General features: G+C 29.0%; 63 protein-coding genes and 1 pseudogene (2 of these 64 running past the window's edge). 15 read left to right on the forward strand and 49 right to left on the reverse strand.

The window, feature by feature from the left end; translation table 11 throughout:
* A protein-coding gene (serS, locus tag CURT_RS07610; RefSeq protein ID WP_018712815.1) for a serine--tRNA ligase crosses the window boundary here: on the forward strand, nucleotides 1–485 show its 3' portion. It extends 760 nt beyond the left edge of the window; 485 of the gene's 1,245 nt are visible here — the last part of the coding sequence; its start codon lies beyond the left edge, outside the window; the stop codon is at nucleotides 483–485.
* Between the two features lie 54 nt (nucleotides 486–539).
* Here the strand turns inward: serS and CURT_RS07615 are convergent, their stop codons facing one another.
* From CURT_RS07615 to gap, 36 genes and pseudogenes are all read right to left on the reverse strand, one after another.
* A complete protein-coding gene (locus CURT_RS07615) occupies nucleotides 540–1,469 on the reverse strand; it encodes a bile acid:sodium symporter family protein (RefSeq protein WP_018712816.1) in 930 nt (309 codons plus the stop codon).
* A gap of 68 nt (nucleotides 1,470–1,537) precedes the next feature.
* Entirely contained in the window at nucleotides 1,538–3,049 is a 1,512-nt protein-coding gene (locus tag CURT_RS07620) for a 2-isopropylmalate synthase (RefSeq protein WP_018712817.1), read from the reverse strand.
* A gap of 271 nt (nucleotides 3,050–3,320) precedes the next feature.
* Nucleotides 3,321–5,261: an ATP-dependent zinc metalloprotease FtsH gene (gene ftsH / locus CURT_RS07625; protein ID WP_018712818.1), complete on the reverse strand. Its 1,941-nt coding sequence runs from the start codon at nucleotides 5,259–5,261 to the stop codon at nucleotides 3,321–3,323.
* 17 nt (nucleotides 5,262–5,278) lie between these two features.
* Nucleotides 5,279–6,106 carry a 50S ribosomal protein L11 methyltransferase gene (locus tag CURT_RS07630; RefSeq protein ID WP_018712819.1) on the reverse strand — a complete coding sequence of 276 codons (828 nt, stop codon included), beginning with the start codon at nucleotides 6,104–6,106 and terminating at the stop codon, nucleotides 5,279–5,281.
* Between the two features lie 69 nt (nucleotides 6,107–6,175).
* Nucleotides 6,176–6,883 (reverse strand): 1-(5-phosphoribosyl)-5-[(5-phosphoribosylamino)methylideneamino]imidazole-4-carboxamide isomerase, encoded by a 708-nt coding sequence (gene hisA / locus CURT_RS07635; RefSeq protein ID WP_018712820.1) that lies wholly within the window; start codon nucleotides 6,881–6,883, stop codon nucleotides 6,176–6,178.
* Between the two features lie 23 nt (nucleotides 6,884–6,906).
* Entirely contained in the window at nucleotides 6,907–7,809 is a 903-nt protein-coding gene (locus CURT_RS07640; protein ID WP_018712821.1) for a PDC sensor domain-containing protein, read from the reverse strand.
* Nucleotides 7,810–7,812: 3 nt separating this feature from the next.
* Complete coding sequence (gene pglF, locus CURT_RS07645) at nucleotides 7,813–9,603, reverse strand: UDP-N-acetylglucosamine 4,6-dehydratase (configuration-retaining) (protein ID WP_018712822.1); 1,791 nt, start codon at nucleotides 9,601–9,603, stop codon at nucleotides 7,813–7,815.
* Entirely contained in the window at nucleotides 9,596–10,702 is a 1,107-nt protein-coding gene (gene pglE, locus CURT_RS07650; RefSeq protein WP_018712823.1) for a UDP-N-acetylbacillosamine transaminase, read from the reverse strand. The genes pglF and pglE overlap by 8 nt, the downstream gene beginning before the upstream one ends.
* Before the next feature lie 42 nt (nucleotides 10,703–10,744).
* Complete coding sequence (locus CURT_RS07655; RefSeq protein WP_018712824.1) at nucleotides 10,745–10,954, reverse strand: PhnA domain-containing protein; 210 nt, start codon at nucleotides 10,952–10,954, stop codon at nucleotides 10,745–10,747.
* A gap of 26 nt (nucleotides 10,955–10,980) precedes the next feature.
* Nucleotides 10,981–11,349, reverse strand: a complete 369-nt coding sequence (locus tag CURT_RS09565; protein WP_309137406.1) for a DUF6578 domain-containing protein — start codon at nucleotides 11,347–11,349, stop codon at nucleotides 10,981–10,983.
* A gap of 3 nt (nucleotides 11,350–11,352) precedes the next feature.
* Nucleotides 11,353–11,934 (reverse strand): annotated as a pseudogene (locus CURT_RS09520) (acetyltransferase); the annotation flags it as partial.
* A complete protein-coding gene (locus CURT_RS07665) occupies nucleotides 11,921–12,526 on the reverse strand; it encodes a sugar transferase (protein WP_026320306.1) in 606 nt (201 codons plus the stop codon). The pseudogene CURT_RS09520 and the gene CURT_RS07665, both read right to left, overlap by 14 nt.
* On the reverse strand, nucleotides 12,519–13,634 hold the full coding sequence (locus CURT_RS07670; RefSeq protein WP_018712827.1) for a glycosyltransferase family 4 protein: 1,116 nt from the start codon (nucleotides 13,632–13,634) through the stop codon (nucleotides 12,519–12,521). The genes CURT_RS07665 and CURT_RS07670 overlap by 8 nt, the downstream gene beginning before the upstream one ends.
* A gap of 9 nt (nucleotides 13,635–13,643) precedes the next feature.
* Entirely contained in the window at nucleotides 13,644–15,728 is a 2,085-nt protein-coding gene (locus CURT_RS07675) for an STT3 domain-containing protein (RefSeq protein WP_018712828.1), read from the reverse strand.
* The gene (locus tag CURT_RS07680; protein ID WP_018712829.1) at nucleotides 15,729–16,694 is read right to left on the reverse strand and encodes a glycosyltransferase family 2 protein; all 966 of its coding nucleotides are present in this window, start codon (nucleotides 16,692–16,694) and stop codon (nucleotides 15,729–15,731) included.
* Entirely contained in the window at nucleotides 16,691–17,758 is a 1,068-nt protein-coding gene (locus CURT_RS07685) for a glycosyltransferase (protein WP_018712830.1), read from the reverse strand. The genes CURT_RS07680 and CURT_RS07685 overlap by 4 nt, the downstream gene beginning before the upstream one ends.
* A gap of 1 nt (nucleotide 17,759) precedes the next feature.
* Nucleotides 17,760–18,581 carry a LicD family protein gene (locus tag CURT_RS07690; protein ID WP_018712831.1) on the reverse strand — a complete coding sequence of 274 codons (822 nt, stop codon included), beginning with the start codon at nucleotides 18,579–18,581 and terminating at the stop codon, nucleotides 17,760–17,762.
* The gene (locus CURT_RS07695) at nucleotides 18,559–19,266 is read right to left on the reverse strand and encodes an NTP transferase domain-containing protein (protein WP_018712832.1); all 708 of its coding nucleotides are present in this window, start codon (nucleotides 19,264–19,266) and stop codon (nucleotides 18,559–18,561) included. The genes CURT_RS07690 and CURT_RS07695 overlap by 23 nt, the downstream gene beginning before the upstream one ends.
* A 3-nt stretch (nucleotides 19,267–19,269) precedes the next feature.
* The gene (locus CURT_RS07700; protein WP_018712833.1) at nucleotides 19,270–20,142 is read right to left on the reverse strand and encodes a DMT family transporter; all 873 of its coding nucleotides are present in this window, start codon (nucleotides 20,140–20,142) and stop codon (nucleotides 19,270–19,272) included.
* Nucleotides 20,139–21,041, reverse strand: coding sequence for a choline/ethanolamine kinase family protein (locus CURT_RS07705; protein ID WP_172539779.1), 903 nt, complete (start codon nucleotides 21,039–21,041; stop codon nucleotides 20,139–20,141). The genes CURT_RS07700 and CURT_RS07705 overlap by 4 nt, the downstream gene beginning before the upstream one ends.
* Complete coding sequence (locus CURT_RS07710; protein WP_018712835.1) at nucleotides 21,013–22,038, reverse strand: glycosyltransferase family 2 protein; 1,026 nt, start codon at nucleotides 22,036–22,038, stop codon at nucleotides 21,013–21,015. The genes CURT_RS07705 and CURT_RS07710 overlap by 29 nt, the downstream gene beginning before the upstream one ends.
* Complete coding sequence (locus tag CURT_RS07715) at nucleotides 22,035–22,997, reverse strand: glycosyltransferase family 52 (protein WP_018712836.1); 963 nt, start codon at nucleotides 22,995–22,997, stop codon at nucleotides 22,035–22,037. The genes CURT_RS07710 and CURT_RS07715 overlap by 4 nt, the downstream gene beginning before the upstream one ends.
* Nucleotides 22,994–24,196, reverse strand: a complete 1,203-nt coding sequence (locus tag CURT_RS07720; protein WP_018712837.1) for an oligosaccharide flippase family protein — start codon at nucleotides 24,194–24,196, stop codon at nucleotides 22,994–22,996. Before CURT_RS07720 ends, CURT_RS07715 begins: the two co-directional genes overlap by 4 nt.
* Nucleotides 24,197–24,209: 13 nt before the next feature.
* Nucleotides 24,210–25,259, reverse strand: a complete 1,050-nt coding sequence (locus CURT_RS07725) for an N-acetylneuraminate synthase family protein (RefSeq protein ID WP_018712838.1) — start codon at nucleotides 25,257–25,259, stop codon at nucleotides 24,210–24,212.
* Nucleotides 25,260–25,931: an acylneuraminate cytidylyltransferase family protein gene (locus CURT_RS07730; RefSeq protein ID WP_018712839.1), complete on the reverse strand. Its 672-nt coding sequence runs from the start codon at nucleotides 25,929–25,931 to the stop codon at nucleotides 25,260–25,262.
* Nucleotides 25,928–27,049, reverse strand: a complete 1,122-nt coding sequence (gene neuC, locus CURT_RS07735; RefSeq protein WP_018712840.1) for a UDP-N-acetylglucosamine 2-epimerase — start codon at nucleotides 27,047–27,049, stop codon at nucleotides 25,928–25,930. Before neuC ends, CURT_RS07730 begins: the two co-directional genes overlap by 4 nt.
* Nucleotides 27,050–27,490: an ecotin family protein gene (locus CURT_RS07740; RefSeq protein WP_018712841.1), complete on the reverse strand. Its 441-nt coding sequence runs from the start codon at nucleotides 27,488–27,490 to the stop codon at nucleotides 27,050–27,052.
* 2 nt (nucleotides 27,491–27,492) lie between these two features.
* Complete coding sequence (gene galE / locus CURT_RS07745) at nucleotides 27,493–28,506, reverse strand: UDP-glucose 4-epimerase GalE (protein ID WP_018712842.1); 1,014 nt, start codon at nucleotides 28,504–28,506, stop codon at nucleotides 27,493–27,495.
* A 35-nt stretch (nucleotides 28,507–28,541) separates the two neighbouring features.
* On the reverse strand, nucleotides 28,542–29,342 hold the full coding sequence (locus CURT_RS07750; RefSeq protein ID WP_018712843.1) for a DNA ligase: 801 nt from the start codon (nucleotides 29,340–29,342) through the stop codon (nucleotides 28,542–28,544).
* Nucleotides 29,332–30,186 carry a 3'-5' exonuclease gene (locus tag CURT_RS07755; RefSeq protein ID WP_018712844.1) on the reverse strand — a complete coding sequence of 285 codons (855 nt, stop codon included), beginning with the start codon at nucleotides 30,184–30,186 and terminating at the stop codon, nucleotides 29,332–29,334. The genes CURT_RS07750 and CURT_RS07755 overlap by 11 nt, the downstream gene beginning before the upstream one ends.
* A 9-nt stretch (nucleotides 30,187–30,195) precedes the next feature.
* A complete protein-coding gene (fabI, locus tag CURT_RS07760; RefSeq protein WP_018712845.1) occupies nucleotides 30,196–31,017 on the reverse strand; it encodes an enoyl-ACP reductase FabI in 822 nt (273 codons plus the stop codon).
* Nucleotides 31,014–31,400 (reverse strand): type II toxin-antitoxin system death-on-curing family toxin, encoded by a 387-nt coding sequence (locus CURT_RS07765; protein ID WP_018712846.1) that lies wholly within the window; start codon nucleotides 31,398–31,400, stop codon nucleotides 31,014–31,016. The genes fabI and CURT_RS07765 overlap by 4 nt, the downstream gene beginning before the upstream one ends.
* Entirely contained in the window at nucleotides 31,397–31,600 is a 204-nt protein-coding gene (locus tag CURT_RS07770) for a hypothetical protein (protein ID WP_018712847.1), read from the reverse strand. The genes CURT_RS07765 and CURT_RS07770 overlap by 4 nt, the downstream gene beginning before the upstream one ends.
* Nucleotides 31,593–32,291 carry a triose-phosphate isomerase gene (locus CURT_RS07775; RefSeq protein ID WP_018712848.1) on the reverse strand — a complete coding sequence of 233 codons (699 nt, stop codon included), beginning with the start codon at nucleotides 32,289–32,291 and terminating at the stop codon, nucleotides 31,593–31,595. The genes CURT_RS07770 and CURT_RS07775 overlap by 8 nt, the downstream gene beginning before the upstream one ends.
* Nucleotides 32,288–33,499, reverse strand: coding sequence for a phosphoglycerate kinase (locus CURT_RS07780; RefSeq protein ID WP_018712849.1), 1,212 nt, complete (start codon nucleotides 33,497–33,499; stop codon nucleotides 32,288–32,290). The genes CURT_RS07775 and CURT_RS07780 overlap by 4 nt, the downstream gene beginning before the upstream one ends.
* Nucleotides 33,500–33,509: 10 nt before the next feature.
* On the reverse strand, nucleotides 33,510–34,514 hold the full coding sequence (gap, locus tag CURT_RS07785; RefSeq protein ID WP_018712850.1) for a type I glyceraldehyde-3-phosphate dehydrogenase: 1,005 nt from the start codon (nucleotides 34,512–34,514) through the stop codon (nucleotides 33,510–33,512).
* 66 nt (nucleotides 34,515–34,580) lie between these two features.
* On the opposite strand from gap, the gene nadD reads away from it, so the two are divergent.
* Complete coding sequence (gene nadD / locus CURT_RS07790; RefSeq protein ID WP_018712851.1) at nucleotides 34,581–35,459, forward strand: nicotinate (nicotinamide) nucleotide adenylyltransferase; 879 nt, start codon at nucleotides 34,581–34,583, stop codon at nucleotides 35,457–35,459.
* A 29-nt stretch (nucleotides 35,460–35,488) separates the two neighbouring features.
* Here nadD and CURT_RS07795 read toward each other — a convergent pair whose 3' ends face one another.
* Nucleotides 35,489–36,580 carry a YeiH family protein gene (locus tag CURT_RS07795; RefSeq protein ID WP_018712852.1) on the reverse strand — a complete coding sequence of 364 codons (1,092 nt, stop codon included), beginning with the start codon at nucleotides 36,578–36,580 and terminating at the stop codon, nucleotides 35,489–35,491.
* A 171-nt stretch (nucleotides 36,581–36,751) separates the two neighbouring features.
* Between CURT_RS07795 and CURT_RS07800 the strand changes: the two genes are divergently transcribed.
* Nucleotides 36,752–37,657, forward strand: a complete 906-nt coding sequence (locus CURT_RS07800) for a LysR substrate-binding domain-containing protein (RefSeq protein WP_018712853.1) — start codon at nucleotides 36,752–36,754, stop codon at nucleotides 37,655–37,657.
* Here the strand turns inward: CURT_RS07800 and hisG are convergent.
* Genes hisG through CURT_RS07825 form a run of 5 tightly spaced genes read right to left on the reverse strand, consistent with a single transcriptional unit; the run spans nucleotide 37,643 to nucleotide 40,764 of the window.
* The gene (gene hisG / locus CURT_RS07805) at nucleotides 37,643–38,251 is read right to left on the reverse strand and encodes an ATP phosphoribosyltransferase (RefSeq protein WP_018712854.1); all 609 of its coding nucleotides are present in this window, start codon (nucleotides 38,249–38,251) and stop codon (nucleotides 37,643–37,645) included. The genes CURT_RS07800 and hisG overlap by 15 nt on opposite strands.
* Nucleotides 38,248–38,880 (reverse strand): type III pantothenate kinase, encoded by a 633-nt coding sequence (locus tag CURT_RS07810; protein WP_018712855.1) that lies wholly within the window; start codon nucleotides 38,878–38,880, stop codon nucleotides 38,248–38,250. The genes hisG and CURT_RS07810 overlap by 4 nt, the downstream gene beginning before the upstream one ends.
* A complete protein-coding gene (locus CURT_RS07815; RefSeq protein WP_018712856.1) occupies nucleotides 38,862–39,179 on the reverse strand; it encodes a hypothetical protein in 318 nt (105 codons plus the stop codon). Before CURT_RS07815 ends, CURT_RS07810 begins: the two co-directional genes overlap by 19 nt.
* Before the next feature lie 12 nt (nucleotides 39,180–39,191).
* Complete coding sequence (locus CURT_RS07820) at nucleotides 39,192–40,199, reverse strand: hypothetical protein (RefSeq protein WP_018712857.1); 1,008 nt, start codon at nucleotides 40,197–40,199, stop codon at nucleotides 39,192–39,194.
* A complete protein-coding gene (locus CURT_RS07825) occupies nucleotides 40,186–40,764 on the reverse strand; it encodes a hypothetical protein (RefSeq protein ID WP_018712858.1) in 579 nt (192 codons plus the stop codon). Before CURT_RS07825 ends, CURT_RS07820 begins: the two co-directional genes overlap by 14 nt.
* Before the next feature lie 123 nt (nucleotides 40,765–40,887).
* Between CURT_RS07825 and gatC the strand changes: the two genes are divergently transcribed.
* Genes gatC through CURT_RS07865 form a run of 8 tightly spaced genes read left to right on the forward strand, consistent with a single transcriptional unit; the run spans nucleotide 40,888 to nucleotide 47,785 of the window.
* Complete coding sequence (gene gatC, locus CURT_RS07830; RefSeq protein ID WP_018712859.1) at nucleotides 40,888–41,169, forward strand: Asp-tRNA(Asn)/Glu-tRNA(Gln) amidotransferase subunit GatC; 282 nt, start codon at nucleotides 40,888–40,890, stop codon at nucleotides 41,167–41,169.
* Between the two features lie 12 nt (nucleotides 41,170–41,181).
* On the forward strand, nucleotides 41,182–42,264 hold the full coding sequence (locus CURT_RS07835; protein WP_018712860.1) for a type IV pilus twitching motility protein PilT: 1,083 nt from the start codon (nucleotides 41,182–41,184) through the stop codon (nucleotides 42,262–42,264).
* Nucleotides 42,265–42,909, forward strand: coding sequence for a CvpA family protein (locus CURT_RS07840; protein ID WP_018712861.1), 645 nt, complete (start codon nucleotides 42,265–42,267; stop codon nucleotides 42,907–42,909).
* A complete protein-coding gene (locus CURT_RS07845) occupies nucleotides 42,878–43,360 on the forward strand; it encodes a Fur family transcriptional regulator (RefSeq protein ID WP_018712862.1) in 483 nt (160 codons plus the stop codon). The genes CURT_RS07840 and CURT_RS07845 overlap by 32 nt, the downstream gene beginning before the upstream one ends.
* Before the next feature lie 3 nt (nucleotides 43,361–43,363).
* Nucleotides 43,364–44,875, forward strand: a complete 1,512-nt coding sequence (gene lysS / locus CURT_RS07850) for a lysine--tRNA ligase (RefSeq protein WP_018712863.1) — start codon at nucleotides 43,364–43,366, stop codon at nucleotides 44,873–44,875.
* 2 nt (nucleotides 44,876–44,877) lie between these two features.
* A complete protein-coding gene (locus CURT_RS07855) occupies nucleotides 44,878–46,122 on the forward strand; it encodes a serine hydroxymethyltransferase (RefSeq protein ID WP_018712864.1) in 1,245 nt (414 codons plus the stop codon).
* Nucleotides 46,123–46,130: 8 nt separating this feature from the next.
* On the forward strand, nucleotides 46,131–47,012 hold the full coding sequence (locus CURT_RS07860) for an SPOR domain-containing protein (protein WP_018712865.1): 882 nt from the start codon (nucleotides 46,131–46,133) through the stop codon (nucleotides 47,010–47,012).
* On the forward strand, nucleotides 47,012–47,785 hold the full coding sequence (locus CURT_RS07865) for a shikimate dehydrogenase (RefSeq protein ID WP_018712866.1): 774 nt from the start codon (nucleotides 47,012–47,014) through the stop codon (nucleotides 47,783–47,785). Before CURT_RS07860 ends, CURT_RS07865 begins: the two co-directional genes overlap by 1 nt.
* Before the next feature lie 37 nt (nucleotides 47,786–47,822).
* Here the strand turns inward: CURT_RS07865 and CURT_RS07870 are convergent, their stop codons facing one another.
* Genes CURT_RS07870 through nhaA form a run of 4 tightly spaced genes read right to left on the reverse strand, consistent with a single transcriptional unit; the run spans nucleotide 47,823 to nucleotide 50,981 of the window.
* Nucleotides 47,823–48,278 carry an SEL1-like repeat protein gene (locus CURT_RS07870; RefSeq protein ID WP_018712867.1) on the reverse strand — a complete coding sequence of 152 codons (456 nt, stop codon included), beginning with the start codon at nucleotides 48,276–48,278 and terminating at the stop codon, nucleotides 47,823–47,825.
* Between the two features lie 5 nt (nucleotides 48,279–48,283).
* On the reverse strand, nucleotides 48,284–48,607 hold the full coding sequence (locus tag CURT_RS07875; protein ID WP_018712868.1) for a hypothetical protein: 324 nt from the start codon (nucleotides 48,605–48,607) through the stop codon (nucleotides 48,284–48,286).
* A 15-nt stretch (nucleotides 48,608–48,622) separates the two neighbouring features.
* Nucleotides 48,623–49,729, reverse strand: a complete 1,107-nt coding sequence (gene prfB / locus CURT_RS07880) for a peptide chain release factor 2 (protein WP_018712869.1) — start codon at nucleotides 49,727–49,729, stop codon at nucleotides 48,623–48,625.
* Nucleotides 49,722–50,981, reverse strand: coding sequence for a Na+/H+ antiporter NhaA (gene nhaA / locus CURT_RS07885; protein WP_018712870.1), 1,260 nt, complete (start codon nucleotides 50,979–50,981; stop codon nucleotides 49,722–49,724). The genes prfB and nhaA overlap by 8 nt, the downstream gene beginning before the upstream one ends.
* 146 nt (nucleotides 50,982–51,127) lie before the next feature.
* Here nhaA and panC point away from each other — a divergent pair, with 146 nt between their 5' ends.
* From panC to tilS, 3 genes are read left to right on the forward strand one after another with little or no spacing between them, the layout of a single operon-like run.
* Entirely contained in the window at nucleotides 51,128–51,949 is an 822-nt protein-coding gene (gene panC, locus CURT_RS07890; RefSeq protein WP_018712871.1) for a pantoate--beta-alanine ligase, read from the forward strand.
* A gap of 1 nt (nucleotide 51,950) precedes the next feature.
* A complete protein-coding gene (gene rimO / locus CURT_RS07895) occupies nucleotides 51,951–53,246 on the forward strand; it encodes a 30S ribosomal protein S12 methylthiotransferase RimO (RefSeq protein ID WP_115651838.1) in 1,296 nt (431 codons plus the stop codon).
* Nucleotides 53,227–54,204 carry a tRNA lysidine(34) synthetase TilS gene (gene tilS, locus CURT_RS07900; protein WP_255199038.1) on the forward strand — a complete coding sequence of 326 codons (978 nt, stop codon included), beginning with the start codon at nucleotides 53,227–53,229 and terminating at the stop codon, nucleotides 54,202–54,204. Before rimO ends, tilS begins: the two co-directional genes overlap by 20 nt.
* Here the strand turns inward: tilS and CURT_RS07905 are convergent.
* Nucleotides 54,201–54,971, reverse strand: coding sequence for a hypothetical protein (locus tag CURT_RS07905; protein ID WP_018712874.1), 771 nt, complete (start codon nucleotides 54,969–54,971; stop codon nucleotides 54,201–54,203). The two genes, tilS and CURT_RS07905, sit on opposite strands and share 4 nt — an antisense overlap.
* Before the next feature lie 161 nt (nucleotides 54,972–55,132).
* Between CURT_RS07905 and CURT_RS07910 the strand changes: the two genes are divergently transcribed.
* Nucleotides 55,133–55,855, forward strand: coding sequence for a nitrous oxide reductase accessory protein NosL (locus CURT_RS07910; protein WP_018712875.1), 723 nt, complete (start codon nucleotides 55,133–55,135; stop codon nucleotides 55,853–55,855).
* 509 nt (nucleotides 55,856–56,364) lie between these two features.
* On the opposite strand, the gene CURT_RS07915 is transcribed toward CURT_RS07910, so the two are convergent.
* Both CURT_RS07915 and CURT_RS07920 read right to left on the reverse strand, forming a co-directional pair.
* On the reverse strand, nucleotides 56,365–57,474 hold the full coding sequence (locus CURT_RS07915) for a glycerate kinase (protein WP_018712876.1): 1,110 nt from the start codon (nucleotides 57,472–57,474) through the stop codon (nucleotides 56,365–56,367).
* A protein-coding gene (locus CURT_RS07920) for a GntP family permease (RefSeq protein WP_018712877.1) crosses the window boundary here: on the reverse strand, nucleotides 57,471–57,671 show its final stretch. Its footprint extends 1,173 nt past the window's final position; 201 of the gene's 1,374 nt are visible here — the last part of the coding sequence; the start codon falls outside the window, past its right edge — the gene reads right to left on this strand; the stop codon is at nucleotides 57,471–57,473. Before CURT_RS07920 ends, CURT_RS07915 begins: the two co-directional genes overlap by 4 nt.

The raw sequence follows: 57,671 nt of genomic DNA on the forward strand, positions 1-57,671 counted from the left end.
CTTGCTATAGCCACTGCTTTAGGCGTGAAGCAGGAAGTGCTGGACGAGATACTAGGGGAATGATAAGACAACATCAATTTGAAAAAGTTGAGCTTGTTTCTATAGCTAAAGCTGATGAGAGCGATAAAGTATTTGAAGAGATGGTAAGCTGTGCAAGCGATCTTTTAGCTAGTCTTGGACTACCTCATCGTCATATGCTACTTTGTAGTGGTGATCTTGGTTTTAGCGCGGCAAAGACAATTGACCTAGAAGTTTGGCTACCATCTCAAAATTGCTATCGTGAAATTAGCTCTATTTCAAATTGTCGTGATTTTCAAGCTCGTCGTGCTAAAATTCGCTACAAAGATGGCAAAAAAAATGTTTTAGCGCATACTCTAAATGGCTCATCACTAGCAGTTGGTAGAACCTTAATTGCAATAATGGAAAATTATCAGCAAAATGATGGTTCTATAAAAATACCAGAAGTTTTGGAAAAATATATATAAGAACCAAATTAATAAAGTTTTATCGATAAATTTACGCCTTTTATAGGCGTAAATTTATTTAATTCTTGCATAAATAGAAGCTAGTATTCCACCTGAAATATTGTGCCATACACTAAACAGTGCTCCAGGAACTGCAGCAAGTGGTTGAGTTGCAAAATGAGTTAAAGCTAAAGATGTTGCTAGACCTGAGTTTTGCATACCTACTTCAACAGATAAAGCTTTTACCTTTGCCATATCTTTTGTAACTGATTTGCCAACTAAAAAGCCAAACAGATACCCAAACAAATTATGACAAACAATTATTAAAACTATAATTCCTAAATTTGCTATTATTTTTTCAGCGCTTACACTAACTACAGCTATAACAATTGCCACTATTCCAAGAGTTGAGATCATAGGTAAAACATCTTTTAAAAGTCCAGCTATTTTTGGTAAAAATCTGTGTGCTAAAATTCCAAGCACAATAGGTACAATCACAACCTTAACAACACTTAAAAACATAGCTATTACGTTTACATCTATACTTTGACCAATTAATAATTTTGTTAAAATAGGCGTCATAAAAGGAGCCAATAGTGTCGTGCAACTTGTAATTCCAACAGATAGAGCCACATCACCTTTACTTAAGTATGTAATAACATTTGAACTTGTTCCGCCAGGACAGGTTCCAACAAGAACAACACCAATTGCAAGACCAAGTGGAAGATTAAAACCTTTTACCAAAATATAGGCAATTAATGGCATTATTATAAACTGTGCGCCAATACCAATTAAAACAAATTTTGGCCTTATAAAAAGCTCTTTAAAATCACTTGCTTTTACATTAAGTCCCATACCAAACATTATAATGCCTAAAATATAAACTACCCATGATGTTTTAACTAAATTTGATCCAACTTGTGGATAATACAATGAAAATAGTGTAGCAAGTACAACTAAAATAGCCAGTTGTTTTGAAACAAACAAACTTATATTTTTTAACATAGCTTACCTTCTTTAAAAATTTCTAAGAAAATTTAATACTTTAAAACCCATAATTTTAGAGGTTTTAATTATTTTTTTAAATTCAAATAGCTGTTTAGTGCAGAAACATAAGCTTTTGCACTAGCAAGCATAGTATCAACATCAAGCCCATTTCCCAAAACAACCATTTTATCTTCAAACTGAACTTTTACAGTTACTTTTGCCATAGCATCTTTTCCACTGCTTACTGCTTTTACTTGATAGTCTTTTAAAATACCGTTAATATTTGAAATTCTATCAACCGCTTTAAAAATAGAATCCACAGATCCATTTCCAAGAGCTGAATCGCTTATTACTTTGTCTTTACGTCTTATGGTAATGCTTGCACTTGAGTGCCCTTTGTTACATGAATTAGAACTTAATGTTATAACTTCAAAAACTTCAGGTATTTTTATCATCTCATCAGTTACTAAAGCCCTCAAATCATCATCAAAAATATCTTTTTTTTGATCAGCTAAAATTTTAAATCTCTCAAACGCTGCATTTAACTCGTTATCACTTAAATCAAATCCAAGAGTTTCAAGCTTACTTTTTACAGCGTGTCTTCCTGAGTGTTTTCCAAGCACTATGTTGTCATTTTCAAGACCAATGTCGCTTGCTTTTATAATTTCATAGGTTTCAGGATGCTTTAAAACACCATCTTGATGAATTCCACTTTCATGTAAAAATGCATTTTTACCGACAATTGATTTATTTGCTTGTGGCTCCATTCCAGTTATTGAAGAAACTAAACGACTAGTTTTATAAATTTCTTTGCAAACTATGTCTGTATAAAGTTCACTAAACTCATCTTTTCTTGTTTTTATGGCCATTACTATTTCTTCAAGTGCAGCATTTCCAGCTCTTTCACCAATTCCATTAATTGTACACTCTACTTGTCTAGCTCCAGCCATTATTCCGAATAAGCTATTTGCAGTAGCAAGTCCTAAGTCGTTATGATTATGAACCGAAATAATAGCTTTATTTGCAACATAATCACTCATTGTTTTGATAAAATTATAAATTTCATTTGGAAGTCTATATCCAACAGTATCTGGCAAATTTATAGTAGTTGCACCTGCTTCAATAGCTGCATCAACAATCTCTTTTAAAAAACTTATTTCACTTCTTCCTGCATCTTCACAACTAAATTCTACATCGTCTGTGAAAGTCTTAGCATACTTTACGGCATTTTGTGCGATTTTTATAACTTCTTTTGGTGTTTTTTTAAGTTTAAACTCCATATGAATTGGACTTGTGGCAACAAATGTATGAATTCTTTTATTTTTAGCTGAATTTATCGCCATACCTGCTGCTTTTATATCTTTCTCGACAGCTCTTGCCAAAGAACAAACATTTATATTATTAACTGATTGAGCAATTTTTTCTATTGCTTCATAATCGCCTGGACTTGCAGCAGCAAAACCTGCTTCAATAACATCTACGCCTAATTTCTCAAGCTGTAATGCTAATCTTAACTTCTCTTCAGTATTCATAGAAGCCCCTGGGCTTTGCTCGCCATCTCTTAGTGTAGTATCAAATATAATTATTTTATTATCCATTTTTCATCCTTTTTTTAGTTATTATGGTATTAGAGAGCTAAAAAATTAGCAACAAAATTAAATTGTAAAAATATATAAAAAGTTTTAAATAAGAATAAGAAGCAGTAGTGTATTAAAATCAGTATGAAATGTTTGAAATTTTTTGAATGTATTTTGTTTAAAATTCATCCTTGCTCCTTTTTTAAATGAAATTTGTTGATTATACTGCATTTAGTTCTTTTTTGCAAGGATTTTATAAAAATAAATTTTACCGAGAATTTCTCGGTAAAATTTAGTGGCTTTGTTTTTCTTTAGCCTCTTTTATATCTTTTAGCTCATCATCTTCATCAACTTCTGAAAGCCTTGATACAAGATTATTTTCTTCTTCGAATTTAGAGATTATTTCTCTAACTTTAGCGCCCTCAATTGTTTCTGACTTATAAAGCTCGGCTACCATATTTTCAATCGCACCAGAATAAATCTCCATAGTTTTTACAACCTCATCAAATCTTTTTGAAAGCATTTCTTTTATACTTTCATCAAGCTTTTGAGCTGTTTTTTCACTATAATCTTTTACGCTTTGTCCACCAAGGAAAGTGTTTCTTTGTTTTTCTAAAACCATAAGCCCTGCAACTTCACTCATTCCATACATTGAAACCATGGCTTTTAAAATATCAGTTGCTCTTTCAAGATCATTACTTGCACCAGTTGAAATCTCTTTTATAAATACTTTTTCAGCAGCTCGCCCGCCCAAAAGAACATCAACTTCTGCAATTAGTTCATGATATTGCATAAGAAATTTATTTTCTTCAGGTGTATTTAAAGTATATCCTAAAGCCGAAAGCCCTCTTGGAATAATTGAAACTTTTGTAACTTTTTTAGCCCCTTTTGTAACCTCTGCAATCAAGGCATGTCCGCATTCGTGATAAGCAACGATTCTCTTTTCTTTTGGATTAACTCGGCGTGATTTTTTTTCTAGTCCTGCTATACTTCTTTCAACTGCCTCAACTAAATCATCTTGCTCAACGGCTCTTTTAGACTCACGTCCAGCTAAAAGAGCAGCTTCATTTACAATATTTTCCAAATCAGCTCCAGCAAGTCCTGTTGTAAGTCTAGCAATCTCTTCGATATCAATATCATCAGCAAATTTTACATCTTTCATATGAATTTTTAAAATATCCATTCTACCTTTGAAATCTGGTCTATCAACTAAAACTTGCCTGTCAAATCTACCAGGTCTTAAAAGTGCTGGATCTAAAATCTCAGGTCTATTTGTTGCAGCCATTACAATAACAGGAGATTTGTCAGCATCAAATCCATCCATTTCAGATAAAAGTTGATTTAAAGTCTGTTCCCTTTCATCATTTCCCCCCATTGGAGCACTTGATCTACTTTTTCCAATGGCATCAATTTCATCTATAAAGACAATAGAAGGTGCCTCTTTTTTAGCATTTTCAAATAAATCTCTTACCCTACTTGCTCCAACCCCAACAAACATTTCTATAAAGCTTGATGCTGAAATACTAAAAAATGGCACATCGGCCTCCCCTGCAACAGCTCTAGCTAAAAGTGTTTTACCAGTTCCTGGAGGTCCTACAAGTAAAATTCCTTTTGGAATTTTTGCTCCAAGGCGCAAGTATTTATCAGGACTTTTTAAATAATCAACAATTTCTTGAACTTCTTCTTTTGCCTCTTCAACGCCTGCAACATCATCAAATTTTACCTTTGGTTTTTCAGAATTAACAAGCTTTTTACTACTTCCAATTCCTAAAATTCCACCACCTACATTTTTTTGCATTCTACTTACCAAAAACATCCAAATTCCAAAGAAAATAAAAATCGGTATAACCCAAGTAAATAAAATATCAGTTAAAACATTTGACTCATTAAAAGCTCCATAAGGAATTTCATTTTCATCAAGCGTAGCCGTAAGATTTGGATCTTGCACTTTTTTAGCAGTATAAAGCACATTTCCACCATCTGCTTTTATAGTGCTTTGACCAATATAAACTTTTGAAATTTGCTTATTGACTATTAAGCTTTTAAGCTCAGAATACGGAATATTCTTCGTTGTTTTTGAGCCGTCCATACCAATTTCTGGCGACATAGATCTAAATACCGCTATAATCAAAACTGCAAAAATTAAAAACACAATTATAGGATTTTGGTTAAAAAAATTGCTATTTTTATTGTTTTGATCATTTTGGTTACTATTTTTTAAGTTATTATTCAAATTTAATCCTTTTAAATTTATTTTTTAAATACAAAACTTACCCAATCATTTTTTTGCAAACTCTCAACTAGCTCGAGCTGACAAAATTCTTTTTTAATTTTATCAAAATATTTTTCTAAAATTCCTGATAAAATTAAAATCCCACCTTTATTTAAAGACTTTATAAGATCATTTTTTAACACTAAAATGACATCAGCGATGATATTTGCCACAACAACATCGTATGTTTTATCTGTGTTTGTAACGCTTCCTGTATAAATTTCAAACAATTCTACACCATTTTTCAAAGCATTTTCTTTAGTTGCTAAAACTGCCTGAGCATCAGTATCGCAAGCAGTTACTTCAATTCCTAATTTTGACAAAGCTATACTTAAAATCCCACTTCCACATCCAACATCTAAAGCCGATTTATAGCCATTTTTATATTTTTGAATAAGGCTTAAACACATATTTGTGCTTTCATGATGACCAGAGCCAAAAGCAAGTGCTGGATCAACCATTAAATTTAATTTGTTGTCTTTTGGTTTTTCCCAACTTGGATGAATATAAATTTCACCAACCTCAATTGGCTGAACACCTTTTTTATACTCATCTATCCAATCAATATTTTTTTTCTTTTCATCTTTTAATTCTAAATCTATTTCTACATTTAGAGCTTTTTCAAGGCTTTTTCTATACTCTAAAAAGGCAAATTTTAAAGTATCTATAGAGCTTTGATTTTCATCGCGAATTATGAAAAAATCATCTTTAAACTCAACTGCATCAACACCAATTTCAAAAGCGAAATTTTTAAAAAATTCTAATGCATTGCTTCTAACAATAAGTTCAAAGTAAAATTCTTTCATTTTTTACCTCATTTTGTGAAATTTGATATTTATTTGAAAATTATCATTTTACAAAAAAATAGTTCAAATTTAGCTTAGTTTAAAAGCTTTTTCTAAATTTATTTTACCTTCGTAATATGCTTTTCCGACAATTACTCCATAAATTTCATCTATTTTTTTCGCTTTTACAATGTCATCAATGCTAGAAACTCCACCACTTGCAATAGTCTTTTTTCCACTTTTTAAGGCTATTTCTTTGGTAAAGTCAAAATTTACTCCACCAAGCATTCCATCTTTATTTATATCAGTACAAATTATAGCATCAACTTCACTATCTTTATAAATAGCTGCTAAATCAAAAGCTAAAACTTTGCTTTGTTTTGCCCAGCCATGTGCTGCTACAAACCCATTTTTTGCATCTATTCCAACTGCAATTTTGTAAATTTTAGCTAATTGTTTTGTAAGTTCTGGATCATTTAAGGCAGTTGAGCCTAATATAAATCTATCAACTCCTAAATTCTCATAAAATTTAATTGCCTTTTCATCTCTTATGCCGCCACCTACTTGTATTTTTAAATTTGTTGATTTTACTATTTCTTCAATAACTCTATAATTTATACTTCTTCCTGCAAAAGCTCCATCTAGATCAACTATATGAAGCCATTTTGCACCAAAATCTTCAAATTTTTTGGCCTCATCGCTTGGATTTTTAGAGTAAATTTTTGCACTATTCATATTGCCCTTGCTAAGTCTTACAACGTAGCCTTCTTTTAAATCAATTGCTGGAAAAATCTCCATTTTATCTCCTTTTATTGTTTGTTTTATTTTTGAAAAATAGCTTTTTTGGTTATATAAATATATAATCCCAAAGAAGCTACTAAAAATGCGATTGCCACTATCAAACATATTGGATAAATAATTTCATCTGGTGAAGTCATGGCAAATTTAAACACAAGCATCAAAGCCTCAATTGCAAGAGCTATAATAATTGATGATAAAAACTTTATCATAGTTTTTGAATTTGTGCTATTTTTTTCATGTCTTCCTAAAATTTCTTCCTCAAAATATGCTTTTATAAGGTCCAATATAGCCAAAGAAAGAGTTAACAAAATCGTTGATTCAAATATTTTTGATGTATCGTTTAAGCTAAAATTTGTAACAATTATACTTTTTACACCAAAATAAAATAAAATTCCCGCTACACAAAAAAGTGTCATACTTATAATAAAGTATGAAAGTCTTGAAATCTTACCAAAAACACTATCAACAGAACTTGGATTTATAAGCTTTAAAATATCCTCAAGCAAAATATCACAACAAACAACATATAAAAGCTCTTTATCTTGCGAATAAATAGGAACTGCCATAGTGACTTTAAGCTTGCTATCAAAAGTGCCAGGATATGGCTCACAAAGATAAGCTCTTTTTTCTTTTACAGCTTTTTTATAATATGACTTAGTGCTTTTATCTTCACCTTTAAAAGTGTTTTTTACACCATTAGCAGAAAAAACTAAATTATCACTGATTTGATAGCCATTTTTATCTAAAATATAAAAAGTATCATATCCCATAAGTTCATCTGAGATATCTTTACAACTTTTTAAGATTTTTTCTTCATCTATATCTTCACTAAAATTTGGTAAATTTTGACTGAAAATATAACTAAGATAAGCTTTTATTTTAGACTTTGTTAGTTTAAATTCTTCAATTTCTCTAATTATCAAATACTAATCCTTTTTATTAAGTGCGTGAGAAAATTCAGGAACTATTTCGCAAAGTTTAGACTCTATATCTTTTTCATCTAAATTTAAAAGTTCATTAATTTGTAAATTCAATAAATTTAGGTCATATTTTTGAGAATTTGTTACAAAAATAGATTCGAATTTAGTCTGCTTGTCATTTTCATCAATTAAAAGCTCTTCATAGAGTTTTTCACCAGGTCTAAGACCTGTGAATACAACCTTTAGATCAGTTCTGTTTGCAAGTTCAAGCATCTTTTTAGCAAGATCGGCTATTTTAACCTGTTTTCCCATATCTAAAACAAAAAGCTCACCACCTTTTGCAATACTTGCAGCTTGAAGTACAAGCTGACAAGCCTCGCTTACAAGCATAAAATATCTTACTATATCAGGATGGGTTACAGTTAAATTCTCACCATTTTTAATTTGTTCTTTGAATTTTGGTATCACACTTCCACTGCTTCCCAAAACATTACCAAATCTTACTGCAACAAATTCTGTTTTTGAGTTTTGATTTAGCGCATAAAGCTCACAAATTCGCTTTGTTGTACCCATTATACTTGTTGGACGAACGGCTTTATCTGTTGAAATTAAAACAAATCGCTTGACATTATATTTATTACTTAAATCTATCATATTTTTTGTACCAAGAATATTGTTTTTAACGGCTGATTTTATGTTAAACTCACAAAGAGGCACATGCTTATAGGCTGCTGCATGAATAACAATATCAATATCAAACTCTTTAAAAACCTCATCTTCAATATCTTTTAAATTAATAACACTTAAAAGCTTTAAAACATTTTTTTTATTACTTTTGGTGATTTCATTTATTTTATAAAGGTTAAATTCACTGTGATCAAGCATAATAAGACGCTTTACGCCAAATTTTAAACACTGTTTGCAAATTTCACTACCAATTGTTCCACCAGCTCCTGTTACCAAAACTACCTTTTCAAACATAAAATCTTTTACAATATCATCATTTAAATCTTTTGGTTTTCTAGCAAGCAGATCCTCAATAGAAATATCTCTAATGCTCTCTTTTTCAAGCAATGAAAAAACTTTAACATCCCTTATGCCAAAATCTATAAGTTCATTATGAAGCTTATTAAGCTCGTCTTGCTCAAGCCTTAAAGCAATAATTGCAGTTTTTATATTTTGTTTTTTAATATCATCTTTAAGTTTTGATTTATCCCTCACACTAAAGCTTTCAAAAGATGTACCAACAAGCTCTTTTCTCTCATCATAAACACCAACTGCGTAATAATTTATGTATCCTTCTTTTATCCCTTTTATAATATGAACTGCTTTTTTTGTAGCACCAATCACAACGCAAGGTTCGTTTTGGTGAGATTTTTTAGAACTATCTAAAAGCATTCTTTTTATAATTCTAAATCCGCTTATTAAAATATATGATATCGCTGCATCAATTATGATGACACTTCTTGGAAAAGGATTAAAGACATCATCAAGCAATAAAAATAGAATCAAAAATGATAAAGCGGCCAAAAGATGAGCTAAGAATATTTTTTTAGCTTCATAGAGTCCAAAAAAACGCCATGGAACAAGATAAATTTTAAAACTCCAAAGATAGAATATCTTAAAAACAGCTAAAAAAAGGCAGCTTAATAAAAGTCCTTTTTGAAAAACTTCGGGCATATCTCCACTAAAACGAAGATAAAATGCCCAAATAGTTGAAAAAACTGAGATAAAAAAATCAGCTATTAAAAAAAATAAAAATCTTTTTAACTTAGTTGGTTTTAAAAAATTAGTCATTTTTTATAACGCTTTTTACAATTTCACAAATTTTATCTATTGTATTATCACTCATATCAGTTCCGCTTGGAAGACAAATCCCTCTTTCAAAGAGATCTTCACTACTACCATCAATAACACTTAAGGCTCCTTGAAATATAGGTTGCAAGTGCATAGGTTTCCATAAAGGTCTGCTCTCAATATCAAATTTATTTAGTTTATCTATAACTTTTAGATGGCTATTTTTTTCTTTAAAAACTAAGGTTGTAAGCCATCTATTGCCTTTGGAATTTGGAATTTCTGGCATAAATTCAATGTCTAAATTTGATAAATTCTGCTTATATTTTTCAAAAATTTCTCTTTTTTTATCTACTCTTTTTTCTAAAACTTCCATTTGCCCAACACCAATGGCTCCTAAAACATTGCTTAAGCGATAATTGTATCCATAAGTTTTGTGCTCATAGTGTAAAAATGGCTCTCTTGCTTGAGTGCTTAAAAATCTAGCATTTTTAACTAAATTTTCATCATTTGAAACAAGCATGCCACCACCACCACAAGTTATTATTTTATTTCCATTAAAACTATAAACTCCAACATTTCCAAGCGTTCCAAGAGCTTTATTTTTATATGTTCCACCAAGTGCTTCAGCAGCATCTTCAATAACTTTAATCTTATTTTCAAGACAAATTTCTAAAATTTCATCCATTTTTGCAGCTTGACCATAAAGATGAGTTACAATTAAAGCAACAGGCTTTTTAGGAGCTTTTTTAATAGCTTTTTTTAAAAGCTCTGGACTTAGATTCCAACTTTCATCACTATCAATAAGCAAAGGAGTGCATCTTTCATAAAATATTGGATTTAAAGATGCCATAAAAGTAAAAGTTGATCCAAGCACCAAATCACCATCTTTTATACCAAGGCTTTTTAATGCTAGATGAAGTCCTGCAGTGCCGGAACTTAGTGCAAGTGCTGATTTTATACCTGCAAAATTGCAAATACTTTTTTCAAATTTATCAACAAATTCTCCAAGTGGAGCAATATAATTGCTTTTAAAAACTTCTTCTACATATTTCTGCTCATTTTTACCCATATTAGGCGGGCTTAAAAATACTCTTGCCATAAATTGTCCTTAAAATAAAATTGTTATTTTACTTCAAAAATATTAAGCTTTTCTTATAAATTCAGTTTTTAAAATAACAGTTCCGAGCTTGTCAAGTTTGCACTCAACCTCATTTTCATTTTTTGTTAAACGAATTTTTGCTTTAGTGCCTTGCTTAACACTATTTTTAGAACTTTTTAGTTTTAAATCCTTAATAACAACTATATTATCCCCACTTTGAAGCTCAACTCCATTTACATCAACAACTGCCATTTTTTCTCCTTTGTTATTTATTTATATTATTCTTTACATTCTTTTAATGTAAAATTTTCAATCTCTACAATATAGCCAAAAAATCTATAATCTTTATAATTTTCTTCAAAACCATTTGTATTAATACAACATTTTATAAGCCTATTACCATTGTCATCCTTGTAAAGTTTGTTTATACTTTTTACAATTCCAACTAGGCTGTATGGACTAATTGATCTACAATGCCCATCGTAATATAACTCTATGTTAAACTTATCTATTTTTAACTCGATATCTAAATCTACACTCCAGTCAATCTTATCCCTAACACTAAAAGATTTTCCACAGCAATCAAACTCCCAAGACTCATAATAGATAAAAATACTTTCTTTATCCAAAAGGCTTTTTAGTTTCAAATTTTTTATTACTTTTGCTGGAACTCCAACAGCAACACTATTTGATGGGATATTATTTATTACAACTGCACCTGCGCCCACTACTGAGTTTTTACCAATTTTAATATTTTGAATTACAGAACTTCCAATGCCCAAATGGCAAAACTCCTCAACCACTACGCCACCAGCTAGTGCTGAATTTGGACTAATGTGTGCAAATTTTTTAATCACGCAGTCATGCTCTATAACAGCAGCTGAATTTATAATGACTCCATCTTCGATTATTACATCTGGATTTATTATAGCTCCAGCCATTACAACCACACCTTGGTTTATAACAGCACTTTTTGAAATAACTGCTTTTGGGTGAATTAAACTAACTACATTAAAGCCTAAATTAAGTACTTTTTCTTGTAATTTTGCTCTAATTTTGTTATCTCCAACTGCGATTATGATATCAAATTTGGCTAAATTTTTACTAAATTTAAGTCCTTTTTTGTCATCTAAAAAAATTATATTTTCATATCCGTTTAATCTAGCGATTTCGCCTACAACTTTTCCATGACCACCACTTCCATAAATATAAATACTTTTAGTTTGAGCCATTAAATTCCTCCGCAGTAACCATACCTTTTTTTGAAATGCCCTCTTTTTTTATAACTTTTTTTATAGTTAAAAGTGCAATTTTAAAGTCCATTAAAAAGCTTAAATGTGTGACGTAAAAAGTGTCATAACGAAATTTGTTTTTCCAAGAAATTTCATTTCTGCCATTAACTTGCGCTAAGCCAGTAATTCCTGGGCGAACGTTGTGGCGAAGCCTTTGTTTTGGAGAATAAAGAGTTAAGTATTTTTCAAGCAAAGGCCTTGGGCCTATGAAACTCATATCTCCTTTTAAAACATTGAAAAGCTGAGGAAGCTCATCAAGACTAGTTGAGCGTATTTTAGCTCCAAATTTGCCAAGCCTAAGCTCATCACTAAGCAAATTTCCATTTTCATCTTTTTCATCACTCATTGTTTTAAATTTGTAAATTTTAAAAAGTTTTTCATTAAGCCCTGGGCGAATTTGCTTAAAAATTGGCTCTTTTGAGATTTTATTTTTGATTAAAAAATATAAGATTATCATAATGGGCAAAGTTGTAATTATTAAAATTAAACTTCCTAAAATATCTAATAATCTTTTAAAAAATCTTCTATACATCAATAAATTTCCTATAAATTTCTAAATACTTCCTAACAATAATTTTTTCATCGTATTTTTGCAAAACTTCATCTCTTGCATTTTTACCAAATTCATATGCCATTTTTTCATCATTTGCTAAAATTTCAATTTTTTTAGCTAAGTCACTGGAGTTTTTTGGTTGGCATAAAAAACCATTAAAACCGTCTTTTATAGCCTCATTGCATCCCGTTACATTGCTTACAACACAAGGCTTTTGCATACTCATAGCTTCTAAAACAGTTCTTGGAAAACCCTCTTTGTAGCTTGGTAAAACAAACATATAAGCTCCTTTTAAAACCTGGGCAATTTCATCACTCCATTTTATCCAACTTACATTTTTATTTTCTAAAAAATTTTTATCAGCACTGCTTTTATTTCCCTCGTAAGTATCTCCCACAAAGACAAATTTAAGATCATCTCTGTTATTTAAAAGCTGTGCTGCTTCATAAAATTCTCTTATACCTTTATGCCACAAAGCTCGCCCTATCATTAAAACTATTTTTTTATCACTTTTATAATCATAAGCTTTTACTTTTTGTGGATTAAATTTTGAAGAATCAATTCCAACGCTTTTTACTATGAAAGTTTTTTGTTTTGAAATTAAATTTTTATCTAAAAAGTAGTTTGGATCAGCCTCATTTACAAATATACATGCACTACTTAAATTTAAACTTTTTTTATAAAGCCTTTCCATAGCAAAACGCACAAAACGTGATTTTAAATCATTATCAACATAAAAGCTTCCAAGTCCCTCAATCAAATTTATAATAACTTTAATTCCAGCTTTTTTTGCCGCATAAGTTCCAAAAACATTTGATTTATGAGCTGAAGTTTGAAGCATATCTAAATTTAAGTTTTTTAAAATTTGTGATAAATCTCGTGAGTTTTTTGCTATTTTAAATGGATTTAGGCTAGCCTTATCAATTTCATAATTTATAGCTTTAAACTCTGATTTTATAATTTCATCCATAATTCCTTTTGGATAAATAGCATAAACTTCATGTCCAAGATCTTTTAAAGCTCTCATTATGGGAGCACGAAATAAAGCTATGCTTAAATCAGAATGCGATAAAAAACCAATTTTCACTAATTTTCCTTAAATTTTTAGTTTATAAACTTTTGCAAGTGGCGTTAAAATAACTGGCTCAAAAAGCTTTTCATCATAATTTTCTAAATAAAAAAGTTGAACATAGCTTGATTTTAATGCTTCATCATCTAATATTATAAAAGCTCCATCATCTTTTACTAAAATTAAACTTAAAAATCCATCTTTATTTAAGTGAGTAACATTTTTGCTAAATTTGCCATCTTTGTTTTCAACTTCATAAAAAGTTTTTATATTAAAACTTTGATCTGCTAATTTTAGAGTTTTTAAATCAGGTGATAAAACAACGCCATTATTTAATAAAATTCCATCTGCAGAGCCTGAAACAGCGTAAGAGGTATTAAAAAATGGCTTATTTTTACTCTTGCCAGTTTTTAAATCCAAATTTGAAAACAAAATAACAGTATCAAAAATATTTGACATTCTTTTTGGTAAATAATAATAAACATCCCTTGTTTTTTTAGGCAAAGTAAAGTCCCTAAAACTAAGACTTAGAAGCAAGTCATCAACGTCTTTAAGATTATAGTCTTTTAAAATTTGATCTAATATGTTTGGGAATTTTTCTTTATATTGTTTTTCTGTGTATTCTACAATAAGTCTCGCCATATTTGCAGAACTTATCTCATCTTTAAAAAGGGCAAAGCTTACTGGAAAATTTTGATTTCCAAGATGTTTTCCACCATCAATTAGAGTTTTAACATCACTATAATAGCGAATCGGATAACCATAATCCCACCAAGCAAGTGCATAATCTTCCCTATTAGCAATATTTTTAAGTTCATTTAAAACCTCAACCTCTGGTGCAAAAAACACTGTTGGACTTTTATACTCTTTAATGTGTAAAATTGCAGGAATAGAGCAAAGAATTGCCAAAATAAATGAGATTATAATATTTAAACCATCTTTAAAATTGAAACTTTTTACAATAAAATAAAGAAAATACCCAAGACCAAGTCCCATAATAGGCACTGCATAAATAGTAAATCTAAGACCAGCTTTTAAGGCTAAAAAACCGAGTCCCAAAATTGGAAGTGAGAGTAAAAATGCTCTATTTTTAAAGCATAATAAAACATAACCTAAAACTGATAAGAAAAACAGTGCTGCTTCTGAACTAATCCTATCCATAAAATAATCATAATCAATCATGCCTGATTCTTGAATGGTTTGATTGACATTAAAAAATATATAATTTGTAGTTTTTATCTCTGATAAATCTCTTAAAATATAAAACTGAAGATTAAAAAATACAGAGTTTAATCCTCCCAAAATAGCAAATATTGCAAAAACTACTCCGCCAATAATGGCTGATTTTTTAAAACTAAGTCCTTTTTTAAATATAAAATAAAGTGCTAAAATGGCTATAAATTTTATAAAAATAGTTATATTTATAAGTGAGACTAAATATAAAATAAGATTTTGATAATTTGCTAAAACCTTTCTTTGAAAAACTAATGTATAAAGAAAAAATGTCCCAAATAAAGCCAAATTTAGAGTAAAAGATGAAGGATACCACCAAAGGCTAATTAACACAAACAAAGGAGCTATTATACAAGGTTTTTCTTTTAATGATGCTCTTATAAGTCCCCAAAGTACAAAGCAAGGAAGAACGATATTTAGCATATCAGTATCATAATATCCTGCCATGGTGCGGTTATAATATGAGTTTGCAATAACGCTTGTAAAAGAAGCAATTATTCCTGCAGGGATAGCTTTAAACTCTTTTGATATAAGAATTAGTGGAATTACTAAAAGTGAGCTTAAAAACACACTCATATATAAAATCACACTTTCAAACTCAAATGGTAAAATTTTTGCCACAAAAGCTGTAAATTTTGACATCGAGTGATCTACGTAACTTAAATCATTTGGCTGATGAAAACCTGCTATTATATCTCTTGCTCCTTCTGCAAAAGCATATCCATCGTTGGTATTTATCATAACAATATCATTAAATTTCATCTCACTAAACTCACTAGCCCAAGAAACCCAATAAAGCCTACAAACAACACCAAATAAAAAAGCTATTATTATAAAAATACTAACCCAAGTTTTATTATTAAAGTCAAATTTCGTCATTTATTTCCTTGATTTTTTATGAAACTTCCAAATTCTAGCACAATTTTTATAACCAAAACAAAAATAAAGCAAAAAGTAAATTTTATGCACAAATTTTACATTTTTATTAAACAAAGTTTCTATGAAATCTTTAAATTTAAGAGGTTTTTTATATGGTTTATAATCATCACCAAAGCGAACTGCTGCTGCTAAATTTACTAAATTTTCATAAAAATTTATAGCACGTAAAGTTTTTTTATCATTTATAAAATTAGATTTTAAATCATTTAAGGCTTTAAACATAAAAAGATTTTTTTGACTAAAAACATTAGTTCTTGAAATAGAATCACTTCTTAAAAGATAAAAATAATCTTTTTTATCGCAAAATACTACTTTCTTTGCATTTTTAAAAACATATGGAATAATTGCTAAATCTTCCGAAATTTCGCCTTTTGGAAAGCGCAAATCATTAAAAAGCTCTTTTTTAAAAAGTTTTCTAGTTGCGCCAATATCATAAAGCTTACTATAAAAAATTTGTGATAAAAACTCATCTTTTTCATGAGTGAAAACACTGTCATTTTCATCTATTTTTGCCGAAATTTCTTCCTCGTTATTTCCAAAAACATATTTAAAGCTTGTAATTGATATATCAGAGTTGGTTTTAAAAGACAAATTTAATAAATTCTCTACATAATAAGGACTTATAAAATCATCACTATCAACAAAACTTACCCATTCTCCACTCATTCCATCAAGCCCTGCATTTCTTGCATCACTAAGTCCACCATTTGTTTTATGAATAACTTTTATGCGATTATCTTTTTGGGCAAATTCATCACAAATTTTACCTGAGTTATCACTACTTCCATCATCAACTAAGATAATTTCTAAATTTTTATAAGTTTGATTTATAATACTTTGGATACATTTTTTAAGATATTTTTCCACATTATAAACTGGAACTATAACTGATACTAGACAAATCATTTAAAACTTTCATAAATTTTTTCTAATTTTTTGGCTTCTGTTTTTATATCAAATCCTTTTTCTTCTAAAATTTTTAAACTATTTTTTTCTCTAATAAAGTTGGAATTTAAAATTTCATTTACCCATAAATCAATATTTTCAATAGTTAAGAAACTACAATTATCTATAAATTTAATCTCTTTTGAAACCCTATCTGAAACTAAGCATTTTAATCCGTTAGCTTGAGCCTCTACTAATACTATAGGAAAACCTTCAAATAGGCTTGGTAAAATAAAAATATCAAATAAACTATAAATCTTATTTACATTATCAACATTTCCTAAAAAAATAATATTATCACAAACACCAATATCATTAGAATAGTTTTTAATCTCATCAAAAAGCTCACCATCTCCTGCTAGCAAAAGATAAAAATTATGATCTTTTTCTAAAACCTTTTTAAATACATCAATTATAAATTTATGATTTTTCTCTTTTGAAAATCTACCAATATGTCCTATAATTTTTTTATCAAAAAGATTGTTTTTTTCAAAAAAATGCTTTTTAAAATTCTCATCAAAAGCAAAATCATTTAAATTTATAGCATTATTAATTATTGTAAATTTTTTATTTTTAAAAGCATATTTTCCAGTATTTTTACCACATGCAAAGTATGTATTAGCAAAACTACAAACTAAAAATCTTCTTATTTTATGCTTAAAATCTACTTTAGTCTGATAGGCATGAGAATGAGCTATTATGTTTTTTATACCAGCAAGTTTAGCTATAAAATATGGAAGTGGGGATAAATAATTGCAATGAAAAATACTATTTATATTTTCTTTTAAAATTTTAAAAATAGTTTTTATATAAGATAATTTATCTTTATAATAATCAGGTGTTAATACTAGCTTTGCATTTAAATAATTAATCTTATCGTATGGTATTTGCACAGAGCTTTTACTAGTTACAAATATAAAATTAAACTTATTTTTATCTAGGTTTTCACAATAACTTAATATTATCTTCTCTACTCCTCCACCATTCATAAGACCTATAAAAAATATTATTGTAGTTTTTTCCATTTTATGTCCTGCTTACATAGTATTTATAAGTATGTGTGTTAATCCTTTTTTCTTCTGGTGGCAATTTCATATAATCACCATAATAAATTTTTAAAATAGTATCATAGTTTTTAACAGCCATTAATTTAAAATTTTCAAAGCTCACATCAATATAGTTTTCAAAAATACTCTTATCATAAATCTCTTTTAGTCCATCTGAGAAAATACCACATTTTTTTGTAGTTATATTTTTATATTTTAATATTGTTTCTTTCAAAATTCTTATTAGATATTTTTTTGTAAAAAACACTCTTGAAATGAAAAATAACGGAAAAAGTAAAGAAAACTTAGCTATTTTTTTCAAAAAGCTTCCTGGTGATAAAATCATATTAAAATTTCTATATATAAGTAAATGTTGTATTAAAGATATTTTTCTTAAATGTATTTTTGGTTCTTTTTCTGGTAAATTATCAATTGGAAAAATATCAACAAACACGCCGAGCAAATTACACTTTAAACGATATTTATCTTTTTCTATAGCCAAAGTATTCTTATAGCAAATTTTGGAAAAATTTAAGGTAAAGCCACTATCAAAATCTTGAAAATCATACTTATCATCTTTTTTAATGATTTCTATGAGTTTGTCGTAGTTGTCTCTTGTTAGCATTATATCCATGTCATCATCCCATGGAATAAATCCTTTATGCCTAATAGCTCCTATTAATGTGCCATAAGCTAAAGAATACTTTATATTGTTGTCTCTACAAACTTTATCTATATAACACATCATTTCAAGCATTTTTTCTTTTGCCTCATCAAGGCTAATTTCTACTAAATTTTCCATTTAGCTTTTCCTTTAATTCATCTATATCTTTTATATCATCTAGTTCACATACATAATTTTGATCTATAAATTTAGAGTATATGGATATTTTATCTATTAATTTAGCAATAACATTATCATAATATAACTTAGAATCTAAAAAATAATCATCATCTAAATTATATATCTCATCTTTTATTATCTTTGCATCTTCTTTTGTAAAATAACTAATTCCAAGTAAGCTTGGCTTTTCATCTGTGCATATTTTTATATCAAAAACTCTATCTTTTTCATCTGCGCAAACAATCCATTCAGCTTTTTGTGTTTTTCTTCTTAATGTTGTATAGTATGTAGATTTGGTTTCTAAACTAAATATATTTTTTAACAATACAACATCAGCATCTATAATAAAACTATCTGAAAAATAATCCATTGCTAATTTAAAAGAATAAGCATTATTTTTAGTTGCAAAATCTGGATTAAAGATTAAATTTGTATTTTTATACTTATCTTTTAAATATAAAAATTGCTCACTTAAATAACCTACAACTATATGTATTTCATCTATGCCTATTTCATTTAAATATCTTATAGTTCTTTCTAAATTTGGTACATTATCAACTAAAAAAAGAGATTTATGTGTAGTTTTTGTATACTCTTTTAATCTTGATCCAAGACCAGCTGCCATTATTATTGCATTACTCACTAGCTATCCTTTATTATTTATATTTGTAAGCATACTTCCTGTTATTATAAATAAAGCAAGTATAAAAGTTGTTAGCATGAATTGTCCATTTATAAAAAACATTATTAAAACAGTCCAAGCAGAGTATGATATATTTAATCCCATAGCTTTAAGTACACCTATTCTTTTTATTGCAGCATAATAAAACAGGTATGAGATAGTTCCAAAAATAGAAGCTAAAAAAACTATATTCAAATCTTTAATCTCAAAGCTAGCGTTAAAATCTGTATATAAAAAATAGATAAAGGCTATAAAGCAATACGTAGTGAAACTAATACCTTGCCTTATGCAAAGTGCAGAAAATTCACTAAGTGAACTATCTTTAATAAAAGCTTTTTTTATAATAACACATTCACTTCCCCAAGAAAGAGCTGTTATAAGTGCAAAAACAAATCCTAATATACTAATATTAAATTTGATATTTAAAGAATAGAGTAAAATTGTAGAAATAATAGCTATACAAAGACCTATCTTGCCTATTAAATTTAACTTTTCTTTTAATAAAAATCTTGCTAATAGTGCTGCAATTACTGGATAAGTTATACTAATGCAAGTAGCTAAAGCTGGTCCTATCAAAGATATAGCAATGATATATGAACCCATTCCAATAGGTCCACCAATAAGACCAGCAAAAATTACTATTTTAAAACTATCACTTTTAACTATATTTTTAAAATTTGAAGTTTTTGAAAAAGATGATTTTATGGATAATAATAAAAATCCAAAACCATCATGTATAAAAGCTGTAAGTAATATAATTAAAGTTGAATAAGATAAAAGTATTGTATCTATACTCCAAAATATACCACTAAAAAGACCTAATAAAAATCCACTCAAAATATTTTCCTATCAAAGGCTTGTTTAAACCTATTATCAACATATGATGTTAAATCTTCTCCTGCACTCATTTTTGCAAGTCCCCATACAGACCATAAAGTATCTTGAATGCTTTTAAAAATATCAATCTTAATAACTTCATCATTTTTTAAGCCATAACTTTTTATAAGCTTTTCATCTTCTTGTTTGTTAAAATTACTCTCAACTGATATAAAAGCAACATCCCAAATAGGATCGTTTAAACCTGAGTATTCCCAGTCTATAAAATAGAGTTTTTTTATACTATTATCAGGATTTTTTATAGCTAAAATATTTTCAGGAACTATATCTCCATGAGTTGGAGTATAAATAAAGCTTTTATTGTATAAATCCATATTTATTTCAATTAATTTATTTTTTAATTTTTCAAATAAGATAAGTCCATCTTTTAAAAATTTATGATTCTTATACTCACTAGAAAGCAAAGATAAGTATTTATCCATCTCTTTAAATGCATCAAAATGATTTGTAAATGGCATGTTTGAGCTATGGATGTTTTTAATATCTTTACCAATTTCTTTTATATACTCTCTTGCGGTTTGTGGATTTAAAGTTTTTGCCTCTTCTAAAAATTTAGTTATTTTTATTCCTGATTTATCATTAAAATAAACTGTTTCTACATTAAACCCACTCTTAAAACTTAAAATTTGATTGTTTTTTTCATTTACTCTATTTATTATGCTATTTGCATTTTTTCTAGGAAGTCTAAAAACAAATTTATCATTATTACAAACAACAAGATAGTTTTTATTAGTCATTCCTCCGATAAAAATAATTTTATTAACTTTGCAATCTGTAAAAATCTCTTTAAATTTTTGTTCTATTTTAACACTATTCATATACTGCACCACTTTTTTCATTATTAATCATTTTGTTGATGCGTCTTTTTAAACGCATTCTTTCAAATTTAGCATAAGCATGACAACCAAAACAGATAAAAAATATAATTTTTATCTTTAATTTTAAATTTATATTTTTATTAAAAAGTAAGATAAATAGTCTTTTATTATTTATATTTTTACTTACTTCATCAAATAAAACCTTTTCATTTTTTGAAGAAATCTTTATTTTAGGCAGATCTATTAAGGGCGATAAAGCTCTAATATCTTTTAAAACATTTTTTATAGATAAATTATTACTAAAGTATCTATCTAAGCTATCTAAAGCCTCATATCCTTGCATATTTTTTTCAGAAAAATCCGACTTTGTTATTGAATTTTGCCTGCAATAATAGAAATAATCTATCACATTACAAAACGCCACTTTTTTTGATTGACTAGTAACAATTGGTGTCAATTCAAAATCTTCATAAATTTTACCTTTTGTAAACCTATTATCGCAAAATAAATGCTTTTTATACATTTTAGACCATGCACTTACAGAGTAATATTTTCCATAAAGCATATTTTTTACAGCATCGCTTGAATCATGAAGTAGCACTTCTTGATTCGATATTTTACTTGATGATAATTTGGTATTTTCATTATAAAATCTAACAAATGAAGTTATAGCTATATCTACATCATATTTATTTACTAAATAGTGTAAATTCTCTACATAATAAGGACTTATAAAATCATCACTATCAACAAAACTTACCCATTCTCCACTCATTCCATCAAGCCCTGCATTTCTTGCATCACTAAGTCCACCATTTGTTTTATGAATAACTTTTATGCGATTATCTTTTTGGGCAAATTCATCACAAATTTTACCTGAGTTATCACTACTTCCATCATCAACTAAGATAATTTCTAAATTTTTATAAGTTTGATTTATAATACTTTGGATACATTTTTTAAGATATTTTTCCACATTATAAACTGGAACGATAACTGAAATTAAAGGATTGCTCATAAATTTATAACCTTTATATTTAATTTTTGCATTATACTATACAAAGACTTTACATTTTCAAAAACTTCATCATTTTGCATAAAAATAGCATTTAATTTTAAAATATTTAAGTTAGATAAAGTAAAAAGTGCAGTAGTAAAAAAGCCATAAATTTCAAAATTTATAGTTTTATCTTTTTGAAGTTGTGAAATTATATAATCTTCTGCTATTAGTTTAGTATCTATATATTTAACATTTTTTATAATGTATTCTTCTCTAGGATGTGGTAAGTAAAGGTCAATTTTAAATTTTTCAATCAACTTTTGTATCAAAATGCTATTTTTTTCTAAATCTTTTTCATAAATTGGCTGACCTAAAAATAGTTTTATAATTTTTTTTCTATCTTGCTTATCACTAAAATTTTCTTTAAAAAGTTTTATCTCTTTGGTATTTTTAATTAAATTTGGCATATTTGGAAAAATTGTGTAATGGGCTTTTAAAATAGAAGCATAGTTTTCAAAATCATCTTTCTTAATGCCCAGAAGCATATATTTTATCTGTTTTTTTATCTTATTCCTTAGCCTTAACTTTACCAACTTTCCATAAATAAAATTACCCTCATAATATAAATTTGCAACTCCATCATCAAAAGAATATAAATTTTTATATGTTATATTATTTAAAATAGTTGCTATCCATAAACCTTTTGGTTGAGGTGTAAAGATATTTATATAGTTTTTGCCTTTTAGCATATTTTTTATTTTTAATAAACCATTTAAATTTTTATAGACACCAGCTTGATATATGGTTGTTTTAAAGATATTTTTAGATTTTGGTTTCATTTTATCTGCATAAAATGGAAGTTTTTTATTGTTATAATTGCAAATAAGTAGCAATTCAAACTCATCATTATGATAATTTTCTATAATTTTTTCGCATATTAAAATTTGAAGTGGTGTAGTGCAGATAAATAAATTCACTTTTCTTCCTTTATTTTTATAGTCTCATAATAAAGCATAGGAAGCATAACCAAATTTGAAATTATCATTGATAGTGGTATAAATTTGATATCTATTTTTGAAGTTATAAGTAAAACTATCAAATAAATTATACATGAGATAATTGAGCAAATTGAAATAATTTTGTTTTTTGCATAGTAAAAAAGATAATTTACCAAAACAAGATATGTAGGCATAAATGAAAAGCCCAAGATAAATAAGGCTGTGTAATATTTAGCTCCAACAAACTCACCTCCTAAAAACCATAAAAAAATAGTGTTTGGAATAAGCAGTATTATACAAACTGGCAAAAAAGAAAATGGTAAAAACACTAGGCTTAATTTTCTAATTTTTTTTCCATTTAATTTTTTATTTTTTAAAGCTTCGTAATAATATGGCAAAGTTGCTTTATTAACACACATCAACAATACATTAAAAATCAAAGCTATATTAAAAGCTGCTGCATAAATTCCAAGCTGGGCATTAGAATATGAATTATAAATCAAAACTCTATCAAACTGCCCTTTTAAAAGTCCACTTATATGATGAAAAACAAGTGGAAATCCAAAGCTAAAAATATATAAAAAAGAAATTTTAAAGTTGTTTTTACTAAACCTTATTTTATAGCCTTTTAAAAAATAATAAGCCAACAAAACAGCCAATAAATTTGCTAAAAAAAGAGCTAAAAAGCGATAAAATACCAAATTTTCACTAAAATACTCTAATAAAAAAATGGTAAAAAATACTATGAAAAAAGAAGTTGCTATTTGAATTACCACATATGAGATTGGTTTTTTTTGACACTGCCTTATGGCAAGCTGCACACTAAGCATGGCTTGAGTTAGAGATATTAAGCTTATTAGCATTATTATTTTTAAATTTAAAAAATAAGCAGTTATTAAAATGCAAAAGCTAATAAAAGTAGCATAAATATAGCCAACTATTACAATGCTTTTTAGATTTCTTTTTCCATAAAAATAAAAATATCTAGCCACTGCACCATCTTGGCAAAGACCTACAAAAATGCCAAATAAAGTCATATAAAAAATATAATATGACATAACACCATATCCATCAGCACCAAGCTTTCTTGTTAGATACGGTATAAGCAAAAAAGAGGGCAAATTTGCTACAATTTGCCCAAAAACATAGATAGAACTATCTTTAAAAAACTTATTCATGCAAAAGATAGCTTTACTCTAAATCACTTTTTTTAATTTGTGCATTTTTAGATATATCATTTTTAGCAACTCTTTCAAATAAGCTCTCATAATCATCAGCACTAAAATCACCATTTCCAGGTCTTTTTACCCATAAATTTTCACTATTTAAAAGTTCACCTTTTTTTATATCCTTATCAGCTACAACACTTGCAAAAGCAAAATCTTTTGTTGGTTTTTCTGCCTTCACAACACTATCCTTTTGTCCGCCTCGCATAAGTCTCATCGCCTTTGTAGCATAACTTAACTCCCTAAAAGCCTTTGGATCCATAGAGCAGACAATATCAGGCCCAATTCGATCCATTCTATCAGTAAAATGACGCTCTAAAATAGATGCCCCAATAGCTGTCCCACCGATACAAGCAAGATTATTTGTAGTATGATCTGAAAGTCCGATAACTGCATTTGGAAAAGCCTTAGCCAGCTCATTCATAGCGCCAAGCCTAACATCTTCATATCTGGTTGGATAAACATTTGTGCAGTGAAGCAAAGCATATGGCACTTTTGCCTCTTCTATAATATCAACTGCTTTTTGGATGTTTTTTATAGGGTTCATTCCAGTTGATAAGATAATTGGCTTTTTAAATGAAGCGATAAGTTTAATAAGCGGATAGTTATTGCACTCGCCAGATCCTATCTTATAAGCAGGAATGTCCATCTTGTAAAGTCTTTTAGCAGCTACTCTTGAAAAAGGAGTTGAGATAAAAATCATACCTTTACTCTCTACATATTTTTGAAGTTTTATCTCATCATCTTCATTTAAGGCACATCTTTTCATTATCTCATAAATACTCACATCAGCATTTCCAGGAATTACACTTTTTGCCTCATCACTCATCTCATCTTCAACTATATGAGTTTGATGTTTGATAATCTCTGCTCCTGCATTAAAAGCTGCATCAACCATCTCAAAAGCTGTTTTTAAACTCCCTTCATGATTTATCCCGATTTCACAAATTATCAAAGGATCATACTTATATCCTATCTTTCTACCATTTATTTCAAATTCAATATTTTTATTCATTTAATCTTCCTTTGCAAATAAATTTGCCATTTCTAAATCTTGCGGGTTGTCTATGTCAATTGAACTTTTCTCATCCATCTCATAAATATCGATAGGCTCGATAAAAAATCTTTTAAATTTTAACAAATCAGATATGAAATTTATATAAATTGCACCATTTGGCTCATAGGCAAAGGGTAAAATTTGCCTAGGGGATTCTAAATCCTTTAGCTCATTTACAGGTTCAAATTTACCATTTTTAAAAATCAAGCTTTTGTATGGATGATGAGCTACTTTTTTAACGGAAATTAAAGAGCCTTTTTTGTTTTTTTCAAATTTATTAAAAGCTTCTTTTATGTGAAAACTATCTCTTAAAGGACTTGTGGGCTGAAGTAAAACAGCAATTCCATCTTTTAAATTTAAACAATTAATCGCGTGAATCATAGCCATTATAGAAGTTGCTTTATCGCTTGCCAAATCACTTGGTCTATCTATAACTTTAGCGCCAAATTTCAAAGCTTCATTTTTTAAACTTAAAGCATCAGTTGAGACTATAATCTCATCAAATATTTCGCTCTTTTGTGCTGCTAGAATTGCCCTTGCAAGAAGTGAAAATTTGCCAACTTTAGAAAGATTTTTGTCTTTTATGCCTTTTGAGCCACCACGGGCTAATATAATAGCTACTTTTTTCATAAAACAAACCTTTTTTGCAAATTTGTTTTCCAAATTTCATCATTATTTAAAAATTCTTTAAATCTGCTAACGCTATCTCCAAAACCAAACTCTTTATTTATCTCAAATTTCGGAAAATTTTTTAACAAATTTATCGCTTTTAAAATTTCATCTTCATCATAGCTTGTATTGATAATGGAATTTATACTTTTGACTCTGCCATTTTGTCTAGTGCCTACATTTATCGCTCCAACACCATAAAAAGGCGCTTCTCTAACTCCAGCACTTGAATTTCCAATGATAAATTTGGAATTTTTCAAAAGTGTTAGAAAATATTCAAATCGTATCGATGGAAAAATTTTAAAGTTTTTCAAATCTTTTAAATTTGAAATTTCATTTATTATAAATTTAGAGCCGTTATCATTGTTTGGAAATATTACAATGTAGTTTAAAGAACTATTTTTTAAGGCATTAAAATAACTTTTTGCGTATTTTTGCATAAGAGTGTTTTCAGTTGTAACTGGATGAAACAAAGAAATAGCGTAGTTTTCAAAGCCGATATCATAATGAATAAAAGTCTCTTTTAAGCTTGGCAAATTATCACTTGCCATTATGTCTAAATCCGGAGAGCCAATTATAAAAATTTTACTTTCATCTTCACCCATTCTAATCAATAAATTTTTAGCCTCCTTGTTTGAAACAAGATGAAGATGGGCAAATTTGCTAACTGCATGACGAATACTTTCATCAATAGTTCCTGAAATCTCTCCACCTTCAATATGACAAACTAATATATTTTCAAAAGCCCCACTTATCGCACCTGCCAAAGCTTCAAGCCTATCACCATGTATAAAAACCATATCAGGTTTTATCTCACTAAAAAACCTTGAAAAAAGATTTATAGTATTTCCAAGAACTGAGCTCATAGGCTCGTTTAAAAACTGGTTGTTTATAAGATAGACATTTTTATAACCTTGTTTTAAAACTTCCAAATATGTGCTACCGTAGCTACTCATCATATGCATCCCAGTTACTATTAAATGCAATTCAAATTTAGAAGAGTTTTGAACCAAATTTAAAAGTGGCTTGAGTTTTCCAAAATCAGCCCTAGTTCCAGTTATAAAAAGAAGTTTTTTCATTTAATTAAGTATTTTACTTTCTACTTTTTTAAATACTTCATATTTTACACTAAAATCTATCGGCACATAAAATACAAGCGGATAGTTGGAGTTATAACGAACTATAAAATTTGGATCAAAGCTTAAAAATCTAAGCTTTTTAGGCTCACTGCAAAGCATCATGGTTGAGGCTATATCATCTCTTCCACTAAGTTTAAAGTACTCATATCCATAACCTTGAAGTATTTTTCTCTCTAAATTAAGACCCATAAAAGAGTGAGCGTTGCAATCTAACATCATCTCTTTTCCAAAAAACACTTTTACTAAATACTCATCTTCATTTTCTAAAGACTTAAGAGTTAAAATAACTTGTTTTTCCCCATTTTCAGTCTTTGGAAAAATGCTAGCATCAAAACCAAATATTGTACTTGCCATAATTAAAAATCCTAAAATAAATCTCATTTTTAGCCTTTTATTTTCTTTTCCCACTTTAAAGCCGAGCTTATAATTAAGCCCAAATCATCATTTTTTGGCTCCCAATTTGTTAAGCTTCTAAGCTTTGTTGAGTCCGCCACAAGTCTAGCAGGATCACCATCTCTTCTCTTGCTAACTTCAGCTTTAAAATCAACCCCGCTAACTTCTTTAGCTTTTTTAATAACTTCTTTTACACTATATCCTTTACCATATCCAACATTGAAAATTTCACTTTTTCCGCCATCATTTAGGTATTTTAAAACCGATAAATGTGCAGCAGCTAAATCTTCAATATGAATATAATCTCTTATGCAACTTCCATCATCTGTTTCATAATCCTCACCAAAAATACTCATCTTTTCTCTTTTTCCAAGTATTGTTTGGGTTGCTACTTTTATTAAGTGTGTTGCGTTTGGATAATTTTGCCCTAAAAGCCCATCATTGCTTGCACCTGCAACATTAAAATATCTTAAAATTCCATATTTGAAATTTGGATTTGACAACGCATAGTCTTTTAAAATCCACTCTGTAACGACCTTGCTTTTACCATAAGGATTTATTGGATTTAAAGGAGTTTCTTCTTTTACTATTCCATCTTTAGGCTCTCCATAAACAGCAGCTGTTGAGCTAAAAATGAATTTATTAACATTATATTTAGCACATAAAGTTATTAAATTTAAGGCATTTGCTGAGTTATTTCTATAGTATTTAAGTGGCTTTTGAGTACTTTCAAAAACTTCTATAAATGCCGCAAAATGAATAATAGCTTCAAATTTATGCTCTTTAAAAACATCTTCAAGCTCATTTATATTTTCTAAGCTTAAATTTATAAACTCAAATTTTACCTCATTTTTTTTCGCAACATTTTTTAAAGTCTCAATAGCTAAATTCGACCCCTTGCAAAAATTATCTATCACAACTATTTCGTGATTTTTGCTTTCAATTAGTTGTTTTGTAACATGTGAGCCGATATATCCGGCACCACCAGTAATTAGAATTTTCATTTTTTATCCTTTTTTGTTATTTTACATTAAATTTATTAAATCTCATCTCTTATTCTTAAAAATACTGGAAATCTTGGCACTTCATTTGTAGTTAAATTTTGGTATTTATAAGTAATAATTTGCCCTATTTTTGGTGGATTTTTTCGATCACTTTCCTTAAAGCCACTTCCTATTTTAAAGACTTTTGAATTTGGCATTTTACAATCAATCGAGCCCATCAATCCTTCAAATTTGCCTTTTCCAGGATTTATTTTTACCACTTCACACTCTGCATCTTTAAATTTTTTAATTTTTAAAATTTTAGTGCTTCTTTTGTTTTCATAAATCAAATTTGGATCACGCACAACAACGCCCTCGCCACCACCAGCAACTACCTCATCTAAAAACTTAAAAACCTCATCATTATTTTTAACTCTAGTTTGCGAAATTACCTCAATAAATTTAGAATTTTTAGAAATTTCTTTCATTTTTTCATATTTTATGCTGAAATTTGCCTCGACTTCAGGCATATCAAAAATATAAAATTTAAGCTCTTTCCACTCATTGCTTGGAGTTAGTTTTGAAGTGATTGAAGCAATATTTTCAAAATCATCTCTTTTTGTATAAAGTTCTCCATCAAGCTTAGTTTTAGGAAAATCCTTTGTAAAAAACTTAGGAGCGGCAAATTTATTTCCTTTTCTTGAAATTAGATTTTTACCATCCCATGTGACACGAACGCCATCAAGTTTTTCACTCATAAACCAGCCGCTTAAATTCTCGTCCTTATACTCGCTTAAAAGCATCACAGCATTCAAATTTGCAAAAAATAAACAAACCAAAAGCCATTTAAATTTCACTTTCGCACCTTTTTATCTCTTCATCAATGCATTTTGTAAAAACAGGCGTGTAGTTAATGCCTTGTTTTTCAGAGTTTAAATATTCTTTTGTTTCTAAGATAGAACTTGCATAATCTTCTAAATTTATATTTCCTTTTAAAAGTTCATATTTTAAAAAAAGTAAATATGTATTTAAAACATCGCTTTGACAATAAATTTGAATTTTTTCAAGCTCATTGTTATAAAAAAGCTCCATAACTTCATCGCCGTGAGTATCGAATTTGCCAGGTAAGTTTAAACTAAGGCAAAGTGAGTTCAAATTTAGTCCTCTAACTGAGCCAAATTCGCTTATATGGTCCATTAGATCAAGATGAAATTTGCCATCATATCTGCTTTTATAATTCCCATCCCATTTGCTTTTATTTAATTCTTTATTTTCAATCTCAAAATAAGCTGGAATGCTTAAATTATAACGCATTGCTCTTATCATCATCATCGGCAAGTCAAACCCACGCCCATTAAAGCTAATTAGTCGCATATTTTTTTCCATTATCATAAAGAAATTTTTAATCATTTCTTTTTCATTTCCTGGAATTTGTGCAACTCTCACAAATTTTCCATACTCATCACCAAAAACAACACTAATTGCAACGATTTTATGAAAATTTACTGGTAAAAAACTACTTCCTGTTTTTTCAAGCTGTCTGTTTTGTATAAGGTCTGAAAACTCATAATTGATCTTATTTTCATCCACACTATCTTCATATTTTTTTAAAATACTTTCATACTCGTTTGGAAAAGCTTTTTTAAGACTTTCTACACAAGGAATTGTCTCACAGTCAAATACGCATAAACTTTCTTTCATAAAGTATCCTTACTTATCCTTATCCCATGCTAAAATTGTTTTTCCCTCTTCATCTTTGGCAATATCGCCCATTCCAAGGATATTATAACCACAATCAACATAGTGAATTTCTCCAGTTACTGCTGAAGCAAGGTCGCTTAAAAGATACATTCCGCTTTTGCCAACATCTTCAATTGTTACATTTCTTTTAAGTGGAGCATTTATCTCATTCCATTTTAAAATCATTCTAAAATCCCCTATTCCACTTGCTGCAAGAGTTTTTATAGGGCCTGCAGAAATTGCATTTACTCTTATATTTTTACTTCCTAAATCATGGGCTAAATACCTCACACTACTTTCAAGTGCAGCTTTTGCAACGCCCATGACATTGTAATGTGGCACAAATTTAGGACCTCCTAAATATGTTAAAGTTAAAATACTTCCACCTTCATTTATAAGTGGTAAAACTGCATTTGTTAAAGCTAAAAGTGAATAAACACTTGTTTGCATAGTAACATTAAACGCTTCTCTTGAAGTATTTACAAACTCACCCTCTAATGCTTCTTTTGGGGCAAAAGCAACTGCGTGAAGAACAAAATCAATTTTTCCAAAATCTTTTTCTAGGCTATTTTTTAAATTTATTAAATCTTCATCACTATTTGCATCAAGCTTGTAAACCTTATCACTACCAAGCTCATTTGCTATTGGCTCAACTCTTTTTAAAAGTGTATCATTTAAATATGTAAAAGCTAAATCTGCCCCCATATCTCTGCAAGCTTTTGCGATACCATAAGCAATTGATTTTTGATTTGCAACTCCAACTATTAAACCTTTTTTTCCTTTTAAAATCATCTTTTATCCTTTAAAATTTTGTTTAATTCTTCTTTTAACTTATCTTTTGAAACACTTCCATCAGCAACGTTAATGACAATATCTTCCATTTTTATATAATAATCATCTATTTTCAAATCAGGAAAATTTATTAAAATCAATGCTAATCCTATGTGTAAAGCCGTCCTTTTGTTTGCATCTAAAAATGGATGAAATTTAACGCAAGAAAAAATCAAATGAGTTAATTTATCTAAAAAAGTAGGATAATACTCATCATTTTTAATATTTTCACAAACAGAATTTAGGTAGCTAATTTGTGTTTTATTATATCCATCAAGCCCTCCAGAAACTGCGATAATTTGCGTATGAAGTTTTATGACTTGAGAAATATTTAAGTATTTCATCTATCTTTGAGCCTTTTTAAAACTTCTAAATTTTTTGGCATATTTGCCAGTTTTAACATATTTTTTTCAAGCTCCTCAAATTCACTTTGACTTAAATCTTTGCTATTTTTAACAATAAATTCACTATTTAAAAGCTTAGCAATGCTCTTTAAAAGAGTCAAATTTTCATCTTTTACCCCTTTAATAATTACATCATTCATTTTTTACCTTTATTAAATTTATAAAGTTATTTATATCTAAACTTGCACTTCCAACTAAAACACCATCGCAGTTTTTAACGCTTAAAATTTCACTAATGTTGTTTAAATTTACACTTCCACCATAAAGAAGCGGAGCATCTGTAAAAGTTCTTAAAAAATCTAAAACTTCACTTATCTCGTTTATTTTTGCACTTCTTCCAGTTCCTATAGCCCAAATCGGTTCGTAAGCTAGGTTTAAATTTTCATACTCTAAATCAAGCCCTTCAAGCTGTGATTTTAAAAAGCTTTTAGTTGAAGCGTTCATATAAGTTATATCGCTTTCACCAATGCAAAAAATTATTTTATATCCATTTTTTTTAGCAAACTCAAATTTGGCTTTTAAAAATTCATTATTTTCACCTAAAGCTCTTCTTTCACTATGTCCTATCAAAACTGTTTTTATACCAAACTCATCTAAAATTTCACTTCCAATTTCACCTGTAAAACTTCCATTTTTTACAGGATAAAAATTTTGAGCGCCTTGGTTAAAAACAAAGTCGCCCTCTAAAAATGCTGAACTTGTAGGAAAAACAAAAATTTCATCACTATTTTCACAGCTTTTGCGGTTTTTTAAAAAATTATTTAAAACGCTTGCGTATTCTAAAAAACTGTTTCTTGTATGGTTGCACTTTAAATTTGCAGCAAATATCACAAATCTTCCTTTCTTAATAAAACCTTAACTCCGGGAAGTTCTTTTCCTTCGATTAATTCCAAACTTGCTCCACCACCTGTTGAGATAAATGTTATTTCATCTTGATCGCCTGCTCTTGCTACAACATCAGCCGTATCGCCACCTCCAACTACTGTAGTTGCATTACTTTCAGCAACTGCATGGCTTATCCTTAGGCTTCCTCTTGCAAATTTATCCATTTCAAAAACACCCATTGGCCCATTCCACCATATAGTTCCTGCATCTTCAATCGCTTCTTTAAACAGAGTAACTGTAGCAGGTCCAATATCTAAACCCATCCAATCTTTTGGAATTTCTTGAGTTGTAACATATTTCATAACGCTATCTGCTGAAAAATATGGTGCCACAATGGCATCAACTGGAAGATAAATTTTAACTCCAAGCTCTTTTGCTTTATCTAAAATTTTCTTTGCATCCTCTAAAAGCTCTTCTTCTAAAAGTGAATTTCCTATTTCAAAACCAATTGATTTTAGAAATGTAAATGCCATTCCTCCACCAATTATCAGCTTATCAACTTTTGGAAGCAGATTTTTTAAAGCTTGAAGCTTCCCACTAACTTTACTTCCTCCAACTATTGCAACAAAAGGACGAGCAGGATGTTTAATCAAATTTTGAGCAAAATTTATCTCTTTTTGTAGCAAAAAGCCAGCTGCTTTATGGTTTTCATCAAAAAACTTAGTTATTGCATGAACTGATGCATGAGCCCTATGGCAAACTCCAAAAGCATCATTTATATAAAAATCGGCAAATCCAGCCAATTTTTTGGCAAACTCATCATCATTTTTAGTTTCACCTTTTTCAAATCTCAAATTATCTAAAAGTAAAATTTCATTTTCGCCCAGTTCATTTACTGCATTTTGAGCATTTTCACCTATTATATCATTTACAAATTTTACATCTTTTTTTAAAAGTCTGCTTAGTCTTTTTGCAACTGGACTTAGATTAAATTTCTCCTCAAAACCATTTTTTGGACGACCCAAGTGACTAGCTAAAATAACTGCCATACCTTCATCTAAGCAGTACTTTATAGTAGAAAGTGCTGATCTAATCCTTCTGTCATCAGTTATATTTTGATACTCATCCATTGGCACATTAAAATCACATCTTATAAAAACTTTTTTGCCTTTTTCAAACTTAACATCTTTTATAAACAGTAAATTCTCACTCATCTTAGCCCTTTTATTTCATCTTATTTTTTGCATAAATAGCCAAATCAATAAGTCTATTCGAGTAACCCCATTCATTATCATACCAACTCAAAACTTTAAGCATATTTTTACCTACAACTTGTGTCATATCAGCTGCAACAATACTTGAAAAACTACTTCCTATAAAATCGCTTGAAACACAATAATCTTCATCAACGCTTAAAATTCCCCTCATTGAAGAGTTTGCATACTCTTTAAATTTTGAATTTACCTCATTGGCAGTGGTATTTTTTTCAAGTAAAACAGTTAAATCAAGCATCGAGACATTTGGCACTGGAACTCTAAGACTAAGTCCGTGCATTTTATCTTTTAAGTTTGGCAACACTAAACTTATGGCTTTTGCAGCGCCTGTGGTTGTTGGGATGATATTAATAGCTCCTGCTCTACTTCTTCTATAATCTTTACTTTTTACATCAAGCAAGTTTTGGCTACTTGTATAGGCGTGAGTTGTATTCATAAGTCCTTTTTGGATACCAAACTCAGCATCAAGTACTTTTGCAATAGGTCCAAGACAGTTTGTTGTACAACTTGCATTTGAAATGATTTTTTCGTCTTTATAATTTTCATTATTTACGCCCATTACAAAAGTTGGCGTATCATCTTTAGCAGGGGCACTCATCACAACCAAATCAAGCCCGTTTTTAATATAAACCTCACAACTTTGAGTTGTTAAAAAGGCTCCTGTACATTCAAGCACAACCTCTGCACCAAAATCTTTAAATTCTAATTCATTTGGATCACGTGTTGAAAAAACCCTTATCTTTTTGCCATCAACAGCGATATAATCATCATTTATTACTTCGACTTTTTTATTAAATTTACCGTGAACTGAATCATGCTCTAATAAATATCTTGTAATATCTCTTTTAGCTGTATCATTTATCGCAACAAGTTCAGTATCAGGTCTGTTTAATAAAATTCTAGCAGCACATCTTCCGATGCGTCCAAAACCGTTTATTGCAAATTTAAGTGCCATATATTTTCCTTTTATTTGGTATAATCAAAGCTTATTTTACTGAATTTAAGGTTAAAACTAATTAAAATGAAAATAGCACTTTTTGGTGGGAGCTTTGATCCACCACATTTAGGACATGATAAAATTGTAAAAAAATCTTTAAAAGTTCTAAATTTAGACAAACTTATCGTAATGCCAACTTTTATAAATCCATTTAAAAATGGTTTTTTTGCCCCACCAACTTTAAGACTTAATTGGTGTAAAAAACTTTGGCAAAATTTAGATAATGTCTTAATAAGTGATTATGAAATTTTGCAAAATCATCCAGTCCCCACAATACAAAGCGTTAAATTTTTATATTCTAAATTTAAAATTGATAAATTTTATTTAATTATTGGCGAAGATAATTTAAAAGACTTAAATAAATGGCATAAATTTGACGAGCTGTGCAGTTTGGTAGAATTTGTAGTGGCTTCAAGAAATGAAGATGAGATAAAAAACTTAAAACAAATTTTACCCTTGAAAAAGTTAGACATTAATGTTAATATTTCATCTACAGAATTTAGACAAAATTTAAACAAAGACTTCATACCAAATTCCATAAAAAGTGAAGTAATAAATTTTTATAAGGATAAAAAAATGGAAAAAAAACTTGAAACCATCAAAAAAGTTTTAGAGGATAAAAAGGCTGAAAATGTTGAGATAATCGATATGAGAAATGAGGATTATATCGCTAAATATGTAGTAATTGCCACAACTCTTACAGGAAAACATGGACTATCTTTAACTGATGATTTAGATGCAGCTTTAAAACCTTTAGGTGAAGAATTTTTAGGTATTGAAGCAAGTGATGAGTGGAGCGTAATAGACCTAGGCGATGTAATCATTCATCTAATGAGTGAAAGTCATAGAGCAAAGTATGATATTGAAGAGCTTTTAGCAAAACTTAAGAAAAAAGAAGGTTAAGAAATTTAAATCTTCAAAATTTAAGAAATCTAAACTAAAAATTTAGCAATCATAAAACAAATAGTAAAAAGCCATATAGCTAAAAAAGTAGCTAGGATAAATGGCTTTTTACCTGATTTTTTTAACATATCTTTTCTAATTGTAACACCAAGGGCAAACATAGCTGTTGTTAAAAGCATAATATCTATAAAATTTACAATTGGAAGTGAAATATCACGCAAATTTAATGGCAAAAATGACCCGATAAAAACCATAGCCAAAAACCAAAGTCCAAACCAAGGAATAGTTATTTTTTTACTCATTTTTTCACTATTTTTATCATGCACTTTTTCCAAGTCAAAAAAACTTATCATAAATAAAAATGGCACAAGCATTAAAACTCTAAGCATTTTCATTATAACACTTAAATCATTTGCCTCCTCGCCAACAGCTGCTCCAGCGCCAACCGCATGAGCTACTTCATGAAGCGATAGTCCCATTAAATATCCCATTTGTGTTTTTGATAAATCCAAAACTCCAAGTCTAAATAAAACTGGATATAAAAACATAAAAATAGTCCCATAAACCACAACAGTACAAACCGCAACTCCTATTTTATCGCTCTTTGCTTTTATAACACTACTTGTTGCCAAAACTGCTGCTGCACCACAAATAGAACTTCCTGAGCTTATCAAAATAGAACTTTTTTTATCAAGTCCTAAGAAAAGTCCTAAAAAATATCCTATAAAGAATGTAGAAAAAACTATAAAAAATGCCATTAAAACGCCGCTAAATCCAACATGACCAATATCATTTAATGTTATTTTAAAGCCATATAAAACTATTCCAAGTCTTAAAATTTGTTTTGTTGCAATTTTTATAACGCCTGTTTTTTCTAAAAAAATCGAAGTTTTATAAAACGTATTTGCCAAAATAGCTCCTAAAACAACAGCAATTATTAAAGGGCTTATTGCTAAAGTCTTAATTGGTGCAAGAAGCGATAAAGAATAAGCACAAAGTGCACTTGTTAAAATAAAAACCCAAGCTTTTAATTTTCTATTTTTATATATTGATTTATGAGATAGTTTTTTCTTATTATTTTCTTTTTTTAAATTCTTTTTACTTAAATTGAAATTTTCCAAAAAATTTCCTTTATATAAATTTTATATTAATATTTGTATTTTATCAAATAAAACTAAATTATTACATAAATTCACAAAACATTTAAAAAATTTGTATAATAAACTATTTTACATAATATATTTTTAATTATTTAGATATAATGTGTAAATTTCATATCAAAAGGATTTTCTATGACATTAAAGCAGATTGAGTATTTTATCAAGGTTTGCGAATTAGAACAAATTAGTGAGTGTTCAAAATTTTTTGGTATTTCACAATCAGCAATGTCAATTGCTATTAAAAATCTTGAGAACTCGCTTGGCGGTGAGCTGTTTGATCGAATAGGTAAAAGTCTTGTAATTAACGAAAGAGGAAAAGCTTTTTTAAAATCAATTACTCCAATTTATAACCGAGTTTTAGAAATTAGAAAAAATATGCTAAATGGAGGTATGTTTGATATTGCAATTACATCGAGTAAAAATATCGGGAGTTATCTTTTGCCAGAAGCAGTAAGCGAAATATTAGAAAATAAAAACGATAAATCAAAAATTCACTTAGATATAAAAATTGAAAATACTGAAGCTATATTGCAAAGTATTTTAAATAATCAATGCGATATCGGTCTTATCGAAGGAAGTTTAAAAAACAGTGAGGTAAGCACTATAACAATATGCGAGGATGAGCTTTTTGTAGTAACTGGAGATAAAAATCTTGCACAAAAATCTTGGACTATAAATTCTTTAAAAGACTATGGTTGGGTTATGAGAGAGATTGGCTCTGGCACAAGAGAGGTGTTTTTTAACAACATCAAAGAAACCACGAATTTAAATGTCATATTAGAGCTTCCAACTTCAGAAGCGATAAAAAACTCTATTAGAAACAGACCACTATTTACCTGTTTGCCTTATTTTGCGATACATAATGAACTTGGAAATGGACTTTATAAAGTAAATATAAAAGGTAAAAAGTTTATAAGAAATCTATATGCAATTTACTCAAAAGACAAGAAAAATAGCGAAACTTTTATGAATATAATAAATGAAATTATTGAAAATATAAGAAAATTTCACAAGAAAATCTCATCACAAAACAGCTGAGATTTTATCATAAATTTCTAAAATTTCAATTTTTTTATTTATAAAGCTATTTTTATTAGATATTAAAAAAGCTGAGCTATCCATGATAGTTTCAGCTACTTTTAATCCGTTTTGTTTCATTGTTGCTCCGGTTTCAACATTATCAACTATCAAATCACTTAGTCCTATTAACGGAGCAAGCTCAATTGAGCCATATAGTTTTATAATAGAAACTGGAGTTGCTTTTTTAGCAAAAAATTCTTTTGTTATATTTGTCATTTTTGTTGCAACTGTTAAATTTGGCTTATCATAATTTAAAATCTTATCTTTTTGTATGCCAACACATACTTTGCATTTACCAATCCCTAAATCAAGCAGTCTTAGAACATTTGGCTTATGCTCTTCCAAAACATCAAGTCCAACTACGCCTACATCAGCGGCACCATTTTCTACATAAGTAGGCACATCCTGGCTTCTAATAGCTAAAAATTTAAAATTTTCTACATTTAATATAAGCTTTCTATCTTCAAAAACAAACTCTTTTTTAAAAACTTTTTTAAAAATTTCTAAAGTATCATTTGCTATTCTTCCTTTTGGAAGGGCGATTGTTATCATTTATCATCCTTAGTAGTTTTACTATTGTGTTCATTTATAGCCTTAAGCATACCTCTAAAAACCAAATTTTTATCAAAAATAGCTTTTTCAAAAAATTTGACAAAAAAACTTCCATCTCCGCCTGTAAAATAAATCTCTTTATTTTTTGCCATTTCATTTATGGCTAAAACTAGAGGCTTTACAATTCCATAAGAAATAGCATCATTTGTTTTTTGTGGGAAACAATCGAGTTCAATTTGTGAGTTAAATGGAATATCTAAAATTGGCGAGATACTTTTATAAGCATTTAGATAAGATCCAATGCCTGGAGTAATAAATCCACCTTGATGAGTATTTGAAATCATCAAATCAATCGTTATTGCACTTCCTGCATCTACAATAACCCCGTTTTCTATAGTATAACACCCTGCTATCCTATCTATACCAAGACCTTTATAAATAGTATCAAATTTAAAATAATCTTTTATGTCTATAAATTTGCTACTTCTTGGAATAAATTTGGAATTTACATTTATATAATAGACATTTTCTTTTGGATTAAATTTATTAAGCTCATCAATACTTAGACTAAAAAGTCTGCCATCATCCCAAAACTTGGCACTGAAATTTCCTACATCACAAAGTAACATTTCCAACCACTCTTTTTTAAAAATTCCAACGCCTTTGAACAAATTTGTGAGTTATAGAAAAATATCTTTTTTTTAATGATTCTATTTTCTTTTTTTGCTAAACTTTCTGACATTTGGACAAGTTTTAAGCTATCTTTTTGCAAAAACCTGCTCTTAGCATCCCTAAAAAATAAAATTGTATTATTTGACTTTAGATCAATGCCAAATAAAGCCTTATAAGATCTTGTTTTAAACTCTTTAAGGCTTAAATTTTTGCTTTTTTGAAGTATTATATTGTGCTTTACTAAAAGCTCATCCATTTCAATACGACTTTATTTTAACTTTATAAATTTATCTTTATGATAAAAATTTTCTATACTTGCAAAGCTAAGTTTATCAAGCTCATCATTTAGTTTATAAATTTGAGAATTTTCTAAATTTAAATCTGTTTTAATAAGATATCCTGTTTTTTCAAATATATAAATGCTATTTTCATGTGGCATAACTCCTGAAAAAATTGCAAATTTAAACTTACTTTCTTTTATCTCATTTAAATTTAAATCATAAATTTGAGCTATTCCATCTTTTCTAAATAGATAAATTCTATCTTCGTATCTAAAAATATCTCTTATATTTTGAAGTAATCTTTTATTTCCACTTGGTGAAATTAAAATTAAAGTTGAATTTGTGGCTGCAAACATCTTATCACCCAAAACATCTAAATATACGATGTTGTTAAAAAATGGCTCAGCACTTACAAAAATATCTTGTGCTTTCATTCCATTTACCGTAATTACAACTCTTCCATCAAGTGTTGGGAAAACAACAACTCCATTTCCAGCAAACAAGGGAGATGCGATCCTTGAATCAAGCGTAAAAGTAGTATCAAATTTATCACTTAAAATAACATTTTTACTATTTATATCTATCATCCAAATAGAGTTATCAGCACAAACAACCGCTAGTTTTGCTCCAATTAAACTTGCACTAACAGGCTGAGATGGAAATTTTTCATCAAAAATAAGATTTGAGTTTGCATCTAGTATTTTTAACTTTCCATCGATAGTTGAAGTTATTATTTTCTCATCATTATAATTTAAAAATTTCTCTTTTTTTTCCAAATTTAAATTAAAAGACCTTTCATCTTTTGTTATGACTTTGCCATTTTTAAGAGTAATTCCACTTTTTGTTACATATAAAATTTCACTTCCTGTTTTATTATCAAAAGAAGCTTTTCCTGAAATTTCATCTTTTTGTGGTGAAAAATACTCTCTTTTTGTTGAACAACCAACTAAAAAAATAGATAATAAAACTATGCTTAATAAATTAATTTTTTTCATTTTTATTTCCATTGTAATGTCTTAAATTTTTAACTATTTGAGTTAGTCCTGAGTTTGGAGAAATTTTGATAAATTCCTTATTAGCCTCTTCTACTTTTCCTTCTTTTAAATAAGCGTATCCACTCATAAAAGCACTATATGAGCTTAAAATTTCACCGCTTTGTTTTCCAGCCTCATAACTTATAATATCTTTTAAAAGTTTATCGATATCTTCTAAATTTGACAACTCATCTATTTTTTTGCTGTCATTATTATCCAAGGCTTGTCTAAATTCAAAAAGAGTAAAAAGGTTTTTATCTAAACTTTGCAACTTTTTTGCTGCTTCTTTATCATTTGGATTTAAAATAAGCTCATTATAACTTTCATTTGCCTTTTTAAATTTTGCTTCTTTTTGATAATCAACAACCAAATACACAACAATAGCCAAAAACACCACAATAAAAGTGCCAACGATTGGCTTTTTGTATTTTTTGATAAACAACTCACTTTTTATAATATTTTCTAAAAACTGTCCTTGAGAATCCATCCTCTCTTTGACATCTTTGATATCGTCTTTTATAGCCAAGCTTATTCCCTTTTAAATAAAATTTTTGTGTATTGTAGCATAAAATCTTTTAAATAACGCCTAATGTAAGATAAAATGTGTTATAATACGAGCACTTATTATTTGCAAAAAAGGAAAAATTTTATGTTAATTGACGATGATTTATTAAATAAACTTGAAAAACTAAGTGCCTTAAAAATACCAGAAAACAAAAGAAGTCAGATGAAATCACAGCTTGAAAAAATTATAGATTTTGTTAAAATTTTAGATGAGGTTGATAGCAAAAATTTGGAAATTAAAAACCAAAATTTCACTCCATTAAGAGAGGATGTACCACATCAAGATCAAGAAGTTGTTGATATGATTTTAAAATCAGCTCCAGCAAGCGAAGATCATTTCTTTGTAGTTCCAAAAATTATAGAATAAAAGGATGCCATAATGGAAAAAAGCAATATAAAAACCGACATTCAAACCCTTTTAAGGGTGCAAATAAACAACGATGCAAGTGACCTTCACATAGTAAGTAGAAGTGCCCCACAAATTAGAATCGATGGAAAATTAGTTCCTCTTGATATGCCAAATTTAACAGGAACAGACATTGAACATCTTTGTTATGCAATTATTACAGATGCTCAAAAAAGCGAACTCGAAGAGAAAAAAGAGCTTGACTTTGCTATGGAAATTCCAAATATAGGAAGGTTTAGAGGAAATTATTATTATACTATGAATGGTGATTTGGCAGCTGCATTTAGAAAAATTCCTGTTGATATTCCTTCTCTTGATGATTTAAGGGCTCCAAGTATTTTTAAAAAGCTAGTTAAAAGAGAAAAAGGGATGATTTTAGTAACTGGTCCTACAGGAAGTGGTAAATCAACTACTTTAGCAGCAATGTTAAATGAGATAAATTTAACTGAAAGAAAACACATTATAACAGTCGAAGACCCAGTTGAGTTTGTCCATGAAAATAAAAAATGTCTTTTTTCTCATAGAAATATAGGAACCGATACTCACTCTTATGCAAATGCTTTAAAGTATGCTCTTCGTGAGGACCCTGATATTATACTAATTGGTGAGATGAGAGATAGAGAAACTATTTCAATCGCCATTACAGCAGCTGAAACAGGACACTTAGTTTTTGCTACACTTCACACAAATTCAGCTATGCAAACAATCAGCCGTATAGTTGATAGTTTTGATGGAAGCGAACAAACCCAAATAAGAAATATGCTATCAGTTTCATTAAGTGCGATAATTTCACAATCTCTACTTCCAAAAATTGGAAAAGGACGACTTGCAGTTCATGAAATTTTGGTAAATAATCACGCTATTGCCAACCTAATAAGAGAAGACAAAACTCAACAAATTTATTCTCAAATGCAATTAAATCAACAAGAAACAGGCATGGTAACTCAAACTCAAGCACTATTACAAGCGCTTAATAAAAGACTCATTTCAAAAGAAAGCGCTCTTGCTTATACTACAAATAGACAAGAGTTAGTTAAGGCTTTAGGGGGTGAGTAGATGAGTGGCATAAACTGGCTTGATTTAATAATAATAGCTTTTACTTTAATTTTTGCACTAAAAGGACTTAGTTCTGGTCTTATAAGAGAAATTTTTGGAATTATCGGTATGATTGGTGGATTTATAATTGCAATAAAATTTAAAGCAGAAGTTGGAGCTTGGATAAGTGCAAATATTTATGATTTAAACAAATTAGGGCTTATGGATTCAAATGGAACTGAGATTATAGCAGGATTTGTAGCTGCACTTTTTGGTATTTGGTTTATAGCTTTAATTTTAGGTGAACTTTTAACTAAAATGCTAAGTCTTAGTGGTCTTGGCATAGTTGATAGAATTGGTGGATTTGTATTTGGCGGGGCAAAAATATTTTTAATTTTTGCAATAATTGCTGTTTTTATAAGATCATCAGCTTTTTTAAACAAGCAAGCAAGACCTTTTTTTGAAAATAGCTTTACTTACCCATACCTTATAAATACAGGTGCTTGGATGATGGGATTAAAATTAAATGATATTATTCCTGTTATTGAAGATGAAAAAAGTCAAGAAGCAAATCAAACAAATATAATTTATGAAAAAAGTAATTTTAATGAAAATTTTATAAATGGAGAGGGCAATGAAACAGAAAAACAAAACTACGAAAATTGAAAATTTAGAATTTGATGCAATTTTAGATGAGTTTAGAGAAATCTTAAGAAAAAATAAGCTCAAATATACAAAGCAAAGAGAGTCTGTTATCCAAATGCTTTATAACAGTGACCATCACTTTACTCCAGAAGAGCTCTATTTAGAGATAAGAGATGAGCAGCCTGAACTAAATATAGGTATTGCAACCGTTTATAGAACTTTAAATTTACTTGAAGATTCAGGCATGGTTACATCTATTTCTTTTGGCACACAAGGCAAAAAATTTGAACTTGCAACAAAGCCACATCATGATCATTTGATTTGTAAAAACTGTGGTAAAATAGTGGAATTTGAAGATCCTTCTGTTGAAAAAAAGCAAGAAGAAATAGCAAAAAAGAACGGTTTTACATTAACAGGACATTTAATGCAACTTTATGGAACTTGCAAAAATTGTAGTAAAAAGGAGTCATAGTAAGTGGTATTTGATAATCAATTAGAAATTCAAAGAATAGAAAAAAAAGAAGAATTAAGAAAATTAGGAATAAATCCATATCCGCATTTTCTAAAAAAGGATATGGATATAAAAGAATTTAGAGATAAATTTGAGTATATTAAAGAACTCGATGAAAAAAGAGTTAGCGATGAAGTTATAATTTCAGGGCGTCTTATGCTAAAAAGAGTGGCTGGTAAATCAACATTTGCAAATATTGAAGATGAAAGTGGAAATGTTCAAATTTATTACTCTAGAGATAGCATAGGTGAAGATTTATATAAAGTTTTTAAAAAAAATCTTGAAGTTGGAGATGTGATTTTAGTAAAAGGTTTTCCTTTTGTAACTAAAACAGGGGAATTTTCTATGCATGTTACAAACCTAACTCTAGCTTCAAAAGCAATTTCACAACTTCCTGAGAAATTTCATGGACTTGTAGATATTGAGATGCGTTACCGACAAAGATATCTTGATATGATAATGAACCCAGAGGTTAGAAATGATTTTAAAAAGAGATCGAAAATCATCTCACTAATTAGACATTTTTTTGAAGAAAAAGGCTTTATGGAAGTCGAAACTCCTATGATGCACCCAATTGCTGGTGGAGCAAATGCAAAACCATTTGTAACTTATCATAATGCACTTGATGTGAATAGATATCTTAGAATAGCACCAGAACTTTATTTAAAACGACTAATTGTTGGTGGAATGGAAGCTGTTTTTGAAATAAATAGAAATTTTAGAAACGAGGGAATGGATTTAACACATAATCCGGAATTTACATCTATTGAGTTTTACTGGGCGTGGCATAATTACAATGAAGTTATGAATCTAACAGAAGAGCTTTTCAAGATGTTATTAAAAGGGCTTAATTTACCTGAAATTTTAGAATATGATGATAAAAAGATTGATTTTTCAAAACCGTTTACAAGAGTTAAATATTTAGATGCTCTTGTTGAGATAGGTGGACTTTCACAAGATGTCATAAATGATAAAGATAAAATTTTAGAAAAACTAAAAAAAGATGGCTTTGAAGCAAATGAAAATTTAGATCTTGGGCATTTACAAGCTGAGCTTTTTGATAATTATGTGGAGGAAAAACTTATAAACCCAACTTTTATAGTTGATTTTCCAATTTCAATAAGCCCTCTTTCAAGAAGAAGTGATGAAAATCCAAATATTGCTGAAAGATTTGAGCTGTTTATTGCAGGAAATGAACTAGCAAACGCATTTAATGAATTAAATGATCCACTTGATCAATATGAAAGATTTAAAGCACAAATTGAGGCAAAAAATGCAGGAGATGATGAAGCTCATGAGATGGATGAAGACTATGTAAAAGCTCTTGGCTATGCCATGCCACCAACTGTTGGTTGGGGACTTGGGATCGATAGACTTGCAATGCTTTTAACTAATAAAAAATCAATTAGAGATGTTATTTTATTTCCAGCTATGAGACCATTAAAAACAATACAAATAGATGAAGATAAGGAGTAAAAATGAGTTTAGAAAATTACGATAAAGAAATTTTTGATTTAACAAACAAGGAATTAAAAAGACAGTGTGACTACTTGGAAATGATTGCAAGTGAAAATTTTACCTATCCTGATGTTATGGAAGTTATGGGATCAATTTTAACAAATAAATATGCCGAAGGATATCCACATAAAAGATATTACGGAGGTTGCGAGTTTGTAGATGGAATCGAAGAAATTGCCATTGAAAGATGTAAAAAACTTTTTAACTGCAAATTTGCAAATGTTCAACCAAATTCAGGAAGTCAAGCTAATCAAGGTGTTTATGGGGCACTTTTAAAACCAGGCGATAGAATTTTAGGTATGGATCTAAGCCATGGTGGACACTTAACTCACGGTGCAAAGGTAAATGCTAGTGGCAAAAACTATGATAGCTTTTTTTATGGAGTTGAGCTAGATGGAAGAATAAACTATGATAAGGTATTAGAAATTGCTAAAGTAGTTCAACCAAAACTTATAGTTTGTGGTGCGAGTGCATATGCAAGAGAGATAGATTTTGCCAAATTTAGAGAAATAGCTGATGCTGTTGGAGCCTATCTTTTTGCTGATGTTGCACACATCGCAGGTTTAGTTGTAGCAGGTGAACACCCAAGTCCATTTCCACACTGCCATGTTGTTAGTTCTACAACCCACAAAACATTAAGAGGCCCAAGAGGTGGAATTATAATGACAAATGATGAGGAAATTGCTAAAAAAATAAACTCAAGCATATTTCCTGGTATTCAAGGTGGGCCTTTAATGCATGTAATTGCGGCAAAAGCAGTTGGATTTAAACATAATTTAAGCCCTGAATGGAAAATTTATGCAAAACAAGTTAAAGCAAATGCCAAAAAACTTGGTGAAGTTTTGATAAAAAGAGGATATGACCTAGTAAGTGGTGGAACTGACAATCATCTTGTTCTAATGGATTTGTCAAATAAGGAATATAGTGGAAAAGATGCATCAGCTGCACTAGAAGATGCTGGCATAACAACAAATAAAAACACAGTTCCTGGAGAAAAAAGAAGTCCTTTTGTAACAAGTGGTGTAAGAATTGGAAGCCCAGCACTAACTGCAAGAGGTATGAAAGAAGCTGAGTTTGAGTTTATAGCAAATAAAATTGCTGATGTTTTAGATGATATAAACAATAAAGATCTTCATGCTAAAATAAAAGAAGAGGTAAAAGTACTAGCGCATAAATTTATAATTTATGATAAAGCTATGTTCTAGGAGAAAAAATGAGTGATGATAGATTTAGTATAGATGATAATATTGTCTTAGACCCTAAAACTGCAAAAACAAATAATATTAAAAAAATTTTAACTGGCATTGCTATTTTAGTAGTGCTTTTTTTAATAGTTTTAATAATTATGAAATTTATAAATAGTGGAAACATGGAAGAGCCAAAACCGCTTGTTATGCCAAGCGAAGAGACAATATTTAAGCCTAAAGCTAAAAAACCGAGTCAGCCAATAAGAGAAATTGATGAAGCTTCGAGCAAAAATGTGGAAACTAAAAAATTAGAGCCGCAAATTGTTGAAATTAGACCAATTAGAATAGAAGAGGCTCCAAAGTCAAGAGAGAAAATTGAGCATACTATAGCAACAGAAACAAAAGATGAAGCTAAACAAACTATAGTAAAAAGCAGCCCAAAGGAAGAAATAAAACAAGAGCCAAAAGCTGAAACAACTAAATCAAAACAAGAAGTTGTAGTTGTAACATCTAAAAAAGCGACTCCAAAACAAGAGCCTAAAAAAGATATAAAAGAAGAAAAAGTTAAAAAAGAAACTCCAAAAAAAGAGGTTAAAAAGCAAGCTCCTAAAGCCCAAAAGCAAGAGAGCAAAGACCAAACCCCAGCGCAAAGCAATGTCGCACAAACAACTTTACAAAAAGGTAGCTATATACAAGTTTTAGCCACTGCTGACTTTAAGCCAGATGCCGATTACATAAAAAAATTAAAGAGTAAGGGATACACATATACTCTTTATAAAACCACAGTAAAAGGCAAAGAATATATTAAAGTTTTAGTAGGTCCTTTTAATGAGGCAAAACTTAACAGTGAAATGTCAAATATAAGAGCAACTATAAACAAAGATGCTTTTGTCTTTAGAGTAAAATAATGAAAAAATTTGCAGTCTTTGGCGATCCAATCTTTCATTCAATATCGCCAAGACTTCACAATCTCGCCATAAAAGAGCTAAATTTAGATGCCTTTTATGGCAGAGTTTGTTTAAAAAATGGAAATTTATTAAAAGAAACTTTTTTAAATTTAGACTTAAACGGTGCAAACATAACAATTCCACACAAACAAACAGCACTTCAAATTTGTGATAAAATAGATATAAATGCTCAAAAAATAGGCTCTTTAAATACAATAGTAAAAAATAAAGATAAGATTTTTGGCTATAACACAGATGCACCTGGTTTTTTAAAAGCTATCAATGAATTTAAAGATATCAAATCAGTTTTAATAATTGGAGCAGGAGGCACAGCAAAAGCTTTAGCAAACGCCTTATCAAATTTGGATTTAGAAATAGTAAATAGAAGCGATAAATCTTTAGACTTTAAAGAATTTAATTTTTTTACTTATCAAAATTTTAAACCAAGAAAATTTGATTTAGTCATAAACTCAACCTCAGCTGGATTAAAAGATGATACTTTGCCACTTCCAGAAGAAATTTTAAAAGATTGCTTTTCTAAATATGCTTTTGATGTTATATATGGTAGAAAAACACCTTTTTTAAACTTAGCTAGCAAATTAAACCTCAAGCATAAAGATGGGCTTGATATGCTTATTTATCAAGCAGTTTTAGCGCTAAATTTATTTTTTAATAATAAGCTTGATGAGAAAAAAATAGAACTTTATATGAGAAAGGCTGCAAATCTAAATTAATCTATTTAAATTTGCAAGCCAAAATTAAGACTTCAACCTATTGAAGTCTTTTCATTTCCTTACATCCTGGATCATAACCGCCAAAGCAAGCTCTTTGATAAATATCTAAAGCTTTTACTTTATCAACTGCTGATCCCTCGCCTTTTTCAAACATCTTACCAAGTTTCATGCAAGTTGGAATATCTTGAAATCTTACGCAAGTATAATCATACGCTAAAAGTGCATTCACAAAATTGGCATTATGATAATATCCATCAGCTACTGAAATACACTGCTCTAGGCTTAATTGATTTAGCCTATTGTAGATATTGGCTGCTTGACTTGAGTTTGCAGGTGAGTTCACAACTACAACATCTTTTTGTGCTGCTGGAATCACCACACCGCCACCATTAGATGGGGTGCTTGCAACCGGAGTCTTTGGAGTAGTATGGGAGCAACCAGCCAAAATTAAAGCAGTAAATATAGCCAAACTACTTAAAATTTTATTTCTCATTTTTATTATAACCTTCCTTTAATATAGTAAGTTTCCTTACCGCTAACCTTTTCTAAATTCATCTTATATTTATCTGACCATTCAAATATAATATCTCTTACAACTTTTCTTTCTCTCTCACTATCAGGCTCATTTTTAATTTTAAAATATGGGTTTGAATTTGACATAGCTATATAAGCACCATAAATTTTAAGTTTATCATTTAAATTGATAATATCATCAAGTTCACTTTGATTAAAATCACATTTTGATAATATACCTCTTAACTGCCCCAAAGTAGAGTCATTTAAAACATAACCCAAACTTACTAAAATTCCTTCTTCGTTCATACTAAATCCTTTTATTTAAAATTGTTTTTTATCAGATTGGGAGATTAAAACTCCCTCAATGATTTTTTTAATATCACCATCTAATACCGCATCAACATTTGAATAACTTAAATTTGATCTATTATCTTTAACTTGTTGATATGGAAACAGTACATAACTTCTTACTTGATATCCCCATCCAATTTCACTTTTATCAACATTATTGTGTGCTTCATTTTGCTTTTGAAACTCTAACTCATAAAGTCTTGATTTAAGCATCTTCATTGCGGTTGCTTTGTTTTTGTGTTGGCTTCTATCATTTTGACACTGCACAACAATGCCAGTTTCATAATGAGTTATTCTAACTGCACTTTCTGTTTTATTTACATGCTGACCACCTGCCCCACTTGCTCTATAAACATCTATTCTTATATCTTTTTCTTCTATTTCTATATTTATATCATCATCAAGCTCAGGGCTTACCATAACGCTTGTAAAGCTTGTGTGACGTCTTCCAGCACTATCAAATGGACTTACTCTAACAAGTCTGTGGATGCCATTTTCAGCTTTTAAATATCCATAAGCATTTTCACCTTTTACTATAAAGCTTACATCTTTTAATCCAGCCTCATCGCCTTCTTGAAAATCCAAAACATCAACTTTATAATTTTCTCTTTCGCAAAATCTCAAATACATTCTATATAACATACTTGCCCAGTCATTGCTCTCTGTTCCACCAGCTCCTGGATGAATTGTAACAATTGCATTTTTAGAGTCATTTTCGCTACTTAAAAGCATTGAAATCTCTAAATTAGTAATTTTTTCTTCCAATTCATCAGCGTCTTCAAAAAGACTTTCTAAAAGATCACTATCGTTTTCATCACTTGCTAACTTAAACATATCAAATGCATCTTCAACTGCTTGTTTTGCTGATTTAAATTTAGCCAACATAGATGAAATTTGGGTTTTTTCTTTATTGATTTTAGCTGCATTTACTGCATCACCCCAAAAACTAGGATCTGTTTGCTCCGCTACTATACTATCAACTCTTTTTTGCAATAAATCTGGTTTTATTATAAGGCTTATATTATCAACTTTGGTTTTTAGTTTTTTTAATAATTCACCGTATTCGTAACTATCCAATGCTTTCCTTTAATTTCTGCTCTTCTAAAACTTTTTGTGCTTCTTTTGCTTTTTCGGCCAATAAATAATCATCTTCTTTTAAAATTTCTCTTTGTTTTTGATATTTATAGCCTATTTTCATGACAAAATATCCAGCAATTGCTGCAATAAATGATGCTATAAGTATAGCAAATTTTTCAGCATAATGGAATATATTACTATCATGATAAGCAATTGAACAGATAAATAAACTCATACTTGCACCAATTCCTGTTAAAACACAAAGTCCAAAAAACTGCATTAAATTCGCACCAGATGGAAGTTTTGAAACTCCAAATTTTATAATAACATAAGAAAATCCATAAATTCCCAAAGGTTTTGCTATAACAAGCCCTACAATAATTCCTAAGGAAACAGGATGAATTAAATGACTAAAAGCATCTGAAGTTAGTGGAATACCAGCATTGACAAAAGCAAATAATGGCATTACAAAATAAGTTATAAATCCGCCTAATTTATTTTCAATATCTCTAAGCATAGAGTACCCATGAATTGGCTTTAGTGGAATGAAAATGGCAGCTATTATTCCAGCTATTGTAGTGTGAACGCCTGATTGTAAAAACGCTGTCCAAAGCAAAAGCCCAGTTACAATATAAAAAAACTTTTTATTTACCTTAAGCAAATTTAAAATAATTAAAACTCCAATTAAAACTCCAGCCATTATAAGGGCATAATTAGAAAGTTCACTTGTATAAAAAATAGCGATTATAACAACAGCACAAATATCATCAATGATTGCTAAAAGAAGTAGAAAAATTCTTAAGGATGGTGGTACTTTTGAACCAAGCAATAGCAACACTCCAACAGCAAAAGCAGTATCGCTAACAGTAGGTATCGCCCAACCACGCATAGCAAAACTATCACCATAAGTAAAGGCTGCAAAAACAAGTGCAGGAACTATAACACCACCAAGGCCTCCAACTAATGGAAGTGCAACTCTATCAGGAGAACTTAACTCACCAACTAGTATCTCTCTTTTAACTTCAAGTCCAATATAAAAGAAAAAAAGCGACATCAAACCATCATTCACCCATAAAATGATTGGCTTAACTATTTTAAAATCTTCTACCATAATTCCGGCTTTTAATCTTAAAAAGTCATTATAAAATTCAGTTAAAATTGTATTTTGACAAACAAGAGCTAAAAATGTAGCCATAATTATCAAAATTCCACCAATTGATTCGTGTTTTAAAAACCTCCCTAGTCTTTCCACCTACGCCCTTTCTCACACTATTTGTATGACATAAATTTAGTATTATATTTTATCTAAAAATCTTTAAATCTAGCATAGATTAAGAGTAATTTAGAAAATTTAAGTTATAATTGCGAAAATTTTACACTAAATAGGAAAGTTTTATTATGAAAATAGCTAGCACAATTAGCGGATTAAAAGAGAATTTGAAAGAATTTAATGGAACAATTGGATATGTCCCTACAATGGGAGCCTTACATAGGGGTCATCTAAGTTTAATAGAGAACTCAAAAAAAGATAATGATTTTACAGTTGTTTCAGTTTTTGTAAACCCAACTCAATTTTTACCAGGTGAGGACTTTGAAAAATATCCTAAAAATCAAGAAGCAGATACAAGAATATGCGAAGTTGCTGGGGTTGATTTATTATTTTTACCAAGCGTGGATGAAATTTATAAAAAAAGTGAAACAACTATAAAAGCAAATGAAAAATTAAACTCCATTTTAGAAGGTTCTTTTAGACCAGGACACTTTGATGGTGTATGTAGAGTTTTAAATAAATTTTTTAATCTTATAAAACCAAATAATGCATATTTTGGGAAAAAAGATGCTCAACAAATCGCGGTTGTAAAAAATATGGTTGATTCATTTTTTTTAGATGTTAAAATAAATCCTTGTGAAATAGTTAGAGAAGCCGATGGTTTAGCGCTTAGCTCAAGAAATACCTACCTAAATGAAGAGCAAAAACTAGATGCTTTAAAACTATCTAGATCACTTTTGAAAGCTTCAAATTTAGTAAAAAAAGGTGAGACCGAATCAAAACAAATTATTGCCTCCATAAAAGAAACGCTTGAGCCATTAAAAGTTGATTATGTGGCAATTGTAGATAGAAACTTTAACGAAATAGAAAAAATTGAACTAGGAAATACAATAATTTTAATAGCAGCATTTGTTGATAAAACAAGATTAATCGATAACATTTGGATTTAAAATGCCAAAACTTTATCTTTGCTCTTTGGGCTGTAATAAAAATTTAGTCGATAGTGAAATAATGCTTGGAAGATTACAAAACTATGAAGTTGTAAATTCTCCTGATGACGCTGATGTTATGATAGTAAATACATGTGGGTTTATAACTTCTGCAAAAGAAGAAAGCATAAAAACAATCTTAGAATTAGCAAACTACAAAAAAGAAAACTCGGTTTTAGTAGTAACTGGGTGTTTGATGCAGCGCTATAAAGATGAACTTATGCGAGAACTTCCAGAAGTTGATATTTTTAGTGGAGTTGGAGACTATGATAAAATAGATGAGATGATTTTAAAAAAACAAAATTTATTTAGTCCAAAAACTTATCTGCAAAAAAATGAAAAAAGAGTTATAACTGGCTCAAACTATCATGCTTATATTAAAATTTCAGAAGGTTGTAATCAAAAATGTAGTTTTTGTGCGATTCCAACTTTTAAGGGAAAGCTAAAAAGTAGAGATTTAAAAGACATTGTCAAAGAGGTAAAAAGCCTAGTTGGGCAAGGCTTTTATGATTTTAGTTTTATCTCACAAGATAGCTCAAGTTATTTAAGAGATTTTGGTATAAAAGATGGGCTCATAAGTTTAATTAACGAAATTGAAAAAATTGATGGTGTTAAATTTGCTAGAATTTTATACCTTTATCCTGCTACAACTTCAGTAAATTTAATTCAAAAAATAATTGATTCAAAAGTATTTTTAAACTATTTTGATATGCCTTTACAACATATCAGTCAAAAAATGTTAAAACTTATGAAACGCCCAAATGGCAATGAATTTAAACTTTTAGAAATGATGAGAAAAGCACCAAATTCATTTTTAAGAAGTGGGTTTATCGTGGGACATCCAGGAGAAAGCCAGGAAGATTTTAACGAGCTTTGCAATTTTTTAAAAGAATTTAATTTTGATAGAATTAGTGTTTTTGCCTACTCAAAAGAAGAAGATACCGCATCGTTTGAAATGGAGCAAATTTCTTCAAAAGTAGTTACAAAAAGATTAAATTTAATAGAAAAAATAACTTTAAACTCGCTTAAAAATAGCCTTCAAAAAGAAGTAGGAAAAACAATACTTTGTGAAATTAATGGTATTAGCAGTGAAGGTGAAATGTTTTATGGTGCAAAAAATGTAATTTGGGATAAAGATATCGATGGAGAGATTTTAATAAATGATAGTGAAGTTAAAAATCTTGAAATTGGCAAAGTCTATAAGTGTCTTATAACTTCAATTGCTGGCGATAAGTTAGTTGGAGAAATTATTGCTTGACCAAAATGCTTTAAATTTATTAAAAGGTAAAAGCTCGATTTTAGCATTTTCTCACGGAGTTGATAGCACAGCTTTATTTTATCTTTTGGTTAATCAAAATATTGATTTTGATTTGGCATTTGTAAACTACAACACAAGAAAAGAAAGTATTTTAGAAGAAAACGAAGCTATAAATTTAGCAAAAAAATTTAATAAAAAAATATTTGTTAAAAAAGTAAATTTAAATCTTGAAAAAAGTTCAAATTTTGAAAAAATAGCAAGAGATTTAAGATATGAATTTTTTGATGAAATTTTTTCTAAATTTGACTATAAATTTCTAATTACAGCTCATAATTTAAATGATCTTTTCGAATGGTTTTTAATGAGAATTTCAAAAGGTGCCGGACTTTGCAATGCCCTTGGAATGAGTATTTATGATAAAAAAGAAAATTTAAACATAATAAGACCTTTATTATATACCTCAAGAGATGAAATACTAAATTTCTTAAATGAAAATCATCTAAAATATTTTATAGATAGCTCAAATAAAAACACTAAATTTCAAAGAAATTTTATGAGAGAAAATTTTAGCAATGAGTTTGTAAGACTTTATAAAAAAGGTCTAGAAAACAGCTTAAAATTTATGCAAAAAGATAAAGAAATTTTACAAGATGGCTTAATATATGAAAATTTAGAGTTTTTTATTATAAAAAACCAACTAAATTCCATAAATTTATTAGATAAAATTTTGAAAAAATTTGGTATCGTGATGAGCCAAAAACAAAGAGATGAAGCAATAAAAGATACCGTTATAAGTGGCAAAATAACAATTTCTTATAAAGATGATAAAATCTATATAGCGCCATATAAAAAAGAAATTATGACTAAGAAATTTAAAGAAATTTGCAGAGTAAAAAAAGTCCCTAAATTAATTAGAGGCTATATTTTTACTCATCAAAATTTACTTAAATATTTTTAAAAGTTTTCTTTTATATTTATTTTGTTTGCAAAGTCTATTATATCTTCCATTCCAACTTCTGTTTTTATGAAAACCTTGGTGAAAATATAATACCCAATCTCAGGTCCTACACTTCCGTAAACCATAATTTTTTCTATAAAATCATCATGTTTTTCATAGAATTCTTTTAAATAATCTTCAATAGCTGCACAAAAAATTTCATCACTATTTATATCTAAATCCAAATTTTCTAAAATCATTTTTTCATAACTTTTTTCTAAAGATATCATTTTTGCATCAATTACTTTATCTTTATTAGCAACCATTATTGCAAGAGTTTGATGAAATTTTATTAAAAATAGATTAACGCCATCTAGCTTGTAATTTTTATATAAAAAATAAAGCACTTTAAAAGGACTTATATATTCAAATTCATTTGCTTCTATGTTTTCTTTATATCTTTGAAATTTGTCTTCATCTAAAATAGCTATTATATTTTTATCTATTTTTTGTGTAAGTTTATCTTTTAGATCATCGCTATTTTCCATAACTAAGGAGTGTTTTAAAGATCCATCTATCACGGAAACATAACTTTTTTTATCTTTTTTAGCATCTTTTAAATACTCATTTACACTTTTAAACAAGTCACCATCTTTTGGTCTTATTGTGTTAAAATATTCTTTTAATATCACTTTTTGTGAGTTAAGATTTCTAAATTTAATCTTACATGAACCATCATCAAAAAAAATAGTATAAAAATTTCTCAAATTTCGTTTTAAAAAAGCCATTATGATTTCCTTAATATATAATTGTCCGCAATTTTATCAAATTTTTAATAAAATAAACTGAAAATTTAAATTTTGTGTTTTTTTTATAACAATTTACTTAATAAAAATTTAACATTCGTGTGATAAAATTAATTTTATTATTTTTTCTTAGGAGCATGTAAATGGAAAGAAGAAATTTCCTAAAAGGAACTGGATTAGTTTTTTTAGCAGGAAGTATTGGTTTTAGTCCAAATCTTTTTGCAAAAATGAATATGGGTGAAGTTGATTTTAGAGAGGTAAAACCCGAGGAGGCCACTATTTTACAAGATGGAGATGGTAAAGAGTTTTGCGTAGTTTGTGGTATGAGTTTAATTAAGTTTTATAAAACTTCTCACGCAAGCGATTATGATGTAAATGGTAAAGATGAAACTCATCAATACTGCTCAATTCACTGCATGTTTGAAGAGGCAATGAGCGAAAAAGTGGAAATTAAAAATCCAAAAGTAGTTGATGCTAAAACTTTAAAATTTATAGATTCAAAAAATGCTTTTTATGTTTATGGCTCAAATAAACCAGCAACAATGGCAACTGTAAGTTCATACGCATTTGCAAGCCAAGATGATGCGAAAGAATTTAAAAATAACTTTGGTGGAGAAATTTTAAGCTTTAGCGAAGTTTCAAAAAAAGTTGAAGAAAGCTTGGCTGATGATATAGCTTTAATTGACAAAAGACAAAAAATGGCAGCATTAAAAGGTGAAGAAATCTACAAAGCAAGTTGTGCGGATATAAAAGAAACATTTAGCACATCAGGAAGAGCAAAAGCTTATCTAATCAAAAACAAACCTTGCGGCGATTTAAATCTACAAGAACTTTCCCAAGTTGCACATTATCTAAAAAGAAGATAATTTTAGGGCATAATCGCCCTAAAATTTTATTTTTAAATTTATTTTTTAAACTCCACCAGTTTACAATCATCTTCTTTTAAGTCTTTTTTGGCTTTTTCCATCCATTTGAACAAGATTTAAACCACCAACAAAAACACCTATTTTCATATATTGTCTAACAAAATAGTTTCTTCCCGCTTTGAATAAAAGCTTTAATTCATTAAACCCAAATTCGCTTTCAGTTAAAATAGTGTGTTATCCCAACATCCAAATAAACAAACTCTTTATGTTTTAATCTAGCTATTAAAGTTGTTCAAATGAGTACTTCTAACAAGAGTTATGCCAAAATTTAAGGAGTATATCTATATAAATAAAGTCCAGATTTTTTTGCGGATTATTAAACTCTTTAACCAACGCAGTTTTTTCTGCACTTACATTTACCATTTTCTTATCAATACACAACCGTTTAATAAAAAAGACTAAAACATATAATTAAATGCCTAACTATATAATTTAAATATTTTAAAATTCTACTTTAAAAGTTTTAAAATTTGTCTTGAAATTTTAGCTAAATTTGCTTTTGCAATTTCTTTTTTCATGGCCTCTTCAAGGCTAATTGGTGAGTCTAAAATACAAAATGCCCCATTAAAAAGCTCATCATCAAAACCATCATCAACCGCACCACCCAAAGCCACTACTTTTTTGGAATGCTTTTTGGCTAGTTTTGCCACCTCGCTAGGAACTTTACCCATGGAGCTTTGAGCATCTAGTTTTCCCTCGCCAGTTATGATTAAATCAGCATTTTTTATCTTTTCTTCTAAATTAATAATTTTTGAAATTATTTCAAATCCTCTTAAAAGTTTAGCATTTAAAAAACTCATAAATCCAAACCCAAGCCCACCAGCTGCCCCACTTCCAGAAATACTAGAATTATCAATGCCCATAAATTTATAAACTACTTTACTAAAATTTATAAGACCTAAGTCAAGATTTTTTATCATATCATTACTAGCGCCTTTTTGCGCGGCATATACATAAGCGGCCCCATTCTTACCATATAGGGGATTATTTACATCGCAAGCTATTTTAAATTTGCACTCTTTTAGTTCTTTTAAGGTATTTTTATCTGAAATTTTAGAAATTTTTATTAAATTTTGACCATTTGCTTTTATTAAATTATCATTTTTATCAAAAAAGCTAAATCCCAAAGCTTCAAGCATTCCAGTTCCTGCATCATTCGTTGCGCTTCCACCAATTCCTATGATAAAATTTCTTCTGCCTTTTAAAATAGCGTCTTTTATCATAATTCCAAGTCCATAAGTCGAAGTGATGTATGGATTTCGCTCATCTTTTTTTAATAAATTTAATCCAGAGCTTTGAGACATTTCTAAAATCGCTAAATCATCTTTATGAGCATAATTTGCCTTTATTTGTCTAAAAAGCGGATCAAAAGTTAAAATTTCATCAAAATTTGCTCCAAGAAAATTTGCGATAGTATCTAAACTACCCTCACCTCCATCAGCAATTCCAATCACAGTAACCTCATCACAAAGGCTAAAAATACCGCTTTTTACAGCATTTCCAGCCTCAATAGAAGTTAAACTACCCTTAAAAGAGTCAATTGCCACTAAAACTTTCATAGCAAGATTATTGACAATATAAACACGCTTATCATCCCTACAACTGAGATTATGAGCGTCATTAATGTTTGAGTCTTATAGCCAAGTTCAGCTGACAATCCACTAAAATTTGTTACAACCCAAAAATAACTATCATTTGCATGAGATACGCACATTGCACCACAACCTATCGCCATAACACAAAGTGCTGCAGCAAG

The organism is Campylobacter ureolyticus (assembly GCF_013372225.1).
GTDB classification, from domain to species: domain Bacteria; phylum Campylobacterota; class Campylobacteria; order Campylobacterales; family Campylobacteraceae; genus Campylobacter_B; species Campylobacter_B ureolyticus.

What these genes read in the sequence shown, in the direction of transcription:
- CURT_RS07615 (WP_018712816.1), bottom strand. Translation starts at nt 1,469, where the DNA reads ATGTTAAAAAATATAAGTTTGTTTGTTTCAAAACAACTGGCTATTTTA.
- CURT_RS07620 (WP_018712817.1), bottom strand. Translation starts at nt 3,049, where the DNA reads ATGGATAATAAAATAATTATATTTGATACTACACTAAGAGATGGCGAG.
- CURT_RS07630 (WP_018712819.1), bottom strand. Translation starts at nt 6,106, where the DNA reads ATGAAAGAATTTTACTTTGAACTTATTGTTAGAAGCAATGCATTAGAA.
- hisA (WP_018712820.1), bottom strand. Translation starts at nt 6,883, where the DNA reads ATGGAGATTTTTCCAGCAATTGATTTAAAAGAAGGCTACGTTGTAAGA.
- pglF (WP_018712822.1), bottom strand. Translation starts at nt 9,603, where the DNA reads ATGACTAATTTTTTAAAACCAACTAAGTTAAAAAGATTTTTATTTTTT.
- pglE (WP_018712823.1), bottom strand. Translation starts at nt 10,702, where the DNA reads ATGGCAAGAGTATTTTTAAGCCCGCCTAATATGGGTAAAAATGAGCAG.
- CURT_RS07655 (WP_018712824.1), bottom strand. Translation starts at nt 10,954, where the DNA reads ATGGCAGTTGTTGATGTAAATGGAGTTGAGCTTCAAAGTGGGGATAAT.
- CURT_RS07665 (WP_026320306.1), bottom strand. Translation starts at nt 12,526, where the DNA reads ATGTATAGAAGATTTTTTAAAAGATTATTAGATATTTTAGGAAGTTTA.
- CURT_RS07675 (WP_018712828.1), bottom strand. Translation starts at nt 15,728, where the DNA reads ATGACGAAATTTGACTTTAATAATAAAACTTGGGTTAGTATTTTTATA.
- CURT_RS07680 (WP_018712829.1), bottom strand. Translation starts at nt 16,694, where the DNA reads ATGATTTGTCTAGTATCAGTTATAGTTCCAGTTTATAATGTGGAAAAA.
- CURT_RS07685 (WP_018712830.1), bottom strand. Translation starts at nt 17,758, where the DNA reads ATGGAAAAAACTACAATAATATTTTTTATAGGTCTTATGAATGGTGGA.
- CURT_RS07690 (WP_018712831.1), bottom strand. Translation starts at nt 18,581, where the DNA reads ATGGAAAATTTAGTAGAAATTAGCCTTGATGAGGCAAAAGAAAAAATG.
- CURT_RS07705 (WP_172539779.1), bottom strand. Translation starts at nt 21,041, where the DNA reads ATGAAAAAAGTGGTGCAGTATATGAATAGTGTTAAAATAGAACAAAAA.
- CURT_RS07710 (WP_018712835.1), bottom strand. Translation starts at nt 22,038, where the DNA reads ATGAGCAATCCTTTAATTTCAGTTATCGTTCCAGTTTATAATGTGGAA.
- CURT_RS07720 (WP_018712837.1), bottom strand. Translation starts at nt 24,196, where the DNA reads ATGAATAAGTTTTTTAAAGATAGTTCTATCTATGTTTTTGGGCAAATT.
- CURT_RS07725 (WP_018712838.1), bottom strand. Translation starts at nt 25,259, where the DNA reads ATGAATAAAAATATTGAATTTGAAATAAATGGTAGAAAGATAGGATAT.
- CURT_RS07730 (WP_018712839.1), bottom strand. Translation starts at nt 25,931, where the DNA reads ATGAAAAAAGTAGCTATTATATTAGCCCGTGGTGGCTCAAAAGGCATA.
- neuC (WP_018712840.1), bottom strand. Translation starts at nt 27,049, where the DNA reads ATGAAAAAACTTCTTTTTATAACTGGAACTAGGGCTGATTTTGGAAAA.
- CURT_RS07740 (WP_018712841.1), bottom strand. Translation starts at nt 27,490, where the DNA reads ATGAGATTTATTTTAGGATTTTTAATTATGGCAAGTACAATATTTGGT.
- galE (WP_018712842.1), bottom strand. Translation starts at nt 28,506, where the DNA reads ATGAAAATTCTAATTACTGGTGGTGCCGGATATATCGGCTCACATGTT.
- CURT_RS07755 (WP_018712844.1), bottom strand. Translation starts at nt 30,186, where the DNA reads ATGAAAGAAAGTTTATGCGTATTTGACTGTGAGACAATTCCTTGTGTA.
- fabI (WP_018712845.1), bottom strand. Translation starts at nt 31,017, where the DNA reads ATGATTTTAAAAGGAAAAAAAGGTTTAATAGTTGGAGTTGCAAATCAA.
- CURT_RS07765 (WP_018712846.1), bottom strand. Translation starts at nt 31,400, where the DNA reads ATGAAATACTTAAATATTTCTCAAGTCATAAAACTTCATACGCAAATT.
- CURT_RS07770 (WP_018712847.1), bottom strand. Translation starts at nt 31,600, where the DNA reads ATGAATGATGTAATTATTAAAGGGGTAAAAGATGAAAATTTGACTCTT.
- CURT_RS07780 (WP_018712849.1), bottom strand. Translation starts at nt 33,499, where the DNA reads ATGAGTGAGAATTTACTGTTTATAAAAGATGTTAAGTTTGAAAAAGGC.
- gap (WP_018712850.1), bottom strand. Translation starts at nt 34,514, where the DNA reads ATGGCACTTAAATTTGCAATAAACGGTTTTGGACGCATCGGAAGATGT.
- nadD (WP_018712851.1), top strand. Translation starts at nt 34,581, where the DNA reads ATGAAAATAGCACTTTTTGGTGGGAGCTTTGATCCACCACATTTAGGA.
- CURT_RS07800 (WP_018712853.1), top strand. Translation starts at nt 36,752, where the DNA reads ATGACATTAAAGCAGATTGAGTATTTTATCAAGGTTTGCGAATTAGAA.
- hisG (WP_018712854.1), bottom strand. Translation starts at nt 38,251, where the DNA reads ATGATAACAATCGCCCTTCCAAAAGGAAGAATAGCAAATGATACTTTA.
- CURT_RS07810 (WP_018712855.1), bottom strand. Translation starts at nt 38,880, where the DNA reads ATGTTACTTTGTGATGTAGGAAATTTCAGTGCCAAGTTTTGGGATGAT.
- CURT_RS07815 (WP_018712856.1), bottom strand. Translation starts at nt 39,179, where the DNA reads ATGGATGAGCTTTTAGTAAAGCACAATATAATACTTCAAAAAAGCAAA.
- CURT_RS07820 (WP_018712857.1), bottom strand. Translation starts at nt 40,199, where the DNA reads ATGAAAAAAATTAATTTATTAAGCATAGTTTTATTATCTATTTTTTTA.
- gatC (WP_018712859.1), top strand. Translation starts at nt 40,888, where the DNA reads ATGTTAATTGACGATGATTTATTAAATAAACTTGAAAAACTAAGTGCC.
- CURT_RS07835 (WP_018712860.1), top strand. Translation starts at nt 41,182, where the DNA reads ATGGAAAAAAGCAATATAAAAACCGACATTCAAACCCTTTTAAGGGTG.
- CURT_RS07840 (WP_018712861.1), top strand. Translation starts at nt 42,265, where the DNA reads ATGAGTGGCATAAACTGGCTTGATTTAATAATAATAGCTTTTACTTTA.
- CURT_RS07845 (WP_018712862.1), top strand. Translation starts at nt 42,878, where the DNA reads ATGAAACAGAAAAACAAAACTACGAAAATTGAAAATTTAGAATTTGAT.
- CURT_RS07855 (WP_018712864.1), top strand. Translation starts at nt 44,878, where the DNA reads ATGAGTTTAGAAAATTACGATAAAGAAATTTTTGATTTAACAAACAAG.
- CURT_RS07860 (WP_018712865.1), top strand. Translation starts at nt 46,131, where the DNA reads ATGAGTGATGATAGATTTAGTATAGATGATAATATTGTCTTAGACCCT.
- CURT_RS07865 (WP_018712866.1), top strand. Translation starts at nt 47,012, where the DNA reads ATGAAAAAATTTGCAGTCTTTGGCGATCCAATCTTTCATTCAATATCG.
- CURT_RS07870 (WP_018712867.1), bottom strand. Translation starts at nt 48,278, where the DNA reads ATGAGAAATAAAATTTTAAGTAGTTTGGCTATATTTACTGCTTTAATT.
- CURT_RS07875 (WP_018712868.1), bottom strand. Translation starts at nt 48,607, where the DNA reads ATGAACGAAGAAGGAATTTTAGTAAGTTTGGGTTATGTTTTAAATGAC.
- panC (WP_018712871.1), top strand. Translation starts at nt 51,128, where the DNA reads ATGAAAATAGCTAGCACAATTAGCGGATTAAAAGAGAATTTGAAAGAA.
- rimO (WP_115651838.1), top strand. Translation starts at nt 51,951, where the DNA reads ATGCCAAAACTTTATCTTTGCTCTTTGGGCTGTAATAAAAATTTAGTC.
- CURT_RS07905 (WP_018712874.1), bottom strand. Translation starts at nt 54,971, where the DNA reads ATGGCTTTTTTAAAACGAAATTTGAGAAATTTTTATACTATTTTTTTT.
- CURT_RS07910 (WP_018712875.1), top strand. Translation starts at nt 55,133, where the DNA reads ATGGAAAGAAGAAATTTCCTAAAAGGAACTGGATTAGTTTTTTTAGCA.
- CURT_RS07915 (WP_018712876.1), bottom strand. Translation starts at nt 57,474, where the DNA reads ATGAAAGTTTTAGTGGCAATTGACTCTTTTAAGGGTAGTTTAACTTCT.